50 protein-coding genes (1 of these 50 cut by a window edge) are annotated in these 57,500 nt (G+C 63.3%); 17 read left to right on the top strand and 33 right to left on the bottom strand.

All coding sequences use genetic code 11. The annotated features are described in order from the left end of the window. Positions 1–23 precede the first annotated feature (23 nt). On the top strand, positions 24–1,565 hold the full coding sequence (gene nagZ / locus CSQ91_RS18960) for a beta-N-acetylhexosaminidase (protein WP_099389222.1): 1,542 nt from the start codon (positions 24–26) through the stop codon (positions 1,563–1,565). Positions 1,566–1,611: 46 nt separating this feature from the next. Here the strand turns inward: nagZ and CSQ91_RS18965 are convergent, their stop codons facing one another. Beyond that, complete coding sequence (locus CSQ91_RS18965; RefSeq protein WP_099389223.1) at positions 1,612–2,601, bottom strand: oxidoreductase; 990 nt, start codon at positions 2,599–2,601, stop codon at positions 1,612–1,614. A gap of 128 nt (positions 2,602–2,729) precedes the next feature. On the opposite strand from CSQ91_RS18965, the gene CSQ91_RS18970 reads away from it, so the two are divergent. Further along, positions 2,730–3,650: an AraC family transcriptional regulator gene (locus CSQ91_RS18970; protein WP_099389224.1), complete on the top strand. Its 921-nt coding sequence runs from the start codon at positions 2,730–2,732 to the stop codon at positions 3,648–3,650. 35 nt (positions 3,651–3,685) lie between these two features. Here the strand turns inward: CSQ91_RS18970 and CSQ91_RS28995 are convergent, their stop codons facing one another. From CSQ91_RS28995 to CSQ91_RS18985, 4 genes are all read right to left on the bottom strand, one after another. Continuing rightward, positions 3,686–3,847 carry a hypothetical protein gene (locus CSQ91_RS28995; protein ID WP_161784184.1) on the bottom strand — a complete coding sequence of 54 codons (162 nt, stop codon included), beginning with the start codon at positions 3,845–3,847 and terminating at the stop codon, positions 3,686–3,688. Positions 3,848–3,919: 72 nt separating this feature from the next. Continuing rightward, the gene (locus CSQ91_RS18975) at positions 3,920–4,195 is read right to left on the bottom strand and encodes a hypothetical protein (RefSeq protein ID WP_099389225.1); all 276 of its coding nucleotides are present in this window, start codon (positions 4,193–4,195) and stop codon (positions 3,920–3,922) included. Between the two features lie 9 nt (positions 4,196–4,204). Next, positions 4,205–6,106 (bottom strand): ferrous iron transporter B, encoded by a 1,902-nt coding sequence (gene feoB / locus CSQ91_RS18980; RefSeq protein ID WP_070281896.1) that lies wholly within the window; start codon positions 6,104–6,106, stop codon positions 4,205–4,207. Positions 6,107–6,108: 2 nt separating this feature from the next. Continuing rightward, positions 6,109–6,393, bottom strand: coding sequence for a FeoA family protein (locus CSQ91_RS18985; protein WP_034778868.1), 285 nt, complete (start codon positions 6,391–6,393; stop codon positions 6,109–6,111). A 412-nt stretch (positions 6,394–6,805) separates the two neighbouring features. Here CSQ91_RS18985 and CSQ91_RS18990 point away from each other — a divergent pair, with 412 nt between their 5' ends. Together CSQ91_RS18990 and CSQ91_RS18995 are read left to right on the top strand one after the other, a co-directional pair. Then, a complete protein-coding gene (locus CSQ91_RS18990; RefSeq protein WP_034745611.1) occupies positions 6,806–7,021 on the top strand; it encodes a (2Fe-2S)-binding protein in 216 nt (71 codons plus the stop codon). A gap of 17 nt (positions 7,022–7,038) precedes the next feature. After that, a complete protein-coding gene (locus CSQ91_RS18995; RefSeq protein ID WP_052139928.1) occupies positions 7,039–7,740 on the top strand; it encodes an energy transducer TonB in 702 nt (233 codons plus the stop codon). Between the two features lie 213 nt (positions 7,741–7,953). Here CSQ91_RS18995 and CSQ91_RS19000 read toward each other — a convergent pair whose 3' ends face one another. Further along, positions 7,954–8,634 (bottom strand): Fe2+-dependent dioxygenase, encoded by a 681-nt coding sequence (locus CSQ91_RS19000; protein WP_070281800.1) that lies wholly within the window; start codon positions 8,632–8,634, stop codon positions 7,954–7,956. A gap of 4 nt (positions 8,635–8,638) precedes the next feature. Continuing rightward, on the bottom strand, positions 8,639–8,806 hold the full coding sequence (locus CSQ91_RS29000; protein ID WP_180278458.1) for a hypothetical protein: 168 nt from the start codon (positions 8,804–8,806) through the stop codon (positions 8,639–8,641). A gap of 248 nt (positions 8,807–9,054) precedes the next feature. Here CSQ91_RS29000 and bfr point away from each other — a divergent pair, with 248 nt between their 5' ends. Continuing rightward, on the top strand, positions 9,055–9,531 hold the full coding sequence (bfr, locus tag CSQ91_RS19005; RefSeq protein ID WP_034778875.1) for a bacterioferritin: 477 nt from the start codon (positions 9,055–9,057) through the stop codon (positions 9,529–9,531). A 182-nt stretch (positions 9,532–9,713) separates the two neighbouring features. Here bfr and CSQ91_RS19010 read toward each other — a convergent pair whose 3' ends face one another. The 5 genes from CSQ91_RS19010 to CSQ91_RS19030 all read right to left on the bottom strand — a co-directional run bounded on the left by CSQ91_RS19010 (position 9,714) and on the right by CSQ91_RS19030 (position 17,164). Continuing rightward, entirely contained in the window at positions 9,714–11,045 is a 1,332-nt protein-coding gene (locus CSQ91_RS19010; RefSeq protein ID WP_099389226.1) for an MFS transporter, read from the bottom strand. Then, entirely contained in the window at positions 11,042–12,904 is a 1,863-nt protein-coding gene (locus CSQ91_RS19015; RefSeq protein WP_257217402.1) for an alpha-amylase family glycosyl hydrolase, read from the bottom strand. The genes CSQ91_RS19010 and CSQ91_RS19015 overlap by 4 nt, the downstream gene beginning before the upstream one ends. A gap of 15 nt (positions 12,905–12,919) precedes the next feature. Beyond that, positions 12,920–15,214: a TonB-dependent receptor gene (locus CSQ91_RS19020; protein WP_099389227.1), complete on the bottom strand. Its 2,295-nt coding sequence runs from the start codon at positions 15,212–15,214 to the stop codon at positions 12,920–12,922. 299 nt (positions 15,215–15,513) lie between these two features. Continuing rightward, complete coding sequence (locus CSQ91_RS19025; RefSeq protein WP_099389228.1) at positions 15,514–16,542, bottom strand: LacI family DNA-binding transcriptional regulator; 1,029 nt, start codon at positions 16,540–16,542, stop codon at positions 15,514–15,516. A 7-nt stretch (positions 16,543–16,549) separates the two neighbouring features. Continuing rightward, complete coding sequence (locus tag CSQ91_RS19030; protein ID WP_070281805.1) at positions 16,550–17,164, bottom strand: glutathione S-transferase N-terminal domain-containing protein; 615 nt, start codon at positions 17,162–17,164, stop codon at positions 16,550–16,552. A 277-nt stretch (positions 17,165–17,441) separates the two neighbouring features. Between CSQ91_RS19030 and purB the strand changes: the two genes are divergently transcribed. The 6 genes from purB (at position 17,442) to CSQ91_RS19060 (ending at position 23,752) form a co-directional block, all read left to right on the top strand. After that, entirely contained in the window at positions 17,442–18,821 is a 1,380-nt protein-coding gene (gene purB / locus CSQ91_RS19035; RefSeq protein ID WP_070281806.1) for an adenylosuccinate lyase, read from the top strand. Positions 18,822–19,006: 185 nt separating this feature from the next. Continuing rightward, positions 19,007–19,531, top strand: a complete 525-nt coding sequence (locus CSQ91_RS19040) for a cytochrome b (protein WP_070254748.1) — start codon at positions 19,007–19,009, stop codon at positions 19,529–19,531. A 43-nt stretch (positions 19,532–19,574) separates the two neighbouring features. Then, positions 19,575–20,129, top strand: coding sequence for a YceI family protein (locus CSQ91_RS19045; RefSeq protein ID WP_034778891.1), 555 nt, complete (start codon positions 19,575–19,577; stop codon positions 20,127–20,129). 150 nt (positions 20,130–20,279) lie between these two features. Beyond that, positions 20,280–20,855: a YceI family protein gene (locus CSQ91_RS19050; RefSeq protein ID WP_070281807.1), complete on the top strand. Its 576-nt coding sequence runs from the start codon at positions 20,280–20,282 to the stop codon at positions 20,853–20,855. Positions 20,856–21,021: 166 nt separating this feature from the next. Further along, positions 21,022–21,291 carry a GlsB/YeaQ/YmgE family stress response membrane protein gene (locus CSQ91_RS19055; protein ID WP_034778894.1) on the top strand — a complete coding sequence of 90 codons (270 nt, stop codon included), beginning with the start codon at positions 21,022–21,024 and terminating at the stop codon, positions 21,289–21,291. Positions 21,292–21,598: 307 nt separating this feature from the next. Beyond that, complete coding sequence (locus tag CSQ91_RS19060; RefSeq protein ID WP_099389229.1) at positions 21,599–23,752, top strand: S46 family peptidase; 2,154 nt, start codon at positions 21,599–21,601, stop codon at positions 23,750–23,752. 68 nt (positions 23,753–23,820) lie between these two features. Here CSQ91_RS19060 and CSQ91_RS19065 read toward each other — a convergent pair whose 3' ends face one another. Beyond that, on the bottom strand, positions 23,821–24,390 hold the full coding sequence (locus CSQ91_RS19065; RefSeq protein ID WP_099389230.1) for a hypothetical protein: 570 nt from the start codon (positions 24,388–24,390) through the stop codon (positions 23,821–23,823). A 150-nt stretch (positions 24,391–24,540) separates the two neighbouring features. Between CSQ91_RS19065 and CSQ91_RS19070 the strand changes: the two genes are divergently transcribed. Together CSQ91_RS19070 and CSQ91_RS19075 are read left to right on the top strand one after the other, a co-directional pair. Then, positions 24,541–26,229 (top strand): M14 family zinc carboxypeptidase, encoded by a 1,689-nt coding sequence (locus CSQ91_RS19070; protein WP_099389231.1) that lies wholly within the window; start codon positions 24,541–24,543, stop codon positions 26,227–26,229. Positions 26,230–26,319: 90 nt separating this feature from the next. Further along, on the top strand, positions 26,320–28,470 hold the full coding sequence (locus CSQ91_RS19075) for an FUSC family protein (protein WP_099389232.1): 2,151 nt from the start codon (positions 26,320–26,322) through the stop codon (positions 28,468–28,470). A gap of 11 nt (positions 28,471–28,481) precedes the next feature. Here CSQ91_RS19075 and CSQ91_RS19080 read toward each other — a convergent pair whose 3' ends face one another. From CSQ91_RS19080 to CSQ91_RS19105, 6 genes are all read right to left on the bottom strand, one after another. Continuing rightward, entirely contained in the window at positions 28,482–30,431 is a 1,950-nt protein-coding gene (locus CSQ91_RS19080) for a S9 family peptidase (protein WP_257217403.1), read from the bottom strand. A 67-nt stretch (positions 30,432–30,498) separates the two neighbouring features. Then, complete coding sequence (locus CSQ91_RS19085) at positions 30,499–31,971, bottom strand: amino acid permease (protein ID WP_080753216.1); 1,473 nt, start codon at positions 31,969–31,971, stop codon at positions 30,499–30,501. A 419-nt stretch (positions 31,972–32,390) separates the two neighbouring features. After that, positions 32,391–33,821, bottom strand: a complete 1,431-nt coding sequence (locus CSQ91_RS19090) for an amino acid permease (protein ID WP_099389233.1) — start codon at positions 33,819–33,821, stop codon at positions 32,391–32,393. A 116-nt stretch (positions 33,822–33,937) separates the two neighbouring features. Then, positions 33,938–34,396: a RidA family protein gene (locus CSQ91_RS19095; protein ID WP_034778908.1), complete on the bottom strand. Its 459-nt coding sequence runs from the start codon at positions 34,394–34,396 to the stop codon at positions 33,938–33,940. A gap of 254 nt (positions 34,397–34,650) precedes the next feature. Continuing rightward, positions 34,651–36,234, bottom strand: coding sequence for an ATP-binding cassette domain-containing protein (locus CSQ91_RS19100; protein ID WP_099389234.1), 1,584 nt, complete (start codon positions 36,232–36,234; stop codon positions 34,651–34,653). 160 nt (positions 36,235–36,394) lie between these two features. After that, positions 36,395–37,507 carry an NADH:flavin oxidoreductase/NADH oxidase gene (locus CSQ91_RS19105; RefSeq protein WP_099389235.1) on the bottom strand — a complete coding sequence of 371 codons (1,113 nt, stop codon included), beginning with the start codon at positions 37,505–37,507 and terminating at the stop codon, positions 36,395–36,397. A 161-nt stretch (positions 37,508–37,668) separates the two neighbouring features. Between CSQ91_RS19105 and CSQ91_RS19110 the strand changes: the two genes are divergently transcribed. Then, the gene (locus CSQ91_RS19110; RefSeq protein WP_099389236.1) at positions 37,669–38,229 is read left to right on the top strand and encodes a glycine zipper 2TM domain-containing protein; all 561 of its coding nucleotides are present in this window, start codon (positions 37,669–37,671) and stop codon (positions 38,227–38,229) included. Positions 38,230–38,338: 109 nt separating this feature from the next. Here CSQ91_RS19110 and CSQ91_RS19115 read toward each other — a convergent pair whose 3' ends face one another. The 10 genes from CSQ91_RS19115 to CSQ91_RS19160 all read right to left on the bottom strand — a co-directional run bounded on the left by CSQ91_RS19115 (position 38,339) and on the right by CSQ91_RS19160 (position 53,316). After that, the gene (locus tag CSQ91_RS19115) at positions 38,339–38,848 is read right to left on the bottom strand and encodes a DUF1993 domain-containing protein (RefSeq protein ID WP_099389237.1); all 510 of its coding nucleotides are present in this window, start codon (positions 38,846–38,848) and stop codon (positions 38,339–38,341) included. A 99-nt stretch (positions 38,849–38,947) separates the two neighbouring features. Continuing rightward, the gene (locus CSQ91_RS19120) at positions 38,948–39,910 is read right to left on the bottom strand and encodes a DUF2167 domain-containing protein (protein ID WP_099389328.1); all 963 of its coding nucleotides are present in this window, start codon (positions 39,908–39,910) and stop codon (positions 38,948–38,950) included. A 148-nt stretch (positions 39,911–40,058) separates the two neighbouring features. Next, positions 40,059–41,072, bottom strand: coding sequence for a succinylglutamate desuccinylase (locus CSQ91_RS19125; RefSeq protein ID WP_099389238.1), 1,014 nt, complete (start codon positions 41,070–41,072; stop codon positions 40,059–40,061). Beyond that, positions 41,072–45,799, bottom strand: coding sequence for an NAD-glutamate dehydrogenase domain-containing protein (locus tag CSQ91_RS19130; RefSeq protein WP_099389239.1), 4,728 nt, complete (start codon positions 45,797–45,799; stop codon positions 41,072–41,074). The genes CSQ91_RS19125 and CSQ91_RS19130 overlap by 1 nt, the downstream gene beginning before the upstream one ends. 148 nt (positions 45,800–45,947) lie before the next feature. Then, positions 45,948–47,288: an N-succinylarginine dihydrolase gene (gene astB, locus CSQ91_RS19135; RefSeq protein WP_099389240.1), complete on the bottom strand. Its 1,341-nt coding sequence runs from the start codon at positions 47,286–47,288 to the stop codon at positions 45,948–45,950. A gap of 20 nt (positions 47,289–47,308) precedes the next feature. After that, positions 47,309–48,805, bottom strand: a complete 1,497-nt coding sequence (gene astD, locus CSQ91_RS19140) for a succinylglutamate-semialdehyde dehydrogenase (protein WP_099389241.1) — start codon at positions 48,803–48,805, stop codon at positions 47,309–47,311. After that, positions 48,798–49,850 (bottom strand): arginine N-succinyltransferase, encoded by a 1,053-nt coding sequence (gene astA / locus CSQ91_RS19145; protein ID WP_070254776.1) that lies wholly within the window; start codon positions 49,848–49,850, stop codon positions 48,798–48,800. The genes astD and astA overlap by 8 nt, the downstream gene beginning before the upstream one ends. Before the next feature lie 13 nt (positions 49,851–49,863). Further along, positions 49,864–50,895 (bottom strand): arginine N-succinyltransferase, encoded by a 1,032-nt coding sequence (locus tag CSQ91_RS19150; protein WP_034778925.1) that lies wholly within the window; start codon positions 50,893–50,895, stop codon positions 49,864–49,866. 94 nt (positions 50,896–50,989) lie between these two features. Further along, on the bottom strand, positions 50,990–52,231 hold the full coding sequence (gene astC / locus CSQ91_RS19155) for an acetylornithine/succinylornithine family transaminase (RefSeq protein ID WP_034778927.1): 1,242 nt from the start codon (positions 52,229–52,231) through the stop codon (positions 50,990–50,992). 140 nt (positions 52,232–52,371) lie between these two features. After that, the gene (locus tag CSQ91_RS19160; RefSeq protein WP_099389242.1) at positions 52,372–53,316 is read right to left on the bottom strand and encodes a GlxA family transcriptional regulator; all 945 of its coding nucleotides are present in this window, start codon (positions 53,314–53,316) and stop codon (positions 52,372–52,374) included. A gap of 176 nt (positions 53,317–53,492) precedes the next feature. On the opposite strand from CSQ91_RS19160, the gene CSQ91_RS19165 reads away from it, so the two are divergent. The 3 genes from CSQ91_RS19165 (at position 53,493) to CSQ91_RS19175 (ending at position 55,351) form a co-directional block, all read left to right on the top strand. Then, on the top strand, positions 53,493–53,882 hold the full coding sequence (locus CSQ91_RS19165) for a MarR family transcriptional regulator (protein WP_080753226.1): 390 nt from the start codon (positions 53,493–53,495) through the stop codon (positions 53,880–53,882). A 45-nt stretch (positions 53,883–53,927) separates the two neighbouring features. Beyond that, positions 53,928–54,212, top strand: coding sequence for a hypothetical protein (locus tag CSQ91_RS19170; RefSeq protein ID WP_034778933.1), 285 nt, complete (start codon positions 53,928–53,930; stop codon positions 54,210–54,212). Positions 54,213–54,502: 290 nt separating this feature from the next. Next, positions 54,503–55,351, top strand: coding sequence for an HDOD domain-containing protein (locus tag CSQ91_RS19175; RefSeq protein ID WP_070254782.1), 849 nt, complete (start codon positions 54,503–54,505; stop codon positions 55,349–55,351). Positions 55,352–55,355: 4 nt separating this feature from the next. Here the strand turns inward: CSQ91_RS19175 and CSQ91_RS29005 are convergent, their stop codons facing one another. The 4 genes from CSQ91_RS29005 to CSQ91_RS19190 form a co-directional block, all read right to left on the bottom strand. Further along, the gene (locus CSQ91_RS29005; RefSeq protein ID WP_162835749.1) at positions 55,356–55,523 is read right to left on the bottom strand and encodes a hypothetical protein; all 168 of its coding nucleotides are present in this window, start codon (positions 55,521–55,523) and stop codon (positions 55,356–55,358) included. 196 nt (positions 55,524–55,719) lie between these two features. Continuing rightward, complete coding sequence (locus CSQ91_RS19180) at positions 55,720–56,346, bottom strand: glutathione S-transferase family protein (RefSeq protein WP_092607177.1); 627 nt, start codon at positions 56,344–56,346, stop codon at positions 55,720–55,722. A 74-nt stretch (positions 56,347–56,420) separates the two neighbouring features. Continuing rightward, entirely contained in the window at positions 56,421–57,122 is a 702-nt protein-coding gene (locus CSQ91_RS19185; protein WP_034778939.1) for a helix-turn-helix transcriptional regulator, read from the bottom strand. Further along, positions 57,119–57,500 carry the 3' portion of a hypothetical protein gene (locus CSQ91_RS19190; RefSeq protein ID WP_143451058.1) on the bottom strand. The gene runs 368 nt beyond the window's last position, so 382 of the gene's 750 nt are visible here — the last part of the coding sequence; its start codon lies off the right edge, out of view; it ends in the stop codon at positions 57,119–57,121. The genes CSQ91_RS19185 and CSQ91_RS19190 overlap by 4 nt, the downstream gene beginning before the upstream one ends.

A 57,500-nucleotide genomic window follows, 5' to 3' on the forward strand; every position in this document is an offset into this window, starting at 1 on the left:
ATACATACCGGAGGAGTTGCAGCATGGAGCAGGGTTTGCGCGAGAAAGTAGGACAGTTGTTCATGGTGGGTTTCGACGCCCTGCAGGCGGACGAGCATATCAAGACCTTGATACGCGGCAAGAAGGTGGGCGGCGTGATCCTGTTCCGCCGCAACGTGCACACGCCCGCGCAAGTGTCCGCCCTGTGCCGCGAGCTGCAGGAGATCAATGCGGAAGTGTCCGACATTCCGCTGCTGATCTCCATCGACCAGGAAGGCGGCATGGTCATGCGCATCGAGCAGGGCGTCACGCCGATTCCCGCCGCGATGGCCTTCCAGGCGGCCGGCTCCATCGACGACTGCGAACGCATGAACCAGATCAGCGGCGATGAAATGCGCCAGGTGGGCATCAACATGCTGCTCGCCCCCGTGCTGGACGTAAACAACAACCGCAACAACCCCGTCATCGGCGTGCGCGCGTATGGCGAGGATGCCGCCACCGTCATCGACTACGGCATGGCGGCCATGCGCGGCCAGCGCGCCAGCGGCGTGGCCGTCACCGCCAAGCATTTCCCCGGCCACGGCGACACGGCCATCGATACGCACTACGCCATGGCGCTGGTCCCGCACGACAAGGAACGCCTGCGCGCCGTGGAGCTGGCGCCCTTCCGCGCCGCGATTGCCGGCGGCGTCGACGCCATCATGACGGCGCACGTGGTCTTCCCCGCCTTCGAGGCCGACACCAGCGTACCGGCGACCCTGTCGAAAGGCGTGCTGACGGACCTGCTGCGCGGTGAAATGGGCTACAAGGGCGTCGTCATCACCGACTGCCTGGAAATGGCGGCCATCGCCGACGGCATCGGCATCGCCCAGGGCGCCATCGCCACCCTGCAGGCAGGCGCCGACATCGTCCTCATCTCGCACCGCGAAGCGCAGCAGACGGCCGCCATCGACGCCGTCATCGCCGCCGTGGAGCGCGGCGACATCGCGCTCTCCCGCATCGATGCCGCTTGTGCCCGCGTGGCTGAACTCAAGCGCAACCGCGCCGTGCGCGACTGGCGTACCCGCCCCGTCACGCCGCCGGCGCTGATGCAGCCGGCCGCCATGGCCCTGTCGCAGCTGCTGCAAAAGGCCGCCTTGCGCGTGCAGGGCGACTACCGCCCGCTCGACGCCAGCCTGCCCGTGACCCTGCTGACGGTGGAAGTGCGCTCGCGCAGCGAAATCGACGAAGTGGCGCTGGGCCGCAACAAGGAAGCACGCAGCTCGATGCTGCCGGCGCTGCTGGAAGCGGGCCTGGACGTGCGCGAGTACGCCTTGTCGGCCGAGGCGCTGGACGACGAAGTCAACGAGGCCATCGCCTTTGCGCAAGGCGCGCAGCAGATCCTGCTGCAAACGTATAACGCCATGTTCGTCGGCGGCCAGCGCCGCCTCGTCGACGCCCTGCCGCACGATAAACTGTGGCTGGTGGCGGGCCGTTTGCCCTACGACCTGGACCTGGCGCCACACGCGCAAGGCCGCCTGGCCGCCTTCGGCTGCCGCCCGGCCGCGCTGGTGCCCGTGGTGGAGAAACTGGCGGGCAAGGCGTAACGCCACGCCCCCCCTCCTGCACATGCCGGGCCTTGCCCGGCATTTTTTATGCCGCGTCGCAATCGAAGCGCACGCCCGTCATCTGTTCGCTCAGCGTCCATAGCCGGCGCGCCTGCCCGGGATCGATGGCCCAGCGCCGCACGCCCGGCCCCATGCTGTCGTCCTCCACCAAGGGGGCGATATCGCCATCCTCGCAATACACGCCGCCCATGCCCTCAAGCTGCGCGCTGGTGGCGCACCAGACGGTGGTGGCCGCTCCCTGCGCCACATTCTTGAAACCCGACTGCGGCGGCGGATTCACCTTGCCATCCTCATCGAGCGCACCCACGCGGCGCAAGTCGTCGAAGTCCAGGTGGCGCACCAGCGGCGTCAGGATGGCGCCCGGATGCAGCGAGTAGGCGCGCACGCCGTGCGCCGCACCGCGACGGTCCAGTTCCACGGAAAACAGCGCATTGGCGCTTTTCGACTGCGTATACGCGCGCCATTTGTCGTACGGCTGGCGCAGAAAATGCGGGTCATCCAGGTCAACGCCCGCCTGCCGGTGTCCCAGCGACGACACGCACACCACGCGCGCACCCTGCGCCTGCCGCAAGACGGGCCACAGGCGCGCCGTCAGCTGGAAATGCCCCAGGTGATTCGTCGCGAACTGCGCCTCGTAGCCGCGCGCATCGCGCAGCAAGGGCGTGGCCATGATGCCGGCGCCGTTCACCAGCAGATGCAGGGCGCGGCCGGTGGCAAGGAAGGCGGCCGCGAATGCGTCGATCGATTGCGGATCGAGCAGGTCGAGCGCCGCGACCTCCACGCCAGCCATGCCATTCAAGGCCGCTTGCGCCTGATGCTGGTCGCGCGTCGGCACCAGCACCCTGGCGCCGGCGCCAGCCAGCACGCGCACCGTTTCCAGCCCCAGGCCCGACGCGCCGCCCGTGACGATGGCCTGCACGCCGGACAGGTCGCGGCCGGCCAGCACCTCGCTGGCGGTCGTGGCCGCGCCGAAGCCGGAATGAAGGGGAATTTGCCTGTGATCGCCGTGTGTCATGTCTGCCTCTGCATGTGGGTGGCCAGCGCGGGATGGCTGGCAACATGCTTATTTTGCGCGAGCTGTTCTGGACGGTGAATGGCGTAAAATCTTCAATACTATCGCCATCGTCCAGAATTGCCGCCACCATGGATTTGCTCTCCGATGTACTCTCGCTGTTTGATACGCGCAGCTCCTACTTTGCCGGCCTGAAGGCGGGCGGCGACTGGGCCATCGACTTTCCGCCGCCGGACGGCATCAAGTTCAACGCCGTGATCGAAGGCGCTTGCTGGCTGACGGTCGCGGGCATCGACGCTCCCATGCATCTGCAGACGGGCGACTGCTTCCTGCTGGCGCCGGGACGCGCGTTCACCCTGGCCAGCACGCCCGGCTTGCCGGCCGCGCCAGCGCTGGAAGTGTACCGGCACACGCAACAGGGCGTGGCCCGCCACGGCGCGCCGCAGCACGATTTCTTCCTCATCGGCGGACGCTTCCACTTTGGCGACGAAGCGGCCATCCTGCTCGACTGCCTGCCGCCGCTGCTGCACGTGCGCGGCGATACGGACCAGGCCAGCGTGCTGCACTGGGCCTTGCAACGGCTGGCACAGGAACTGCAGGCGACGGCGCCCGGCGCGGCGCTGATGACGCGCCACCTTGGTCACATGATGCTGTTGCAAATGCTGCGCCAGTATCTTGAAGCGCAGGCCTCGCACCCGGTGGGCTGGCTGTTCGCGCTGGCCGATCCACGGCTGCGCGCCGCCATCGAGGCCATGCACGCGCAACCGGCGCGGCGCTGGACCTTGTCGCAGCTGGCCGCCGTCGCAGGGCAGTCGCGCTCCGCCTTTGCCTTGCACTTCAAGAAGCGGGTGGGCGTAACGCCGCTCGACTACCTGCTGCGCTGGCGCATGCGTCTGGCCACGCGGCGCCTGAAGGGCGGCAGCGCACCCATCACCTTGATCGCACAGGCACTGGGCTACGATTCCGACAGCGCCTTCAGCCACGCCTTCAAGCGCGTCATGGCCTGCTCGCCGCGCCAGTACCGGCTGCGCCACGCGGGCGGGCAGGCGTAAAAAAACCCGCGCTTGCGGGTTTTAATAGTACAAGGTCAGCGCGCCGGCACGGGCGGCAAGGCTGCCACCGCCAGCAAGGCAAACGGTCCGAGGAACAGGCCGATGCCGAACCAGAGTCCACCGTGGCGGCCGCGCCGGCTGGCCAGCAGCCAGGTGGCGACCGCAAACAAAAACATGAAGATCAACAGTATCGCCATTGCCACTCCTTGCCATGCGGAAAGCCCAGTGTAGCCCACGGGCGGGCCCGTGGCTACACTGAAATACAAGCCCTAGCGCTGCACCTGCATCAGGATCACGCGCTTGCTGCTGCCGTCGGCCGGCGGCGTGTTTGACGGTGGCGGCGGGCTGTCGCAGGAACCGCAGGAACCGCAGCCGCTGCCGCAGCCCGGCGCCACCTTGAAGAAGGTCGACAGCTTCGCCTCATCGAGGCCGCAGCGCACCAGGCCGCGCACGATGGCGCGGCGCACGCCCGCCGGCAGGTACTTGGTCGAAAAATGCAGCAGCGCGGCTGCGACGATCAGGGCGACGATGAGGGTTTGCCACATGGTTTTCTCCTAAGCGCCCAGCATCAGGGCGACGCGGTACGTGATGAACGAGGCGGCATACGCCAGGGCGAACATGTAGCCGGCCATCAGCAGCGGATAGCGCCAGCCACCCGTCTCGCGTTTCACCACGGAGAGGGTCGACAGGCACTGCGGCGCAAACACATACCAGGCCAGCAAGGAAAGCGCGGTGGCCATCGACCACGAATGCGCGATCAGCGGTTCCAGCGTGGTCGCCAGCGCATCGCCCGTTTGCGACAGCGCGTACACGGTGCCCAGGGCGCCGACGGCCACTTCGCGCGCCGCCATGCCCGGCACCAGCGCGATGCAGATCTGCCAGTTGAAACCGATGGGCGCGAAGATCACTTCCAGGCCGCGGCCCAGGATGCCGGCCAGGCTGTAGTAGATCGGCGGGTGGATGGCGTTATCCGGCGGGCCGGGGAAGGTACTGAGGAACCACAGGATGATCATCAGGCTCAGGATGATGGTACCGACGCGCGTCAGGAAGATCTTCGCGCGCTCCCACAGGCTGACGGCCAGGTTGCGCAAATGCGGCCAGTGATAGGCAGGCAGTTCCAGCATCAGCGGCTGGTTGCCGCGCACGCCCATGCCGCGCTTCATGACCCAGGCCACGGCCATGGCCGAGATGATGCCGGCGAAGTACAGGACAAACAGCACCAGGCCTTGCAGGCTCAGATAGCCCCACACCTGGCGTTCCGGGATGAAGGCGGCGATGATCAGCGCATACACGGGCAGGCGCGCCGAACACGTCATCAGCGGCGCGATCATGATGGTAACCAGACGGTCGCGCGGGTTCTGGATGGTGCGCGCCGCCATCACGCCGGGGATGGCGCAGGCAAAGCTCGACAGCAGCGGGATGAAGGCGCGGCCGGACAGGCCCACGCCGCCCATCAGGCGGTCCAGCAGGAACGCGGCGCGCGGCAGATAGCCGCAGTCTTCCAGCGCCAGGATGAAGAAGAACAGGATCAGGATCTGCGGCAGGAACACCAGCACGCTGCCGACGCCGCCGATGATGCCTTCCACCAGCAAGCTTTTCAGGTGACCGTCAGGCATGTTCGCCGTCAGCACGGCGCCCAGGTGGCCCACGCCATCGGTGATCATTTCCATCGGCGTGGCGGCCCAGGCAAACACGGCCTGGAAAATCAGGAACATCAGCACGGCCAGGATGATGGGGCCGACGATGGGATGCAGCACCACGTCGTCGATCTTTTCCGTCAGGTTGCCCTTGTCGCTCGTGTCATTGCTGACGGCGGCCAGGATGCGGCGCACTTCGCGCTGGGTTTCTTCGACGGTGACGGCATCGATGGCCGCCAGCGGTTTCGCTTCCACGACCGGCAGCGGCAGCATGGCATCAATGGCGTTCAGCAAGGCTTTTTCGCCATCGTGCTGCACCGCCACGGTTTCCACCACGGGCATGCCCAGTTCCTGCGACAGTTTGGCCGTGTCGATCAGCATGCCGCGCTTGCGCGCCACGTCCGTCATGTTCAGCGCCAGCAGCATGGGCAAGCCCAGACGCTTGACTTCCAGCACCAGGCGCAGGTTCAGGCGCAGATTGGTGGCGTCGACGACGCAGATGATGGCGTCCGGACGCGGGTCACCGCGGCGCAGGCCGCCCACCACGTCGCGCGTGATGGCTTCATCGGGCGTGGTGGCGGACAGGCTGTAGGCGCCCGGCAGATCGAGCACGCGCACGGGTTTGCCGGCTGGCGAGGTGAAATGGCCTTCCTTGCGCTCGATGGTCACGCCGGCGTAGTTCGCCACTTTCTGGCGCGCGCCCGTCAAACGGTTGAACAGGGCCGTCTTGCCGCAGTTCGGATTGCCCAGCAAGGCAATTTGTGGCTGATGCGGCGGCTTGTGCACGCCCGCATCCACGATAGTTTCGACAGCACCCATGGTCATTCCGGTTGAAGCAGCGGTTGAATCGTAATCAGCGCCGCTTCGAAGCGGCGCAGTGCGAACGTGGCATTGCCCACCTTGATGGCCAGCGGATCGCCACCGGGAATGCCGCGCTTGAGCATGCGGATACGTTCGCCGGGAACGAATCCCAGCTCCATCAGGCGACGGGGCAGGTCGACGCCGTCCTCCGTCTGTCCTGCCGTGTGGGGCGTGATATGCAACACCGTGCCGCTCTGGCCGACTGCCAGCGCATCGAGCGTCATCATGGGTGGAACTAGAGTCATGAGCAAATTCCGTTCAAATTAAGAACACCTGATACCGGCTGCGGCGCGGGGCGCCTTGCGCTGGTTCCAGGTTTGTGAGGTAAAACGCCACTGTTGCGCATTACCGACAAGCGGCCATTCCATCTGTCCAGACGGCAACCGTCCGAGACAATACCAGCATTATAAACATGAATGCGAATAGTTTTTATTTAGCCCGGAGAGCCGCCCCCATCAAGGGCTGCGTCATGCGCGCGAATCGCATATCAAGCTGCGGCGCCAGGCTGCCAAGTGCCGCACACTTGATCAAAATCGCTTGCATTGTCCCCCACTTTGCGCGACAATGAAACGTAATGATAATGATTCTCATTAAAACACTAGCAACAATGCTTCCCAGCACTAGTGTCTGTTCATCCTCCAGCCAGAAGGTGTATCAATGATTGTATGTGTCTGCAACAACATATCTGATCGTGAAATCCGTCAAGCCGTCGATCTTGGCCTGTCCAGCATGGCCGAACTGCGCCGCGACCTGGGCGTGGCCACCTGCTGCGGCAAATGCCACACCTGCGCGCGGGAAGTGCTGAACGATCACCTGAACGCCACGGTGGCGCTGCAAGAAACCGTATTGATGCGAGCTGTACTGACAAACTAAAGAAAGCGATAAACGCCATGACGATGATGCCCCCGCCCGTAACGGTGCAGGCCGTGCAGCAATTTGCCGACTTCGACAAGAAGCGCAACAAATTCGCGCCGCTGATGGCCATCGTCGTCCTGCATCTGGCCGGGTTCTACGCGATCCAGAGCGGCTTGCTGAGCAAAGTCGTCACGGCGGCCATGCCGACCATCACCACCATCAGCATCATCGCCCCGCCGGCGCCGCCCAAGCCGCCGGCGCCATCCGTACCGAAAACCGTGGAATTGAGCGCTCCCGTGCCGCGCGCCGTGATCCCGCCGCTGCCGCTGATCGCCGTGGCACCGAGCGAGCCGACGATCACGCCGCCGCAGCCGACGCGCGCCGAAGCGGCACCCGTTGCCACCGCCGCGCCGACAGCGCCATCGACACCGTCGCCGACGCCACCAGCGCCGTCAACGCCGCGCACCGTCAGCAGCGTCGAATACATCAAGGCACCGCAACTGATCTACCCGAATCTGTCGCGCCGCCTGGGTGAAAGCGGCACCGTGGTGCTGCGCATCCTGATCAATGAAAAGGGCTTGCCCGAGCAAATCCTGATCCAGAAATCGACCGGCTACAACAACCTCGATGAAGCGGGCCGCCAGGCCGCCCAGCGCGCGCTGTTCAAGCCGATGATCGAAAACGGCAAGCCCGTACCTGTCTACGTTCTAGTACCGCTGACCTTCCAACTGAGCTAGCCTTCCGGCGGCCCTTGCGCCGCTGCCAGCCCGCAAGCACCGCACCACGTGCCCTGCTTGCTTTTTTGCGCCCTGTTTTTAGTCAAGCGATTTGCTTGTTTCAGTCTGCCAGCCTACATCCCCGGGCCAGGCAGACTTTTTTTTGGGGGTCAGCCCCGAGGGCGGAATGGGCCCCAATGGGGCCCATTCCGCTCGCGCAGCGACTGACCCTTTTTACATCTCCGCCCACATCCTGAGCAAATTATGATAATGCCCCGTCAAGCCCACCGTCGCCGGTGAATCACCGTGCTCTGCGCGCACGCTCTGGATGTTCTGATCGAGCTCGAACAGCATGCTGCGTTTCCAGTCTTCGCGCACCATGCTTTGCGTCCACAGGAAGGAGCAGATGCGCTCGCCGCTGGTGACGGGCAGCACCTGATGCACGCTGCTCGACGGATACACGATCACGTCGCCGGCCGGCAGTTTCACTTCGTGCGTGCCATACGCATCGACCACCACCAGCTCGCCGCCTTCGTACTCGTCCGGCTCGCTCAGGAAGACGGTCGACGAGACGTCGGCGCGCATCGACTGCATGCCGTTTTTCGGCGTACGGATGGCGCCGTCGATATGCAGGCCATAGTGCTCGCCACCCGCATAGCTGTTGAAGAATGGCGGCAGGATGCGCAGCGGCAGCACGGCGGCAAAGAACAGCGGATTGGCCATCAGCGCGCGGCTGACGATCTCGCCCAGTTCCAGCGCCAGCGGCGAACCCTCGGCCAGCTGGCGGTTGCGCTTGACTTGCGCGCCTTGCGCCCCGACGCTGGCGCGCCCGTCGACCCAGTCCGTCTGCGCCAGGCGCTGGCGAAAATGCGTGACCTGTTCCGGCGTCAGCACGCCGGGTATATGCAGCATCATCTTGCTATCCTTTTTCAGTAAACATCGCTGCCTGATTATCGCATCGCCGGCAGCGGCCAAGAAGACACAAAAGCAAGAACGGACCAACATTTCCCGCCTTTTCAGCGCGGCCATGCACGCGCGCCAGCGGCAGCAAAACAGCATAGGGAACGCGAATGAGAATGGCCTTCATTTTCCTTACAAATAAAAAACGGAAAAATGTGGCAATCCATTTGAGAATGGGTTTTATTCGCACGATATTTACGTTAAAAAGACGGAAAAATGCCGTTTACCGCCCGAAATTGCCCATATTTTGCGCTATCATGCGGGCATAGCGAAACCGGCAACCTGCGCGCCACCAGGCAGCCCGAGCCACCCGGCAGTGAACGCCAGCAGCCTCCGGTTTCATCATCGAACGCACTACAGAACAAAGGAAATCCCATGAAGGGCGATAAAGAAGTCATCCGCATGCTCAACGCACAGCTCACCAACGAACTGTCGGCCATCAACCAGTACTTCCTGCATGCGCGCATGTACAAGCACTGGGGCCTGGAAAAGCTGGGCAAGAAAGAATACGAAGAATCGATCGGCGAAATGAAACACGCCGACAAGCTGATCGACCGCATCCTGATGCTCGACGGCCTGCCGAACCTGCAAGCGCTGCACAAGCTGCTGATCGGCGAGAACACGCCGGAAATGCTGGAATGCGACTTGAAGCTGGAGCGCGCCGCGCACGCCACCGTCAAGGAAGGCATCGCCATCAGCGAAAAAGCGGGCGACTACGTCTCGCGCGACCTGTTCCTGATGATCCTGGAAGACACGGAAGAGCATATCGACTGGCTCGAAACGCAGATCGACCTGATCGCCAAGATCGGCATCCAGAATTACCTGCAAAGTCAGATGGCTGTTGAAGAGTAATGAGGACACCTGCCAAAACCTACTGCGCGTCGGCATAGGCGGCCTGCGATGCTCACCGTACTAGAGTACGGTTGCGCTTCTCGGCCACCTCTTCCTTCCGCTCGCTACGGTTTTGTCAGGTGTCGTAACATCGTTGGTGGAACAAGAAAAACCGGCAATTGCCGGTTTTTTTACGCCTGTACTTAGAGCCGTCCAGCGCCCTGGCGCCCGTTCAATTTGACGAACAGCACCGCCACCGCCGCGCACAGCAACAGGGCGCCGGCCAGCCGGATGACGTTCTCCGGATTGCCGCCCAGCCAGCTGCGGTAATACAGCGGCAGGGTGAAGATCTGGATGATCATCGGGATGACGATGAACATGTTGAAGATGCCCATGTAGACGCCCGTGCGCTCGGGCGGAATGCAGCCGGCCAGCATGATATAGGGATTGCCCATGATGCTGGCCCAGGCCAGGCCCACGCCCAGCATGGGCAGCAACAGCAGCGCCGGGCTGTGGATCAGCGGGATGCTCAGCATGCCCACGCCGGCCGCGCACAGGCACAGGCTGTGCATGCGCTTGGGGCCGAAGCGGCGCGTGAACGGCACCAGCGCAAAGGCAGCGACAAAGGCGACGAAATTATAGAAGGCGCCCACCTGCCCGTTCAGCAGGCCCGCGTCGCGAAAGCCTTGCGATGCCGGATCCGTCGTGTGAAACAGGGTCGCCGCCAGCGACAGCGCAATGTACTGCCAGTAGCAGAACATGGCGTACCACTGGAACAGGTTGACGATGGCCAGCTGCTTCATCGTCGGCGGCATGTCGCGCAGGGCCGCGCCGATATCGGCCAGCGTGTGGCGCCAACCCGGCGGGCGGCTGCGGATGGCCGCCAGCTCGGCCGCCGTGAGGGGGTTTTCCGGCGTCGTCTTCAGGGTCCACAGCACCGAGGCGAGGGAAAAGACGGCGCCGATCAGGAAGGCGGCGATGACGATGTGCGGGATATGGCTGCCATTGACGGCATCCTTGTTCATGCCCAGCATGACCAGCAGCGACGGCGTCAGGTAGGCCAGCGTTTGCCCCAGTCCCGTAAACGCGCTTTGCGTGAGAAAACCCAGCGAGTGCTGCTTCTTGTCGAGCTTGTCGCTGACAAAGGCGCGGTACGGCTCCATCGTCACATTGTTGGCCGCGTCGAGTATCCACAGCAGGCTGGCGGCCATCCACAGGGTGGGACTGAACGGCATGGCCAGCAGGCCCAGGCTGCACAGGATGGCGCCGATCAGGAAGTACGGCGTGCGGCGGCCCCAGCGCGTCACCGTGCGGTCGCTCATGGCGCCGATCAGCGGTTGCACGAGCAGCCCCGTCATGGGACCGGCCAGCCACAGGTACGGCAGGCTCGCTTCGTCGGCGCCCAGGTATTTGTAGATGGGGCTCATGCTGCTTTGCTGCAGACCAAAGCTGAACTGGATGCCGAAAAAACCCACATTCATGTTGACGATCTGCCAGAACGACAGATGCGGACGGTGCGCGGTGGTGTCGCTCATGCTGGTTCCCTTTCCAGCCACAGCATATGCCATGGCTGCAGGCCCACGGTGCCGGCCAGCACGCTGCCATCGAGGCTGTTGCGCCATTCGCCCGCGGGCAAGGTGAAACGCTGGCTGGCGCCGCTGAAATTGCTCAGGTTGAGAAACGCGTCGCCGCGCAGCAGCGCCAGCACGGCCGGCGTGTCGGCGGGCAGCACGCTGCGCGGCGCAGCGGCGGCCAATGCCGGCAAGCGCCCGCGCGCGTCGATCAGCTGGCGCAGTGCCAGGTACAGCCGGCCGCTGGCGCTCACGCCATCGTGGCGCCATGCCAGCAAGCTGTCGTCGAACGCGGGACGCTGCAGCCAGCGGCTGTCCATCGCCCGGTCGGCGCGCTGCGTGTAGCTGTCGTCGTTGGTCATGCCCAGTTCATCGCCCATGTACAGCACCGGCAAGGCGCCAAAGCTCAATGCCAGGCCATGCAGCAGCAGCAGGCGCCGCAACGCGTATTCCTGCTCCTGCACCGTGGTGGCGCTTTGCAGGCCGGCCAGCGAGGCGGCCATGCCGTTGCTGCCATGCGCCTTGTCGGCGCTGCTGCTCTGGAAGGCGGCGCCGCGCGCATAGCTGCCGGGCGCACCCGCAAAGAACTGCGCAATGCGCGCCAGGCGCGCCGGCCCGTCCGCGCCCGCTTCATTGAGCAACACGTTCCAGCCGATGTCGTCATGGCAGCGCACATAACTGAGCCAGCTTGCGGCCGGCGGCAGCGGCGGCGTGGCGGCGATCACCTGCCGCAGCAAGTCCGTGCTTTCCTCCGCCAGCGCGCCCCAGCCGGCGGCCATCAGGCTGCTGTGATAAGCGATATGGCATTCGGGCGCGCTATCGCTCCCAAAGTAGGCGGGCAGCTTGGGGGTGGGCACGATGGCTTCGGCCTTGAGCAGCACGCCAGGCGCGACGATGGCGGCGATGGCGCGCAAGGCTTGCAGCAGGCTGTGGGCTTCGGGCTGGTTCATGCAATCCGTGCCTTCGCGCTTCCACAGGAAGGCCGTCGAGTCGAGGCGGAACACCTCGATGCCCTTGTTGGCCAGGCCCAGCATGGCGCCGGCCATGGCCGCGAAGACGGCCGGATTGGCGTAGTTCAAGTCCCACTGATAGGGATAAAACGTGGTCCAGACCCAGCGCTGGAGCTCCGGCACGAAGGTGAAATTGCCCGGTGCCGCCTGCGGGAAGACCTGGCCAACGGTGCGCTCGTAACGGTCCGGCTGCACGCGGTCGGGATAAGTATGGAAAAAATCGCGCAGCAGCGGATCGCCCGCCTTGGCGCCCAGCGCCCACGCATGGTCGTCGGCCACATGGTTGAGGATGAGGTCCGAGCACAGGCTGATACCGGCCGCGCGCAGCTGCGCCGTCAACGCCAGCAAGTCGGCATTGCTGCCCAGCGCAGGGTCGACTTCCTCGAAGCTGGCGACGGCAAAGCCGCCATCGCTTTCGCCGGCACGCGGCCGCAAGAACGGCAGCAAATGCAGATACGTCACGCCCAGCTCGCGCAGATGGGCAATGCGCGCGGCCACGCCCTGCAGGCTGCCGCCGAAGCGCTGCACGTAGGCGCTGTAGCCCAGCATGGACTGGCTGGCAAACCAGTCCGGCTGCGCTTCGCGCTGCGCATCCTGCCGCAGCAGCGCCGGCGCGCGCGCCGCGTACAGCCGTCCCACGCTTTCCATCAAGTCGCCCAGCCAGGGCAGGAAGTCCGGCCGCTGGCCATACAGGCTGCCCAGGCGGTCGAGCAGGACCGCCTCCTGGCGCGCATAGCGGCGCGCCGCATCGTCGCGCAAGTGCGAGGGGAGCGGCGCCAGCAGGCGCGCCAGGGGGCTACGTATCGACATCATGAATCCTATCCTTGCTTAAAATGCGTATTTCAGGCTGACCTTGACGGCGCGCCCCGTGATCGAGCGGGCCGCGTGGCCATCGCCCTCGACTTCCGTATAGCCGATCTTGTTGAGCAAATTGTTCGCCGTCAGCGCCACCTGCATCTGCGGCGTAAGCTGGTAATTGACGAAAGCGTTGAGCACCTGGTAGGCGGGCAAGGTGATCGTGTGCGCATCATCGCCCCACGACTTGCCCGTGCCGACCAGGCTGGCGCCCACGGTGGCAGGTCCCCACTCATAGGTGGGCGCGAGCTGGTACACGACACGCGCCTGGCGCCGCGGCGTATTGCCGATCAGCGCCACGTCGGCCGCGGCCGTGCCCGTGATCTCGGCATCCGTGAACGTCAATCCGCCATTGATGCGGAAGTCGCCGGCGCTGTAGGCCGCTTCCAGTTCCACACCCTTCGCTTCATAGCTGTTGGCCGTGCGCAGCTGCGTCGTCGCCTCGTAATTGCTTTCCTTCGTCTTGGCCTGGAACACGGTGACGAAGGTGCTCAGGGGCCCCCGCCGCCATTTCACGCCGCCTTCGAGCTGGCGCACGGTGTTGATCGCCACCGGCACGCTGCCATCCAGGGGCGTGCCGAACAGGATGCGGTCGGCATTGAAGGCCACGCCTTCGCTGACGCGGGCAAACACGGCCAGGTTGGCTTGCAGCTTGTAGTTCGCGCCCAGCGAGTACGAAGTATGGCCCAGGGTGTAGTCGACCTGCTGCACCGTCGACGGCAGATAGGCTTGCGCGCCGGTGGCCTGGTTGGCCGTGCCACTGGCGTGCTGGCGGTCGCGCCGCAGGCCGCCGTCGAGGTTCAGCGCGCCGCTTTCCCAGGCCAGGTTTACGTAGGGCGAAGTCGTGCGGTACTCCATGTCGACGGCGCGCGAACAGCAGGCGCCGAAGGCCGGGCCGATGTAGCCGGGCGTGCTGCTCGCCGTTTGCAGCAGCGCCGGCTGGTCGCCCGTGGCCTGCAGCAGGTATTCATTGAAATTCCAGGTCAGGCCCAGCTTTTGCTGCGACAGGTACAGGCCGGCCGTGGTGGTCAGCTTGCCGCTGTCGAGCACAAACGTCCTGGCCAGCTTGGTGTCGCTCAGGGTATTGCTGGCGTCGTCGATCGAGGTGTTGAACACCACGGCGGAAAACGCGCGCCCCGTGTAGGGCTGGCCCCGATTCGGGCCGCTGGCAAACACGTAGCTGCCGTCGCTGCCGTTATTCGACGGGAAGACGCCGATGAAGCGGCCCGAATTGTCGGCGTAGCGGAAGTTTTCGCTCACGCTCCAGCCCTGTCCCAGCTTGAACGATGCTTCCAGTCCCACGGTGTCGCTCTTGACGTGCAGACCGTCGTTGACGCGGGTGGCCACGCGCTGGTTATCCTTGTTCAGCACCATGTCGGGCACCCAGTACGGCGAATAGAAACTGGCCTTGCGCGGGTCGATGCCGGCGACTTCCGTAATGCGGCCATTGCGCACGCTGACCGGCACCGGCAAGGCCGTGGGCGACTGGTCGTCGAGGTGCTTGAACGACAGGCGCACGAAGCCGCTGTCGAATTCATGCGTGACATTGCCGCGGATCTGGCCGCCCTTTTCGCTGTTGACGCCACTATGGCGGATGCCTTCGCCCGTGCGCCAGGAGCCGCCGATGAAGAAGCGCGTGCGCTCGGAAACCGGCGCGCCGTAATCGAAATCCACGCGCGTCTGGTCGTAGCCCAGGCCCCGGCTGAGCGCCACGCTGCCGCCCTTCTCGATGCCATTCTTGCTGATGAAATTGATGATGCCGCCCGGCGAGTTAGTGGCCAGGGTGGAGGCCGAACCGCCGCGCACCACTTCCAGGTGGTCGAGAGTGGAATCGATCTTGACGAAGCTGTCGGGCGTGGTGAAGTTGAAGTCGCCGAACTGCAGCACCGGCAAGCCGTCCTCCTGGATCTGCACATAGCGCGCGCCGCCGGCGGAAATGGGCAGGCCGCGCACGGTGATGTTGGCATTGCCTTCGCCGCCCGAGGACTCGGCCCGCAAGCCCGGCACCGAGCGCAGGACTTCGGCGGCGCTGGTCGGCGCGTTGTGCAGGATGGTGTCGAGTTCCATGCTGCTGACGGAATTACTCGATTTCATTTTGGACGTGCCGCCGGTGGTGCCGGTGACCACGATGCGTTCCAGGTTCAGGCCATCGGCGGGGGCGGCGCTGGCGGAGTCGCCGGCCGATTGGGCCTGGGCGGCGCCCCATTGCAGCAGGGCCAGGGCGATGGCTGCGGCCATGCAGCCGCGTTGAGCAGTACGTGTCTTCATCTTGTCTCCAGTGTTGTATGCCGATACATCGAGGTATCCGCTTGTTATGAGTCCTGGCCGCCGCATGCGTGGCGCGCTGGCTGAGCCGGTACGTCATTATTCAACGAATAAGAATTTATTGCAATCGATTGCAATCGAGCACTGCAACATGGAATTTATGTTGTTTTTAAGGGAACGCTACGGGCAGTAAAGAGGGAAGCAGGCGGAAATTGATACGAGGGCAGGGTTTTTCATGCTGCCATGCAGCATGAAAAATAGTGGGAAATTTTGAAATTATTGCAATCGGTTGCAACCACGCTTTACCGGCCCGAGGCGCGTACGATCAGCTCAGTTGGCAATTGCCGGGATGGCGCAGGCGCGCCATCGACCAGCGCCAGCAGCGAGGCCACCAGCGCGCGCCCGGCGGCGCGGATCGGCTGGCGCACGGTGGTCAGCGGCGGGTGGAAATACGCGGCCAGTTCGATATCGTCGTAGCCGACCACGGCCACCTGTTCCGGCACGGCCACGCCACGCGCGCGCAAGGCGCTGATGGCGCTCATGGCCAGCAAGTCGCTGCAGGCAAAGATGGCGTCGAAGGGGAGCTGGCGATCCAGCAGTTCCTGCACGTCCGTCGCGCCGCCCTGCGGCAGGAAGGAGCCGGCCACGTACAGTTGCGGATCGGGCGCCAGTCCGTGCGTGGCCAGCGCCTGCGCATAGCCCTGGTGGCGCTGCGCCACTTCGGGCAGCTTGGCGTCGCCAAAGAAGGCGATGCGACGGCGTCCCGCCGCCAGCAAATGCTCCGTGGCCAGCCTGCCGCCGGCGACGTTGTCGCCGCCAACGGTGCAATACAGCTGCTGCGGCAATTGCGCGCCCCACACGACGATGGGCACCTGGCGCGCGGCCAGCTGGTTCAGTTGTTCATGGTGGCGCCACTGGCCGATCAGGATGATGCCGATCACGCGGCCGCTATCGAAGGACTGGGCGGCCGCATCGAGCGTTTCCGCATCCACGCGCGAAATGAGCATGTCGAAGCCCTGCTCCGTCAGCGCATCGGCCAGGCTGCCCAGCATGCTCAGAAAGAAAGGATCGGACAGGTGCTGGCGCGTGGCCGCGTCATACGGCACCACCACGCCCACCGTGCGGTTCTGTTTCAGGCGCAGGTTTTGCGCGCCGATATTGATGGAGTACTTGAGCGAACGGGCCAGCGCGATGACGCGCGCGCGCGTTTCTTCATTGACCAGCGAACTGCCGCTCAGGGCGCGCGACACGGTGGACGTCGACACGCCGGCCAGGCGCGCGATATCGGCCATCTGCAGGCGCTGCTGCGCCTTCGAATCGGTACCGGTCATCGTACGCTCACTGCGGCACGGTATCCTTGAACGACTGCCGCTCGGACAGTTTGTCGAACAGGCGGGCCAGCGCAGGATGGTCCGCGCGCCAGTCGATTTCCGGGAAGCGGAAGCTGAGCCAGCCCAGGGTGCAGCCCACGGCCACGTCGGCCAGGGTGTAGTTCTTGCCGGCGCAATACGCGCTCTCGCCCAGGCGTGCTTCCAGCGCCGCCAGGCCCAGGGTGACTTTTTCCAGCTGGCGCGCGATCCAGGCCGCGCTTTGCTGCTCGGGCGGGCGCTGCGTGCGCTCCAGGCGCACCAGCACGCCAGCGTCGAGGATGCCGTCGGCCAGTGCTTCCCAATTCTTGATATCGGCCCGCTCGCGGCCATTGCCGCCGGCCGGCAGCAGCTTGCACACGGGCGTGAGCGTGTCGAGGTATTCGACGATGACTTTCGAATCGATCAGCGTGCTGCCATCCTCCATCACCAGGCAAGGCACTTTGCCCAGGGGATTGGCCTGGGCGATGCGGGTTTCCGGCACCCACACGTTTTCCAGCTCGAAGACATAGTCGAGCTTTTTTTCCGCCAGCACGATACGGGCTTTGCGGACATACGGGCTGGCGAGGGAACCGATCAGTTTCATAGGTACTTTAAGGTAAAAGAGCAGCAAGCAGTATAGCATCGGCGGCAGCAGTGTTTGGCAGCACGCGCCCGGCGGCCCCCAGTGTGTGGCAGGCACGCCGCATCGGGGCCGGATTCGGCCAAATTGCGATACGCCGACGGCCGACGGACGGCTGACCAGCGGCCAGCGGTGGTAAAATCGCCCTTTACTGTGGCGCCGTCAGTGTTGCTGTATTGCAATAGCCCTGCCCTCCCCGCGCGCCACACGCCAACCGTTTCTTTAACTTGCGTCCGCTCTCATGACTTCTACTACTCCGTATTCCACGCTGTCGGCCCTGTCTCCGCTCGATGGCCGCTACGCCAGCAAGACCGATCTGCTGCGCCCGATCCTGTCCGAAGCCGGTTTCATGCACCACCGCGTGAAAGTGGAAATCTCCTGGCTGCAAGCGCTGTCGCAAGCCGGTTTCGCTGAAATCAAGCCGTTCTCGGCAGAAGCGAGCGCCCTGCTCGACAAGATGGCGAGCGATTTCTCGGAAGCCGACGCGGCCCGCATCAAGGCCATCGAAGCGGTCACCAACCATGACGTCAAGGCTGTCGAATACTGGCTGAAGGAACAAGTGGCGGACGTGCCGGAACTGGTGGCGGCGTCGGAATTCATCCATTTCGCCTGCACCTCGGAAGATATCAACAACACCTCGCACGGCATGATGCTGAAAGCCGCCCGCGATGGCGTGATGCTGCCGGCATTGAACGGCCTGGTGGCCAAGCTGACGCAGATCGCGCACGACAACGCCGACGTGCCGATGCTGTCGCGCACGCACGGCCAGACGGCCAGCCCGACTACCCTGGGCAAGGAATTTGCCAACGTCGTGGCCCGCTTGCAGCGCGCCGTGAAACGCATCGAGCAAGTGGAAATCCTCGGCAAGATGAATGGTGCCGTCGGCAACTACAATGCCCACCTGTCGGCCTACCCTGGCTTCGACTGGCCGGCATTTTCGAAGGCCGTCATCGAACAGCGCCTGGGCCTGGTCTTCAATCCGTACACCATCCAGATCGAGCCGCACGACTACATGGCTGAACTGTTCGACGCCTTCGCGCGCGCCAACACAATCCTGCTGGACCTGAACCGCGACATCTGGACCTACGTGTCGCTGGGCTACTTCAAGCAAAAACTGAAAGCGGGCGAAATCGGTTCGTCGACCATGCCGCACAAGGTCAACCCGATCGACTTCGAAAACTCGGAAGGCAACCTGGGCCTGGCCAACGCCGTCCTGAAACACCTGTCGGAAAAACTGCCCGTCTCGCGCATGCAGCGCGACTTGACGGATTCGACCGTGCTGCGCAATATCGGCGTGGGCCTGGGCTACACCCTGCTGGCCTATGACAGCTGCCTGCGCGGCTTGAACAAGCTGGAAGTGAACCACGCGCGCCTGGCGCAAGACCTGGACGCGACGTGGGAAGTGCTGGCCGAGCCCGTACAAACCGTGATGCGCCGCTATGGCATCGAAAACCCGTACGAGCAGCTGAAAGAGCTGACGCGCGGCAAGGGCATCTCGAAAGAAGCGCTGCAAACCTTCGTCAATGGCCTGGCCATTCCGCAAGATGCCAAGGACGTGCTCTTGACCATGACGCCGGGTAACTACATCGGCATCGCGGCGCAATTGGCCAAAGCCATCTAAGCAGTTTCCACATGGGGATCATGCGATCCCACTCCCGCGGGGCGGCCAGCACACAAATGCTGCCCGCCCCGCGGTTTTTCCGGCAATCTTTCTTGTAGAATCTCCAGCACGCAGCGTAAATTGCTTTTCTTTGGTATATTAGGCCGAATTAGTCCTAATACGTACTACTTTCAAGAAAGCCGTCGATGCAACGCTACACCACCACCGCCATCATCCTGCACTGGCTGACCGCCCTGCTGATCATCAGCGCCTTCATCATGGGCCTGGTCATGGTCGATATTCCCGGCCTGACGCCCACCAAGCTCAAATATTTCTCGTGGCATAAATGGCTGGGCGTGACCGTGCTGGCCATCGCCGCCATCCGCCTGCTGTGGCGCAAGGCCAATGTGCCGCCGCCGCACCCTGCCAGCATGGTTGCCTGGCAAAAGAAGGCAGCCGACGCCATGCATGTGCTGTTGTACATCCTGATCTTCGCCGTGCCCGTTTCCGGCTACCTGTACACGCTGGCCGCCGGCGTACCCGTGGTCTACCTGGGCCTGTTCCAGCTGCCCGTCATCATGGCGCCGAACCCGGAACTTAAGCCACTTTTAAAAGAGATTCATTATGTTCTGAACATGACGATGGCCGCCGCCGTGGCCGCCCACGTGCTGGCGGCGCTGAAGCATCAATTTATCGACAAAGACGGCGTACTTAAACGCATGCTGCCATAACACCGACTTCACCCTTGCTCACTGAAACTCCAGGAAAAATAAGATGAAAACCACCCAACGCATCGTCCTCGCTTCCCTGCTGGGCCTGTCCGTGGCCGCCACCGCCGCCACCCTGCTGAAAGTCGATCCCGCCAAGACCAGCGTGTCGGCCGTGTTCAAGCAAATGAACGTGCCCGTGGAAGCAAAGTTCAAGAAATTCAATATCGCCATCGATTACAACCCGGCCACGCCGGACGCCTCGAAAGCCTCGGTGGAAATCGAAACGGCCAGCATCGATATCGGCGATCCGGAATACAACAAGGAAGTGGCCAAGAAAGAATGGTTTAACGCGGCCCAGTTCCCGAAAGCCACCTTCGTTTCAAGCAGCATCAAGGCCGCCGGCGCGGGCAAGCTGACGGTCAGCGGCAAGCTGAGCATCAAAGGCAAGACCACCGACGTGACCTTCCCCCTGACGGTCAAAGCCGATGGCGGCAAATATGCCTTCGACGGCGCCCTGCCGATCAAGCGCCTGACCTACAACATCGGCGAAGGCGAGTGGAAAGACACGAGCATGGTTGCCGACGAGGTCACCATCAAGTTCCACGTCGCTGCGCAGTAACACCTGAGAAAACGTCCATGGCTGCGTTGCTCTTGCCTCGTCGTACTATTCGTACTGCCTTCGGCAAGGCGCCTGGCCCTGAACATTTTTCAGGCGTTACATATCAGATCACCGCCCAAAAATCTGTTGTTTAACTTAGTTAGGAATTCAATGAAATTGAAGCACTTGATGATCGCCGTGCTGGCAGCCGCCGGCGCCGGTTCGGCCATGGCCGCTACCGACACCTACAACCTCGACCCGACGCACACTTTCCCCAGCTTTGAAGCCGATCACATGGGCATGTCCGTGTGGCGCGGCAAGTTCAACAAGACCAAGGGTACGGTCACCCTGGACCGCGCCGCCAAGACGGGCAGCCTGGACCTCGTCATCGACGCCGATTCGATCGATTTCGGCCTCGACGCCATGAACACGCACGCGAAAAAAGCGGACATGTTCAACGTCGAAAAATTCCCGCAAATCACCTACAAGAGCAAATCGCTCAAGTTCGACGGCGACCAGCTGGTGGAAGTCGATGGCGAACTGACGCTGCTGGGCGTAACCAAGCCCGTCAAGCTGAACGTGAGCAAGTTCAAGTGCATCATGCATCCGCGCTACAAGCGCGAAGTGTGCGGCGCCGATGCCACGGCGGAATTCAAGCGCAGCGACTTTGGCCTGAACTACGGCATGCCGGCGTTCTCGCCGGAAGTCAAGCTGGCCATCCAGGTGGAAGCCATCAAGGCCGACTAAACACGGCCTTGCCACATGACAAGCCCGCCTCGCTGCCCGCAGCCAGGCGGGCTTTTGCATGCGCAGCGCGAATCCGCTGGACTTTTCTATCGTGCGGCATCACTATCCATTGGCATGATGTTGTTCTGACATGGCACACCCACTTATCCACCGCGCGGAGGACTACATGAATTTCATTATCTGGATCGTTATTGGCGGCGTCATCGGCTGGCTGGCCAGCATGGTCATGAAAACGAATGCGCAACAGGGCATCTTCCTCAATATCGTCGTCGGCATCGTCGGCGCCTTCCTCGGCGGCTGGCTGCTGGCCCCCCTGTTCGGCACGGGCACCATCAATAGCGACAATTTCAGCCTGGCTTCTCTGCTGGTCTCGTTCCTGGGCGCCGTGATCCTGCTGGGCATCGTGAATCTTTTGCGCCGCGGCAAAATACGCTAAGCAGACACATGGCAGCGCATCAGCAAGTGGCCGGGCCGCGCAAGCGCCCGGCCATTTTTTATTGCCGGCAAGACAATTGTATGGACAATACCACAGCCGCGGCACGAGAAAATGCCCGTTCACAGCCCACTCCTGCCCCTGCAACGGCGAAAATAGTGCAATTTTTACAAGCAACTACAAACATGCCCTCGGGAAAATGTGATTGACTAGTGCGAGTTCGATACGGATACTCTAGGTCGCCCGCTGAGAAAAAACACTGGGTACACGTTGGTTCCGACTTCCCTTCATGTAAAAGACTAGAACTCGAATGAAAAAATCTTTAATCGCGCTCGCCATCCTGAGCAACTTCGCACACGCCGACGAAGGCATGTGGATGCCCCAACAGCTGCCACAAGTGGCCAAGGAACTGAAAGCGGCCGGACTGAAACTCGATCCGACCAACCTGACCAAACTGACCGAATTCCCCATGGGCGCCATCGTCAGCCTGGGCGGTTGCTCGGCTTCGTTCGTCTCCCCGCAAGGCCTGGTTGCCACCAACCACCATTGCGTCTACAACAGCGTGGCGGTCAATTCGACCAAAGAGCGCGATTTGCTGGCCAACGGTTTCCTGGCCAAGACGTTTGCTGAAGAATTGCCGGCCGCCCCAGGCAGCCGCATCTTCGTGACCTCGGCCGTGACCAATGTCAGCGACAAGATCATCACCGCCGACGTGGCCAAGCTGAAAGGCAAGGCACGCATCGACGCGATTGAGAAAAACCAGAAGAAACTGGTGGCCGAATGCGAAAAAGAAGCCGGCTTCCGCTGCACCGTGTCCGCCTACTACGGCGGCCTGGAGTTCTACCTGATCAAGCAACTGGAAATCCGCGACGTGCGCCTGGTGCACGCGCCTCCGGCAGGCGTCGGCAAGTTCGGCGGCGACACCGACAACTGGATGTGGCCACGCCACACGGGCGACTACGGTTTCTACCGCGCCTATGTCAGCAAAGACGGCAAAGCTGCCGACTTCAGCAAGGACAACGTGCCTTACCAGCCAAAACACGTGCTGAAACTGGCCAAGGATGGCTTGAAAGAAGGCGATTTCGTGATGGTCCTGGGCTACCCTGGCCGCACCAACCGCCACCGCCTGCCATCGGAAGTGGCGTACACGTTTGACTGGAACTACCCGGCCTTCGTGAAAGCGTCGGGCGAAACCCTGGCCATCATCGCGCGCGAAACCAAGGACAACAAGGATGTTGCCCTGAAATACGCGGGCCAGGTTGCTGGCGTGAACAATTACTACAAGAACCGCCAAGGCATGCTGGATTCCTACGCGGGCAGCGACTTCCTTGCGCGCAAGACGACGGAACACGAAGCCCTGAAAACCTGGGTCAACGCGAATGCTGCCCGCAAGGCGGAATTTGCCGGCGACATCGAGCAAGTGGAAAAGCTGATCGCCGAGCGCGATGCCGACACCAAGCGCGATTTCTTCCTGAGCTACGCACAGCCACGCCTGCTGAACACGGCACGCAGCCTGTACCGCCTGTCGAACGAAGGCACCAAGGCTGACACGGAACGCAAGTCCGGCTACCAGACGCGCGATTTGCCACGTCTGTCGTCGAGCATCACGTCGGTCGAGCGCACCTACGATGAAAAAGTCGACAAGGCGCTGGTATTGAACAGCCTGACCAAGTACGCCGCGCAACCGGCAGCACAACGCCGCGCCAGCTTCGACGCCGCCATCGGCATCAAAGACGGCATGTCGCAAGCCGACCTGTCCGCCGCCCTGGACAAACTGTATGCGGGCAGCAAGCTGGCCGACAAGGAAGAACGCGCAGCGTGGCTGAAACGCACGCCAGCCGAATTCCAGGCCAGCAAGGACAGCTTCATCCAGGCAGCCGTCGCCATGTATCCGGATTCGCTGAAAAACGAAGCGGAAGACGAAGAACTGGCAGGCAAGATCCAGCAAGCCTACGCCAACTACATGAAAGCAAAGATTGCCTTCATGAAGAGCAAAGGCCAAGCCGTCTATCCTGACGCCAACAGCACCCTGCGCGTCACGTTCGGCAAAGTAGCCGGCCGTGACCACGGCGCCGACGGCACCACCTGGTCTGCCTTCACGACCGTCAATGGCGTCGTTGCCAAAGCCACGGGCCAGGGCGAGTTCAATGCACCGGCGAATCAACTGGCCGCGATCAAAGCCAAGGACTTCGGCAAATTCGTCGATCCCAAGCTGAAAACCGTGCCGGTCGACTACCTGGCCACCCTGGACATCACCGGCGGTAACTCCGGTTCGGCTGCCCTGAATTCGAAAGGCGAATTCATCGGCCTGGCCTTCGACGGCACCTTGGACTCGATCATTTCCGATTGGGACTACAACAAGGCCAACACCCGTTCGATCCAGGTCGACCTGCGCTACATGCTGTGGAACATGAAACACATCGACCACGCAGACAACCTGCTGAAAGAAATGGGCGCTGAATAACAAGAAGCAATAACCCGGCAACGGGCGCTTTAGCCTGAGCCACTCCTGCGGGAGTGGCTTTTTTTCGCCTAACGTTTTACTTTGGTAAAGCGGTAAGGTACCGCTTGCTCTTCGCCAAACACTTGCGCCCTGCCACTTCCCAACGGCAGCATGACCCGCCGGCCATCCTGCAGCAGCAAGGCCAGGTCGGCGCCGGGAAAGCGCTGCGCCAGCAGCGGATAAGCTGGCCGCGCGATGCCGGCGGCGGGAACCACGATGCGGTAGTCGCCATCGCCAAAGTCCAGCAGTAGCGCGGAAAGCTCATCCGGCCCCGGCAGCGCCGTGATGCGCAGGCGCGCGCTTCCCTTGACGAGCTCGAAGGCCGACCACAGGGGCAGGCTGCGCTGCGTGGCGCCGATCCGCAGCAGCGGCGCGTGGCGCGCCTGCGCCGACGTCAGCACGATGTCAGGCCGTTCTTCCGGCACGGCCCCATCGACGGCCAGTAGCCAGCCCCGGTAGCGTATCAGCGCGCCCTGCGCGGCAGCCGTGACAGACCCGCCCTGCGCCACAGGTTCCTTGCCCGCCGGCAGGCGCAACGGCGCCGCCTGCGCCGCCAGGCATATCCCCCACACCAGCGCCGCCATCGCTGCCTTGCCCATGCCGCCTCCCCTCGTGCGTGAAACGTATTCATAACACAAGTACGGCAACAAGCCCCCGCGGCGCCTCAAGGCAGGAGCGCCGGTGCTACAATTGGCCCCTAGCGGGCGTACTTACCCAGCGCGCCTTCCCCCTCCCAGACTCAGACCGCTATGCCACCAGACTTGCGCACGACCTACGAACTCGGTAACCACAACCAGACCACGACCTGGCTGGAATGCATCACCTTCTATCAAGATCTCGCCGCACGCTATCCGCAAGTGCTGCACTTCGAACAGATCGGCCTGTCCGACTCGGGTGTGCCCATCCACGCTGGCGTCGTCAGCGCGGACGGCGTGTTTGACCGCGAGCAGATCAAGCGTGCAGGCCGCACGGTGTTCTTCAACAACAACGGCATCCACCCGGGCGAACCGGAAGGCATCGACGCCTGCATGGCCATCGTGCGCGACCTCTGCACGCAGCCGGAACGCCTGGCGGCGCTGGGCAGCACCGTCTTGCTGTTCATTCCGATCTACAACGTCGATGGCAGCCTGAACCGCGCCAATACATCGCGCGTGAATCAGGATGGCCCGGAGCAATTCGGTTTCCGCGGCAATAGCCGCCACCTGGACCTGAACCGCGACTTCATCAAGTGCGACAGCCTGAACGCGCAAGTGTTCAACCGCCTGCTGGCCAGCTGGGACCCGGACGTGATGGTCGACACGCACACGTCGAACGGCGCCGACTACCCGTACACGATGACCCTGATCCACACGCAGACGGATAAGCTGGGCAACGGCCTCGGCCCCTTCCTGCAAGACACCATGCTGCCGCACATCTTTGCGCAGATGGAAAACGCTGGCTGGCCCACCTGCCCGTACGTGAATCCCGTCAAGGACAGTCCCGACCACGGCATTGCCGAATTCCTCGAAGTGCCCCGTTTCTCGACCGGCTTTGCGGCCTTGCACCACGTCATCGGTTTCATGCCGGAAACGCACATGCTGAAACCGTTTGCCGACCGCTACGCTTCCATGCGCGCCCTGCTCGACATCACCATGGCGTTTACCATCGAACATGGCGAACAGATCAAGCAGCTGCGCGCGCAAGCGAAGGCGGCGGGACGCACGCAAGCCGCATGGCCGATCCACTGGGCCATGAACGAAGAACAGCCGTCGACCTTCCCCTTCAAGGGCTATGCGGCGCAATACACGCCGAGTCTGCTGGGTGACTACCAGCGTCTGTCCTACGACCGCTCGCAGCCGTGGGAACGCGATATCGCCTACTACAACCGCTTCGATGCGGACGTCACCGTGGCCGCGCCGAAAGCCTATATCGTGCCGCAAGCGTGGCGCGAAGTGATCGAACGGCTGCGCTGGAACGGCGTCGAAATGAGCCGCATCACCGCCGAACAGACGCTAACGGCCCGCTACTACCACATCGCCTCCGTCGGCACGCGCGCCACGGCTTACGAAGGCCACATGTTCCACGACCATGTAGAACTCGAAGCGCGCACGGGCCAGTTCACCGTGCAAGCGGGCGATTATGTCGTCAGCCTGGACCAGGACAACGCCCGCTACGCCGTGGAAACGCTGGAGCCGCAGGCGCACGACAGCTTCTTCCGCTGGGGTTTCTTCAATAGCGTGCTGGAGAAGAAAGAAGCGTTTTCCGATTACGTCTTCGAAGACATGGCATCCGAACTGCTGCGCGATGAACCGGCGCTGGCGGCCAAGTTTGCTGACTGGAAAGCTGCCAATCCCGCCTTGCTGAGCAATCAGGAAGCCGTGCTGAACTTCATCTTTGCACACTGCCAGCGCTTTGCCGAGCCGGAATGGCGGCGCTACCCAGTGATCGCCCTGATGTAAATCCGGGCTGTAGCAACTGCAACATCCTGGCGCCGCATCGGAGACCCCGGTGCGGCGCCTCTTTCTGTGCCCTACCCACAAGGTAATCCCATGCACTACGCACTGAACCTGCGCACCTTTATTTACAGCCATTATTTTTATCTGGGCTTGCGCGTGGCCATCGGTCTCGTCGGCCTGGCCTTGCTGACCCAGGAAATCAGCGATAGCGCCACCGCCATGACGGTATGCATCGGCGCCCTGTGCACGACCCTGATGGACATGCCCAGCCCGCTGCGCCACAAGTTCAACGAAATGCTGGCCTCGGTACTGCTGTGCAGCGCCGTCACCTTATTGATCAGCCTGTGCGGGCCCGTGCAGTGGCTGTTGATGACGGTGCTCGTGCTCGTCAGTTTCCTTGCCAGCATGATGGTGGTGTACGGCAAGAAATCCATGCCCTTGCAACTGGCCGCCCTGTTCATCATGACCATGTCGATGGAGCACCAGATGACGTGGCAGCAATCGTTCCACCACGCGGGACTGTTCATGCTCGGTGGCCTCATCTATCTGACCTACGCCATGGCCATCGCCTGGGTCTTGCGCCACCGCATCAAGCAGCAAGTGCTGGCCGAAGCCCTGTTCGAACTGGCCGCCTACATCGATATCAAGGCCGATTTCTACGACACGCGTTTCAATCTGACGGAGCAGTTCAACAAGCTGGTGCGCCATCAAAGCATCCTAGCCGACCGCCAGCAAGCGTCCCGCGACCTGATTTTGCGCAGCCACAAGAACAGCAAGGATGCCATCGTCGTGCAGGTGCACGTATGCATGCTCGATCTATATGAACTGATCCTTTCCACGCACACGGATTACGCGCTGCTGCGCCAGCACCTGGCCGACTCCGACGTGCTGAAATCCTTGCACGACCTGGCGTACAAGGCGGCGCGCGACATCGAAGCCGTAGCCTACGCCGTCACGCGCAAGCGCGCCTCGTATGCGCAGATCAGTTACGACAAGGAATGGGCCGACATCGAAGGAGAAATTGCCCGCCTGCAGGCAAAGGGAGAAAATGCGCAGGAAGCGCTGGCCACCCTGCGCGCGCAGCGCAACAAGATCCGCGCCATTCTGAAAATGATCGCGGAATTGCACCTGGCCAGCCAGAAAGTCTACGACAACGTACCGTTCTGGAGCGGCGCGGACATGGCGCCATTCTTGTCGCAGCAGAAATATGAACTGAAAACCCTGCTGTCGAATCTGCGCCTGGAGTCGCCCGTGTTCCGCTTCGCCCTGCGCGTATCGATGGCGATCTCGGTAGGCTTGCTGATCGGACACTGGCTGCCGTATGCGGCCCACAGCTACTGGATTGTGCTCACCATCGTCATCATCCTGCGCCCCACGTTCAGCATGACGCGCCAGCGCCGCGCTGACCGCATCATCGGCACCATCATCGGCTGCGTGATCACGGCTATCGTGATCCGCTTCGTGCACAGCAATATCGTGCTGATGGCCATTTTGTTCCTCTCCATCGTGGCCACGCCCACCTTCATCTATTTGCGCTACCGCTACACGGCCATCGCCGTGAGCCTGATGATCCTGCTGCAAATGCACCTGGTGGCGCCCAGCAACCCGAACCTCGTCAGCGAACGCCTGATCGATACCCTGATCGGCGCAGCCGTTGCCACCGTGTTCAGCTTTGTGCTGGCCAACTGGGAATACCAGAGTCTGCCGCGCCTGGTGCGCCAGGTGCTCAATGTAAACCTCAGCTATATGCAGGCCAGCTTCGCGCTGCTGCAGGGAAAATGTTTCGATGATTTCGCCTACCGCATCGAACGCAAGCGCTTGATGGACAGCTTGGCCGCGCTCAGCTCGGCGCTGGTGCGCATGCTCGACGAACCGGCCAGCAAGCAGCGGGCCGTGGAAGACATCAACCTGTTCATCGTGCAAAATTACTTGCTGGTGGCCCACGTGGCGGCCCTGCGCTCCATCCTCGGACGCCACGCCAGCCAGCTGCCTGTCGCGCCCGTCAACGCCTTGCTCAGCCACAGCCATACGCAAGTGTGTTTGACCCTGTCGCGCGCGCTGGAGCAGCTCGACAACCAGGCGACGATCAGCGCGCCGCTGGCTCCCCCTGCCGCGCCGCCCGTCAGCGACGTGGCCTGGTCGGGTTGGCCGCTGGTGCAGCGGCGCATCCGTCTGTTGCAAGCAGATGCCGACAAGATCGTGATACATAGCGCGGCGATCGTGCATATTGTGACACCGCGCTAAATCCCCGGGATCTATTTCAGATAGCGCTCAAACCAGCCGATAGTACGTTTCTGCAAGTCGCGCTGGTGCTCGGGCTTGCGGAAGGAGTGCCCTTCGCCATCGTAGATGAACAGGCTGGACGGTACGCCCATGGCGCGCAAGCCGTGCCAGAATTCCAGCGACTGGGCCGCCGGCGTTTCCACGTCGCGCTCGCCCACGTAGATGAGGGTCGGCGTCTTCGCCGCCTTGATCGATTCGATGGGCGAGGCACGGCGGTAGACCTCCGGCTTGTCATAGGCGGAAGCGCCAAAGAACGGGATCATCCACTGATTGATGCCGTTCTGGCCGTAATAGCTGATCCAGTTCGACACGCCCGCACCAGCCACGGCCGCCTTGAAGCGGTCGCTGTGCGTGACGCCCCACATGGTCATGAAACCGCCATACGAATGGCCGATCAGGCCCAGGCGCTGGCCATCGACAGGCGCCACTTTTTGCACCGTATCGATGCCGGCCAGGATGTCGCGCCAGTCGCCGCCGCCGAAGTCGGCCATATTGGCGCGCGTAAATGCCTGGCCCTGGCCAAAACTGCCACGCGGATTGGGCAGGAAGACGAAATAGCCCTTTTGCGTCAATTCATGGATCAGGGTGCTCGCCCCCACGTAACGGGGCGAGGCAGCCGCACCGGGGCCACCATGCACGTTGACGATCATCGGGTAGCGCTTGCCTGTGTCCGTCTTCAACGGCCCCAGCAGCCAGCCTTGCACCTTGTATTGCTCGTTGTTCCAGCCCACGTTCTGCACCGTCAGCTGCGGCGCAAAACCGTCATTGTCGCGCGTAATCTTTTTCAGCTGGTCCACCGGTCCCGCCACCAGATAGCTGGCGTGCGTAAAGTCTTCCTGGGAAGCGGCAGCGTACTGGCCGTCGGCGCTGAACGACAAGCGGCCATCGCTGCCGCTGCTGCTGAGTTCACCAAGCATCACCGGCCGGGCCGGGCCGCTTTGCGCATCGACGGGCACCAGCGCCAGTTGCGAATCGATCAGGGCCGTTGCCAGCAAGCCGGCGCCGCGCCAGACGACGCCATTGAAGGTGCCGCGATAGTCGGGTGTGAGATTGCGCGGCGTGCCGCCGGCCAGCGGCACGGTGTAGAGATCGCCGCCGATGGAGCCGAAATCGCTCATCAGGCCGCCGATGAAGACCACCGTCTTGCCGTCCGGCGAGACGGAAGGCAGGTTCAGCTGCATGGCTGGGGACGCGATCACGCGCAGGGCGCCCGTGGCCGCATCAATATGGCTGAGCTTGGCGACCCACCAGTTGCTGTCGCCATTGCCTTGCGCGCTGGTGGCAACAAAGCCGCGGCCATCGGGCGTCCAGCTGTATTCATACACATAGGTGTCGCTTGGCGACAGCAGACGCGCCTCGCCACCGCTGGCCGGCACGACGGCGATGCGCTGGGCATCGTCTTCGCTGCCCACTTCGCCCACCTGGCGCACGCCAGCCTCCACGGCGCCGGCCAGCTTGCGCGCGCCCACCGTGGCCAGCAGAGCCAGCTGCTTGCCATCCGGCGACCAGCGCACCGTGCTGGCCACGCCCTTGATAGTGGTCAACACACGCGCCTGCGCCTGCGACAGGGTGGCCAGGTACAGCTGCGCCGTGCCCGCCTTGGCGTCGTAGCCAACGAAAGCCAGCTGCCGGCCATCGGGCGACCAGCTTGGCTTGTCGTAGGAACACACGGCACACGGATCGAATTGCTGCACGATGGCGCCGTTGGCGGCGTCGCGCACGACGATGGCCGCATGCGGGCGCTGCGGCTGCTCGCCCGCCTTGCTCGATTCGATGGCGGCGATGCGCTGGCCATTCGCGGACAGGGCCACGGCGCGGTAATCGCGCAATGCCGGCTCCGTTGCAGGGGCGGCCTGTGCCGTGTTGCCCAGAAGACTGCTTGCCAGCAAGCCGCAAACGGCCAAATCAGTTATTTTCATCATGTAAATTCCGGTTAGAAATAAAAAAAACCGCCGGCAAGCACGGCGGTTTTGGATGGAACAGACTGCATTAGCGGGCCTTCTTGCCCAGATGCGAATGCCGCATGCTGTACAGGAAGTAAATGGCCACCGTCACCGCCATCCACACGCTGAACACGACAAACGTCGTATGCGGCAAATCGCGCATGATGTACAGGCAAGCCAGGATGCTCAGGCCAGGAATCACGTACGGGCCGAACGGCACGCTGAAGCCTTCGATGCGGTTGGCGCCCTGCTTGTGGCGCAGCACGGGCACGGCGATCGAGACCACCATGAAGGCTGTCAGGGTACCGATGCTGACCATGTCCCACAAGTACGTGGCATCGACGGAACCGGCTACCACGGCCACCACCAGGCAGACGATGATGGTATTGCTGACCGGCACCAGGGTGCGCGGGTGGATTTTCTGGAACGATTTCGGGATCAGGCCGTCGCGGCTGACGGCAAACAGGATGCGCGTCTGGCCGTAGATCGTCACCAGGGTCACGCTGAAGACGGAAATGACGGCGCCGGCCGATAGCACCAGCGCGGGCCAGGTCTTGCCCGTGACGTTTTGCAGGATCACCGCCAAGCCCGCTTCCTGGCCTTCGAACAATTTCGCCTGCTGTGCACCGAGGGCGGCCACGGCCACCAGCAAATAAAACACGGTGACGATGAGCAAGGCGCCGAGAATGCCGCGCGGCACATTGCGCGTGGGATTTTTCACTTCATCCCCCGCCGTCGCCACCGTATCGAGGCCGATGAAGGAGAAGAAGACAGTACCGGCCGCGGCTGTGACGCCCGTCATGCCGGCAAAGCCCTTGCTGTTGTCGGCATTGAAGAAGGGGAAGAAATTGTCGGCGTTAAAGCCGGAAAACGCGATGACGATGAAAAATACGAGGATCGCCAGCTTGATGATGACCATGATGGCATTCATCAGGGCCGATTCCTTGGCGCCGCGCAGCAGCAAAAAGCCGCACATGCAGATCAAAAAGATCGGCGGCAAGTTGATGTGGCCGGCATGAAACTCCATGCCATGCGGGCCGGAAACGATCATCGGCGTGCGCAGCATCTCGGGGATGTGCCAGCCGAAAGCGTTTTCCAGGAAATTATTCAGGTAGGACGACCAGCCGATGGCCACGGCACTGCCCGCCAATCCGTATTCGAGCAGCAGACAGGCGGCCATGATGAAGGCAAGAAACTCGCCCACGGTGGCATAGGCAAACGAATACGAGGAGCCGGAGGCGGGTATGCGGAACGACAATTCCGCATAGCACAAGGCCGTCAAGCCGGCCGTGATGGCGGCGATCAGGAAAGACAGGACGACCGATGGGCCCGCCTTGGGGACGGCTTCGACCATGGTAAAGAAAATGCCCGTGCCGATGGTGGCGCCCACGCCGATCATGGTGAGGGAAAACAGGCCGATGGACCGGCTCAAGCCACTGCTGCTGAGGCCTTCACCATATTCGACCGTGGTATCGATCGGCTTGGTGCGGCAAAGTTTCTGGACCAGGGTTTGGCTCACTAGCATTCCTTTATGAGGCATGCACTTGAACACCTGCCAAAACCTACTGCGCGTCGTGATTTGCGGCCTGCGATGCTCACTGTGCATTCGCACAGCTGCGCTTCTTAGCCACAACTCGCATCCGCTCGCTACGGTTTTGTCAGGTGTCGTTCGAAACATGACGGGTAAAAACACTTAAAAACGGCGCTCCGGCCCTACCTGGCAAAAAACCGGAAAGATCGCGTCCATTTTCAAAACTAAGCGATTATAGGGCTTTCATCGGCTCAGCTAAACAGAAGTTTGATGCAAGGAAACAACGCCAGGCGTGCGCCGCAAAACGCGCACTGGCGCTAGGGGAACATGGAATTGCCAATATGAAAGAAAAAGCGCGCCGCTGCTGGAGCAGGGGCGCGCTTTCGGTTCAGCTCAGCCGAGCCGGATTACTTCTTGCCCTGTGGCGCATCGGCCGGCGGCCAGCCCGCCTCGTAGCCTTGCGGCACGTCATCGCGCCGCTCTTTCGGCGCCAGGCCCAGTACGTAGTACAGCACCGTCAGCAGGATCAGCCAGGCTGGTCCGACCATCAGGGCGATGCGCGTATCGGGGAAATACGCCATCAAACCGATCACCAGCGCCAGGAAAGCCAGCGAAATCCAGGAACCGTAAGGCGCGAACGGCATGCGGAAGGCCAGGTTCTTGATTTCCAGCGGCGTCAAGGTCTTGCGGAACTGGATCTGCGTGACGAGGATCACGCCCCAGGTCCAGACGGCGCCGAAGGTGGAAATCGAGGTGACCCAAATAAACACTTTTTCCGGCACCATGTAGTTCAGCAGCACGCCGATCAGCAGCGCCACGACGGACACCAGAATGGCGCGGCGCGGCACGCCGCTGGCCGTGGTTTCCGCAAACGCCTTGGGCGCCTGGCCTTGCAGCGCCAGGTTGTACAGCATGCGGCCCGTGCTGAAGATGCCGCCATTGCACGACGACAAAGCCGCCGTCAGCACGACGAAGTTGATGATGCCGGCGGCCGTCTTGATGCCCAGGCGTTCGAACGTCATCACGAAGGGGCTGCCGGTGGTGCCGATTTCATTCCATGGATAGATCGACAGGATGACGAACAGCGCGCCGACATAGAAAATCAGGATGCGCCAGAACACGGAATTGATGGCGTCGGGAATCGATTTCTTCGGGTTCGCCGCTTCGCCAGCCGTCAGGCCGATCATTTCCACGCCCAGGTAGGCAAACATCACCATCTGCAGCGACATCAGCACGCCCTGCGCGCCATTCGGGAAGAAGCCGCCATGCGTCCACAGGTTCGAGATACCGATGGCCACGCCGTCGTTGCCGAGGCCGAAGACGATCATGCCCGTGCCGCCGATGATCATCAGGATGATGGTGACCACCTTGATCAGGGCGAACCAGAACTCGAACTCGCCGTAGGCTTTCACGGCCAGCAGGTTGATGGCGCCCATGGAGCCCAAGGCCGCCAGGGCCCAGATCCAGCGCGGCACGTCGGGGAACCAGATGCCCATGTAGATGGCGACGGCGGTGATTTCCGCCACGCAGGTGACCAGCCACAGGAACCAGTAATTCCAGCCCGTCAGATAGCCTTGCAGGGGGCCCAGGTAATCCTGGGCATAGCGGCTGAAGGAGCCGGCCACGGGATTGTGCACGGCCATTTCGCCCAGCGCGCGCATGATCATGAAGATGACCGCGCCACCGATGATGTACGACAGCATGATGCCGGGGCCAGCCATCTTGATGGCGTTGCCGGAACCCAAAAACAGGCCCACGCCAATCGCGGCACCCAGCGCCATCAGGCGGATCTGCCGCTCGCCCAGGCCGCGGTGCAAGCCTTGTTCACTCGTTTTCATTACGTGTCTCCGTTTTTTTCTTGAATACACCGATCCCTCCACCCCAATGGCGGTTCCGCTCTTGCTGGAAAGGAGGAAAAGGCGAGCCGGCGACAGGCGCCGGCATGTTCAGATGATCAGGCCAGTTCGGCGATCAGCTCGATCTCGACGCAAGCGCCCAGCGGGATTTGCGCCACGCCGAAGGCGGAGCGGGCGTGCTTGCCGCTGTCGCCGAAGACTTCGACGAACAGTTCCGAGGCGCCATTCGTCACCAGGTGCTGTTCCGTGAATGCGGAAGTGGAATTGACCAGGCTCATGACCTTGACGATGCGCTTGACCTTGTTCAAGTCGCCGCCGCATGCGTCTTGCAAGGTGGCGATCAGTTCGATGGCGATGCCGCGTGCGGCGATCTTGCCTTCTTCCGTCGTGACATCCTTGCCCAACTGCCCCACCCAGACCTTGCCATCCTTCTTGGCCAGGTGGCCGGACAGGAAGACGGTGTTGCCCGTGCGGGCATGCATCACGTAGGCGGCAGCTGGTGCGGCAACGACTGGCAGTTCGATGTTGAGGGCTTTGAGTTTTTCGTAAAACGACATGCTATTTCTCCAAGAAAACAATATAAGCGAAACCAAAATTCATGCACGGCAGGGCACGGAGGATGACGCCCTGGCAGCGCGGCTGTGACCGACAACAGTGCCAGATTAAACGTCATCATATTGGTGAACCAGCAGTTTTAGTTCACAAATAGGCCCGGTTATTCAGTGGATTATACCGACAATCAAACAAAATTCAGCATCGGTTCATGAAGCATGCTCTACAGGCATCGAGCGTGACTTTTTTCATTAAATTATCACTTGTGCAATGTCAAGCCCTCCGGGTCAAGGTTTATCGCATCCAGAAATGCCTGGTCGTGCGAAACCACAAGTAACGCGCCCTGATATTGCAGCAGCATCTGCTCCAGCGCCTGCAGGCTGGCCAGGTCCAGATGGTTGTCAGGCTCGTCAAGCAGCAACAGTTGCGGCGGCGCCTGCGCATACAGCTCGGCCGCCAGCGCCACCTTCATGCGCTCGCCGCCGCTGAGCAAACGGCTGGGCATGGTGGCGCGCGCGCCGGCAATGCCCAGCAGCGCCAGCCGCGTGCGCAGCTCGCCTTCCGGCATGCTGCTATGGCGTTCCTGCAAGCGCCGCACGGCGCTCCACTCGCCGTCCTGCAGTCCCGCATGCTGGTCCAGCCAGGCTACCCTGGCATGGCAGCGCAGTTCGCCGCTGGCGGGCGCCAGCTGTCCGGCGATCACGCGCAGCAGGGTCGACTTGCCGCTGCCATTGTCGCCCGTCACGGCCAGGCGGCGCGGCCCGTTCAGTACCAGGTTGATGGCGTGCGCCTGGCCATGCGGCAAGACCAATTCGCGCAGCTCCAGCAGCAGCTTGCCGTTCGGCACGGCACTCTCGGGTGCCAGCAGCAACCGTTCGGTCTCGGGCGCGCAGCGGGCGCTGGCGTCCATCACCCTTTGCTGGCGCGCCTGCTGCGCCTCTTGCGCGCGCACGCGCAGCCTGCCCTGGCTATCCTGGCTTTTCTCCTTGCGCGCGTCGAGCAGGAGCTTGCTTTGATTGCCTTCGCGGCCCTCGCGCTCGCCACGTCCGACACGGCGCTGCTGGCGTTCGGCCTGTTGCTGCGCCTCGCGCTGTTCGCGCCTGGCGCCGGCCTTTTCCGCCTGCAAGGCCGCCGCAAACCCCGCTTGTTCCTGCGCGCGCTGCAGCGCATACATCGCGTAATTGCCGCCGTAGCTGTGCAAGCCCTGCGGCGACAGCTCGACGATGGCATCGACGTGCGCCAACAAGCCGCGGTCATGGCTGACCAGCAACAAGCCGCCCGTCCAGCGCGCCATCTGCGCCACCAGGCGGGCGCGTTGATGGGCGTCAAGGTGGTTGCTCGGCTCATCGAGCACCAGCCAGTCCGCCTGCGACAGCCAGGCGCCTTGCAGGGCGATGCGCTGGCGCTCGCCACCGCTCAGGCTGGCCGTTGGCGTATCGGCATCCACATGGCGCAAATCGAGCGCATCGAGCGCCTGGCGCAGGCGGGCGTGCGCATCCCAGCGTTCGCCCACGAGGGCATAATCGGCTTCGTCGACGCTGCCTTGCGCGATGCGCGCCAGCGCCGCCAGCAAGCTGGTCACGCCAGCGAGGGCCGCCACGGTGGGATAGTGCTGCGGATCGAGTTCCTGCGCCACGTAATGCACGCTGCCGTCACAGCGCGCGGCGCCGGAAGACGGCTGCGCCTGGCCCGCCAGCAGACGCGCCAGCACGCTCTTGCCCACACCGTTATCACCGACGAGGCCGATACGTTGCGGGGCAAAGGAAAATTGCAAATCGGAAAACAGGGTGCGGCCATCGGGCAGCACAAGGGAAAGACGGTCGAGTTGTAGTAATGCGGGCATGGATACTCCTTGTACGTGCAGACAGGGCTGGCGAACCCGCGCGGCGCAAGGCGCTGTGGCGGGATGGGCGAGGCCGTGCACAGCACGGCAGTATCAATGGCGCATGTCGAAGCGTCCTGGAGAAATGGGGAGAAGCGTCAGTGTAGCAGAGACAGCCGGGTCAGCGCTGGCCCAGGGTCGTGTCGCCGAACAGGTGTTTGAATTCACGCGGCTGCGAGCGCCAGTACTGCGGTGGCGCCGACACTTGCGCGCCCAGCTGGGCCGCCGCGTGCCAGGGCCAGCGCGGATCGAACAGGATGGCGCGCGCCAGCGCCACCATGTCGGACTGGCCGTTGGCGATGATGTCTTCCGCCTGCTGCGCTTCCGTAATCAAGCCCACGCTGATGGTGGGCAAGCCGCTGTCGCGCTTGATGCGCTCGGCAAACGCCACCTGGTAGCCGGGACTCACGGGAATTTGCTGCTGGGGCGAAATGCCACCGCTGGAGACGTGGATGAAGTCGGCGCCCAGCTGCTTGAGTTCCTGCGCGAAGCGCACGCTTTGCCCGATTTCCCAGCCGCCATCGACCCAGTCGGTGGCGGAAAGGCGCACGCCCACGGCCACGCTGTCGGGCACGGCGGCGCGCACGGCTTCATACACTTCCAGCGGAAAACGCATGCGGTTTTCCAGGCTGCCGCCATATGCATCCGTGCGGTGGTTGGCCAGCGGCGAGAGGAACTGGTGCAGCAGATAACCATGCGCCGCATGCAGTTCGATACCCTCGATGCCCAGCGCATGCACGCGCTGGGCGGCCGCGACAAAGGCGCCCTTGATTTGCAACAAACCCATTTCATCGAGGGCGATCGGCACGGTTTCGCCGGGTGCGTGGGCGATGGCCGACGGCGCCACCGTTTGCCAGCCGCCCTCGGCCAAGTGCACGCAGGCGCCGCCCTGCCAGGGCGCGCGGCTCGACGCCTTGCGTCCCGCATGGCCCAGCTGCACCACCAATGGAATCGGAGAGTGGCGGCGGATCGCCTGCACCACCTTGGCCAGCGCCGCCTGGTTCGCGTCCGACCACAGGCCCAGGTCTTCGGCCGAAATGCGTCCCTCGGGCGAGACGGCCGTCGCTTCCGTCATCAGCAAGCCCGCACCGGACAGGGCCAGGTGGCCCAGGTGGATCATGTGCCAGTCGGTGGCGTTGCCGTTGTCGGCCGAGTACTGGCACATGGGCGCGATGGCGATGCGGTTGGCCACCTGCAGCGGCCCCAGTGCATACGGCGTGAATAGCTGGCTCATGGCGGACTCCGGAAAAGGGGAAGCACCGATTCTACTGCGCTTTGGCGATCGGGGCCTTACACCTGCTTACGTTTGATACAGCGCACCGTCTAGCCTTGCGGCGAGGAGACCGTTAATCTGGACACATCAATAACACCCGCAGTGCCACCCCAGGAGAACACATGAACACGACGACTACCGCCAGCCGCATCCACCCTTTGATGGCCGGCGCCGCCATTTCCGTGACGGTCCTGTGCCTGGTGGGCGCAGCGTCCATCGCCGGCATCCTGCCCAATTCGCGGGCGAACGTGCCTGCCGACGTGGCCGCCATGACGCCTGCCAGCGCCGCAGCCCTGGCAGCGCCCGCGACTGCTCCCGTGACTGCACCGGTAGCCGCGCCTGTCGTCGCGCAAGCGGCTCCGGCACCAGCTCCGGCGCCTGTCGTGCGCAAGCGCGTCGTGCACCATACGCAAGTGGCGCAATCGCGTCCTGCCTACAATGACGATGGCTACAGCGAGACAGCCTACCGCGAACCCGTACGCCAGCCGCAGCCAGTGCCTGCGCCAGCACCGGCACAACCCAACTACGTGGGCATAGGCACGGGCGCCGTCATCGGCGGCTTGATCGGCAATCAGGTCGGTGGCGGCCGCGGCAAGGCACTGGCGACGGTAGCCGGCGTGATCGGCGGCGGCATGCTGGGCAATGCTGTGCAAAACCAGGTCCAACAGCAGCCACAGCGATAAAAAACCTGCTGCGCGTCGCGCTTTGCGGCCTGCGATGCTCACTGTGCTTCAGCACAGTTGCGCTTCTCGGCCACAAATCATCGCCGCTCGCGACGGTTTTTCAGGCCTGTCAATCGTAAGGGCCAAGGTAGTCAAGCTTGCCCACGGCCACGCCATTGTTTCTCAGGATGGCGTGGACCATGGAAACGTGGAAATAGAAGTTCGGCAAGGCAAAGCTGAGCAGGTAATTGTCGCCCGAGAATGTCGTTCCCTCGTCCGTCCAGTTCAGCACGACTTCCTTCTGCGCGCTGCCCGCCATCTGGCCCGCATTCACGCTGTCGATATAGGCGATGGTGTTGGCGATGCGCTCTTGCAGCTGCTCGAACGATGCCTCGTTATCCTCGAACTTCGGCGCCGGCACGCCGCTCAGGCGTTCGACCGACATCTTCGACGTATCGCTGGCGCGCTGCACCTGCGCCGCCAAGTCCAGCATGTCGGGCGCCAGCTGCGCGCCCAGTAGAATCTCGGGCACGATGCCATCCTCCTCCACATGGGCTTGCGCTTTTTCCAGCAGGGCCGAAACGACCCGCAAGCCGCGGATGAAGACGGGAATGGTTGCCTGATACATGGACACGGACATGGCGAACTCCTGATAGTGAACGATGAGCCAGTGTACCCGAGGCGCTGTTATCCGGCAGCGCGCGCATGTGCGCCGACGCACGGATCAGCTCAGTTCGTTCTACTTTTCCAGATTCACCTTGCCATCCGGCGCATGGCCGGGCTGTTCCGCAGGTTCGGCCTGCGGCGCCTGCTTTTCCTTGCGCTTGCCGCCCAAAAACTTGACGATGGCCGCGCCGCCGCCCACCAGCGCCAGCAGCAACACTTTCTTGAAGGCCAGCAGCAGCGCCAGCAGCTTGCCAAACAAGCCCAGCTTGCTGGCCACGCCGCCGGCCACCAGCGCCGCCAGGCCATATTCAGCCACCTTGTCCGTCTTGCTGTCGAAATCCGTGTAGCGGTTACCATCGGTGAATTCCGTGAACGCCGTCACTTGCTGCATCTCTTTCTTGATCGCCTCGATCTGCTGCATGCTGGCAATCGCGTTCAGGTTCAGCACGCCTTCGCGGCCCAGCACGCGCACGTTGTAGTTCAGCGAATGCTCGCCGCCATCGACCATCAAATCCTTGGCCCAGTACAGCTTGTGCGTATCCTTGGCATAGCTGGGTTTTTCCGCCCAGCCCATCAGATGGATGCCGGGATAACCCTGCTTCTTGCGCTCCGCATTGTTTTCCAGCACGGACGCCTGCATATCCTTGAGCAATTCGTCGTACTTGATGCTGTCCGCATCGTCATCCTTGATATGCCCTTCCTTTTCATACGTCACCACCACGCCCCAGCTGTCGCGCTCGAGCACGCTGGTCTTGGCCGGCACGATCATGCCCAGCGATTCCATGCCTGGCGGATTACCCCAGGCATCGACCAGCACGCGCTCGGCGTCCGCCGGCGACAAATAACGGAAGCTGGCGGGCAAATCCAGGGTGGCGATGCCGCCTGGCAAAGTGATCTTGCCGCGCTGCAGGTGCAACTGGGCAAGGAATTGCTCGGCCGTCATTTCCGGTGCGGCTGCCTTCTCTTCGGCGGGGGCGGCAGCCGTCAGGCTGGAAAGGGTCAGGCACAGCAGGGCTGTCAGCAGGCGTTTCAACATGATCGGTCCAAAAAATTGCAAAGGGTAAATATTTTAAATCAACTGATTGCCTAATGGATAATTATTTCCGTGCGGCATTTTTCCCATAAAAAAACGCCAGGCGGGTTTCCCCGGCTGGCGCCTGTGAGGCTAGACGATTACTGGACAATCAAGAGACGCGCACCACCATCAGCCCCGCGCGCAAGCCCACGCGCACGTCCGGGTTCGGAAACACCACCAGTTCTTCCGCATGCTGCACCGTGTACACCTGCTCGCCATCGCTGGCGATCACGGCATGCTGCGGCAGGGACGTGAAATTTTGCGTGCTGCGGTCAAACGCCATGCGGAACTCATCGCTGTGCTTGATGATTTCCTGCGCCACCTTGAACACGTGCGGCGCTGCCTTGACCGGTTGCGCAGGCAAGCCGCGCAGCAAGCCGTCCAGCGCCCGCGACACGTCGTCGAACAGAGACAGATCGTTCTGCCCCAGGGTGCCTACGCGGCCCAGTTCCACCGTGCTGGCGGCCGCGCCGAAATGCTCGGCCGAATAATAACTGTAGGTGCCGGCCGATTGCGGATTCATGATGATGGCGCCGATGGACGCCTGGCCCAGCCAGGCTATCAGCTGCGCCTTGGCGTCGTCGGCCACCAGGTCGGGTACGATGGCAAACGTGGGGTACACGGAAGGCCGGATGGCCGTGTGCAAATCCAGGTGCCAGCGCACGGGACCGGCCGCTTCAAAGAACGCTGCCGTGGCGGCGATCATTTCATCGGCGCGCGCGCTTTCCGCCGCTTGCGCCAGGCTCCCCCGCACGGGGCGGAACATGCGATTCAGGTCGGCGTCGATGAAACGCTTGCCGGCCCGGATCGCATCGACATTGCCCACGCAGACAAGCAGGTCGACGGCCAGCGTCGACGCATCGCGCGACAGCGCGTCGAGCAGATGCGCCAGCACTTCGATCGGCCCCGTTTCGTCGCCATGCACGCCCACCGAGACGGCCACGCTGGCGCGCCCTTCTCCCGGCTTGACGACCTGCAGCATGCCGGGCGCCGGCAAGGCCACCGTAAAACCGGCGTTGGCGAACAACTGCGCCACGCCGCTGAAATCGGCCTGCGCCAGCGCCTGCACGGCCGGCGGCAAGCCGCCAGCGCCCTGTCCAGCTTGTCGTACTTCTTGCGTCATTACACCGCCGCTTCCGCTGTGGATTCCGCCGTGATTTTATTCACGGCTTCCGACAAGGTCCACACGTCCAGCATGGCTTGCTCCAGTTCCGTCGCCGCCACATAGGCCGACAGGCCAAGCGCGCCCGTCACGGCATCGACGGCCTGGCCGGCATTGCCTTGCTCGGCGCGCGCCAGCACCTGCGTCAGCAGACGCTGTTGCGTGCGGCGCAGGGCTTGCTGCGCGTAGTTGCGCAACTGTTCCTGCGACTTGCCTTGCGCGGCCAGCTTCAGGCCGCGTTCCAGGGTGTCGATGCCCGCCTGGCTGCGCAGGGCCAGGCCCACTTGCAGGAAGGCGGCCAGGTCCATCGCCGCAGGACGCGGCACGGACAGGGCCGGGAACAGGAAGCCGGCGACGACTTCCAGCGCATCGACCGCATCCCACGCCTGGACGAAGGCCGGCGTCAGGCCCGGCACCAGCGCCGCTTCCGACTTGATGCCGACGGCTTGCAGCAGCTCGCGCTTCGATTCCGCACCAAACAGGCGCGTGAGTTCGGCCAGGCCGGCGCCGCGCAATTGCTCGGCCGGCACGGAGAGGACACCGGCGATCATCGTTTGCTGCAGCACGCGCGTTTGCGCGTCGACCTTGATCGACACGTCGCGCGGCACCGTCAGCGCATCGGCGTCGAGCGCGTCGAACACGGGCGCCAGGTTCAGCGCCACCCAGGCCTGGCCCCAGGCCAGGATCACGGCCGACTCGTCCACGCCATGCTCCGCCGCCAGGTTGCGGATCATCAGCGGGCCGCAGCGGTTGATCACTTCATTGGCCAGCACGGTTGCCAGGATGGCGTTGGCCAGCGGGTGGTCGAGCGCCGAACGGGTTTCCACCAGCAAGGATGGGAAGTAAGGCTTGAGCACCGGCTCGGCCCACGTTTCATCCGTCAACGGCAGCGCGGACAGGATGCGCTTGAAGCGGTTCTTCACGTTGGCGATCACCACCGCCAGTTCCGGCGTGGTCAGGCCACGGTTATCGAGCTTGCGGCGTGCCAGTTCGGCCACCGATGGCAGCTGCTCCAGCTCGCGCGACAGGGCGCCCTCTTCTTCCAGGCTGGCGATCAGGGCGGCATAGCCATCCTGCACGGCGCTTTCGCTTTGCGCCTGCAACTCGCGTACCAGCAAATGCGTCTGCTGCGTGTTGTCGCGCAAGACCAGGCGCTCGACGTCGTCCGTCATCGCATACAGCTCGCGATTGCGCTCCTCTTCCGTCAGCTTGCCCGCATTGACTTCCACGTCCAGCCAGATTTTCACGTTCACTTCATGGTCCGAGCAATCCACGCCGGCCGAGTTGTCGATCGCATCGGTAAAGATGCGTCCGCCCGCCAGCGCGAATTCGATGCGGCCGGCCTGCGTCGCACCCAGATTCCCCCCTTCGGCCACGACCTTCACGCGCAGCTCATTGCCGCTGACGCGGATATGGTCATTCGCGCGGTCCTTCACTTGCGCGTGCGTCTCCGTGGAAGCCTTGATGTAGGTGCCGATGCCGCCGTTGTAGAACAGGTCCACGGGCGACTTCAGGATGCGGTGCATCAGTTCTTCCGGCGCCAGCGAGGTCTCTTGAATATCGAGCGCGGCGCGGATCTGCGGCGACAGCTCGATGGTGCGGCTTGAACGCGGATACACGCCGCCGCCTGCCGAGATCAAGTCCTTGTTGTAGTCGTCCCACGAGGAGCGCGGCAAGGCGAACAGTCGCGCGCGCTCTTCGAACGAGACGGCGACATCCGGTGTCGGGTCGAGGAAGATGTGGCGGTGGTCGAATGCGGCCACCAGTTTCAGCTGGCGCGACAGCAATACGCCGTTGCCGAACACGTCGCCCGACATGTCGCCCACGCCGACCATGGTGATCGGGGTGGTATTGAGGTCGTGGTCCATTTCATAGAAGTGGCGCTTCACGGCTTCGAATGCGCCCTTGGCGGTGATGCCCAGCTTCTTGTGGTCGTAGCCGTTCGAGCCGCCCGAGGCGAACGCGTCGCCGAGCCAGAAGCCGCGCTGCACGGCGATGCCGTTGGCGATGTCCGAGAACGTGGCCGTGCCCTTGTCGGCAGCAACCACCAGGTAAGGATCGGCTTCATCGAAGCACACGGTATCGACTGGCGGGACGATATTGCCCAGCGAGCGGTTGTCCGTCACTTCCAGCAGGCTGGAAATGAACAGGCGGTAGACGGCTTCGCCTTCCGCCGCGATGGTTTCGCGCACGGCGTCCTTCGGCATCATCTTGCAGACAAAACCACCCTTCGCGCCGGCCGGCACGATGACGGCGTTTTTGACCATCTGGGCCTTGACGAGGCCCAGCACTTCGGTGCGGTAGTCTTCCATGCGGTCGGACCAGCGCAAGCCGCCACGGGCGACGGGGCCGCCGCGCAGGTGCACGCCTTCAAAGCGGCGCGAGAAGACGAAAATCTCGCGGTAAGGACGCGGTTCCGGCACCAGCGCCAGGCTGCTGGTGTCGAACTTGAAGATGATCTTGTCGCCGGCTTGATTGTTCTGGAAGTAGCTGGTGCGCAGGGTGGCGGCCATCAGGTCGGCCAGCGCGCCGAGGATTTCCTCGGTATCGGCATGGTTCACGGAGGGCAGGCCGGCCTTGATGGCGGCGATGCTTTCCAGGGCGGCCGCGTGCTGCGCGTCGGACAGCGCCGGATCGAAGCGCTGCAGGAAGGCTTCTACCAAGGCTTTGACCTGGGCCGGCTGCTTGCGCAGGCTTTCGGCAATGTAGCGCACCGAGAAGCGGCTGCCCGTCTGGCGCCAGTAACTGGTGTAGGCGCGCACCAGTTGCACTTCGCGCGTCGACAAGCCGCCTTCGATGACGAGGCCATTCAGGCGGCCATCTTCAGCCGTGTCGTTGAACAGTGCGGCAAACAGTTCCTGCGCCACGGCGACGACGGATGGCTGCGCCAGTTTCGCCGCGCTGGCGGCATCGACCGTCAGGCTGGTGACGAAATAGCGCGTGCCGTCGGACAGCGAAACCGAATACGCCTGTTCGCGGTCGATGGCCACGCCGGCATTGTGCAGGGCCGGCAGGATGGTCGACAGCGGCGGCACCTTGTTGGCCGAGTACAAACGGATCGTCGTAACGGCGCCCGTTTCGATGCGCACGGCCACGTGCGCCGGATCGGTGTTGCGCAGGATGGTGTCGAGGTCGCGGAAGGCGACGGCCGGCGCGGTGGCGGCCACGTAATCGAGCGGCAAGGTAGCGCAGAGTTTACGCAGGCTGGTGCGCAGGGCCACGTCGGGCACGGCGTCGGCCACGGCGGCAAAGCCGTTATGCCAGCCATCGAGCACGCTCAGGAGCGGCTGTTCGATGTCCGTTTCCAGGTCCAGCGGGTAGCGCGCGGCGTGCGCGATCAGGTAGACGCGCGCCAGCGGGCCGTCGGCCACCAGGGTCTGCATGCTCACATGCGTGGCGCCGGAACTGGCTTGCAGGGCCTTTGCCAGGCTCGATGCCACGCTGGCGCTGTAGCGCTCGCGCGGCAGATAGACCAGCACGTTCAGGTGGCGCGCGTACACGTCGCGGCGCGCGAAGACCTTGGTGCGCGGCTGCTTGTACAGCGAGACGACGGCGCCGCACACTTGCGCCAGCCAGTCGAGGTCCGCTTCCAGCGCTTCCGTGCGCGGCAGGGATTCGAGGATTTCGCGGAATTTCTCGGCACGGAAGCCTTGCTGGCGCACGCCGGCCAGGCTCAGTACCTTGGCCACGCGGCCGCGCGCAAACGGCAGTGCCGCCAGCGGAGTGGAATTGCCGGCGCGGGTGAACAGGCCGACGAAGCAATGCTCGCCCAGGATCGCGCCTTGCGCATCCATGTCGCGCACGCCGATGAAGTCGAGCTGCTGGTCCCGGTGCAAAGTGCCTGCCACGTCGGCCTTGACGATGGACAGCGCCGAGTCGCGCTTGGCCAGGGTATCGAAGTCGCCCGGGATATTCGCCAGGCAGGTGCCGTAGACGGGGTGCGCCGTATCCTGCAGCACGCCGACGCGGCTCGGGATGTCGCGTTCGAGTTCGCGCACGCCCGGCTTGACGCGGTAGTAGGCGTAGCCGAACACTTCAAAGCCGCCGCTGCGTGCCCATTCCAGGAAGGCGGCAACTTCCGCGCCTTCTTCGCCATGCTGGGCGGCAGTCGTGGCGACAGCGGCCAGGCGCTCGCTCATGGCGGCGCTATCGCGGCGCACCACCGCGGCGTCACGCGCGACCGTCTCCAGGGCAGCGACCAGCGCAGCCAGGGCTTCCGGCGCCAGCTCTTCGTCGAGCAGCACCAGCACATACGATTCAAGCGGGTCGCCCGGCTGGCGCACCGCTTCGACGCTGCCGTCAGCGGCGCGGCGCACGGGCAGCACGGTGTTCATCACGCCGCGCACTGCCAGGTGCTGGCGGCGCATGGCCATGACGATGGAGTCGACCAGGTAAGGCATGTCTTCGTTCAGGATCAGCAAGGCGCTCGCCATGCCGCCACGGCCATCCGCATAACGCAGGGTGGCGATCTGGCAGCCGCTGCCGGTGCGCTTGGCCGCTTGCGTGAAGCCGTCAACCAGCACGGGTGCCAGGCTGTCGGGCGCGATATCGGCCAGGTCTTCGGCGTCGAGCGAGTCGAGCCATGCCTGCACCAGCTGCACGACAGGCGCTGCCGCCTTGCCTGCATTGCCAGCCGCGTTAATCAACTCCAGCGTTTGTGTACGCAAATCTTGTGGCGTGTGATTCATCTTGCATCTCCATTACGGTAATGTGAATGTCCAACGCTGTCGTTCGGGCTTGTGGCTGGGCGGCAGCGGTGTCAAGAGACGGGGGTCGCCCGTCCAATTCTGTGTTGCGGATAGTCTGTCTCGGATTTTCTGTGTGTTTTTCTATCGCCTACAAGTCGTACAATCCAGGTAAGTTGAGGATGATCGTCAATTCTTCAAGCGCCGCATGCACTTCCAGCGCCAGTTGCGGATCGGCCAGGTCGCCCGGCTCCAGATGGTCGCGGTAGTGTTTTTCCACCCACTGCACCAACCGATGGTACAGCGTTTCCGTCATGATTACGCCCTGGTGCATGGCGCGCGCCTCGGTTTCCGTCAGGGCCACGCGCAAACGCAGGCAGGCGGGCCCGCCGCCGTTGCGCATGCTCTGGCGCAGGTCGAAATGTATCAGTTCATCGATGGGTCCACCGCTGGCCACCAAGCCTTCCAGGTAGCGCGACACGGCGCGGTTTTCCTGGCATTCCTGCGGTATCACCAGCGCCATCTTGCCGCCCTCTTTCGTCAGCAACTGGCTGTTGAACAGATAGCTGGTCACGGCATCCTGGATCGGCACCTGGCCCGTGTCCACGCGCAGCGCATCCAGTTGCGCGCCCGTGGCGGCGACGGCGCGGCGCAGCTGCGACAGGCTTGCCTCTTCATCGGCAAACGCCTGCTCGTGATAGAACAGCACATTGCCATTGCCGACGGCGATGACGTCGTTATGGAACACGCCCTGGTCGATCACGTCCGGGTTCTGCTGCACGTACACGACGCGTTTCGCATCGAGGCCATGCAGGCGCGCCACGGCTTGCGACGCTTCCAGGGTCTGGCGCGCGGGATAGCGCTTCGGCGATGGCGCGGAAGGATCGAACTCCACCCGACCATACACGAACAATTCAACGGATGGCGCGCCGTGGCTTGCGCCCAAACGCGTGTGGTTGGCCGCGCCCTCGTCGCCAAAGGCCGGCGTCGACGGCAGCGCATCGTGCACGGCGAAGTGCTTGTCGTCGCTGAAAATGGCGCGCAGGCTGCGCGCCGACTGCGCGTGCTCGAAGGCGCGGTGCAGCTTGTTATTCAGGTTGGCGGCCGTGAAATGCACGCGGCCATCCTGCGTGTCCGCCGACGGGCTGACCGTGGCGGCGTTCGCCGTCCACATGGGCGAGGCGGAATACGCGCAGGCCAGGATCACGGGCGACTCCTTGTACGCACTCGCCAGCACTTCAGCGTCCGTGCCCGTGAAACCGATAGCGCGCAGCAGGCGGAAATTCGGCCGGTCCTGCGGCGGCAGCAAGGCTTGCGCAAAGCCGCGCGCGGCCAGGGCGCGCATCTTGGCCAGGCCCTGCAAGGCGGCCTGCTTCGGATTCGAAGCGCTTTTCACATTGCTGAACGAGGCCACGTTGCCGAACGAAAGTCCGGCATAGTTATGCGATGGCCCGACCAGGCCGTCAAAATTGTATTCGCGCGTGCTGTGCATGGAAGGCATGTCCTTAAAATTTAAAAACTCAGGCCGGGCGACAGCTTGGCCGGCATTTCCAGCGCGCTGTTCTCGATCGAAGCGACCGGGTAGGCGCAGTAATCTGCCGCGTAATAGGCGCTCGGACGGTGGTTGCCCGACTTGCCGATGCCGCCGAACGGCGCCGTGCTGGCCGCGCCCGTGGTCGGACGGTTCCAGTTGATGATGCCGGCGCGCGCGCGCGTCTGGAACGTTTGCCACAGGGCCGGATCGTCCGACAGGAGCGCCGCGGCCAGGCCGAATTCGGTGGCGTTGGCAACCTTCAGGGCCGCATCGAAATCGGCCACGCGGATCACCTGCAGCAGGGGGCCGAACCATTCTTCGTCGGGGATGCCGGTAGCAGCGGTAACGTCGACGATACCTGCCGTCACAAAACCCGCCTGCGGGTTGAGCTGGCGCATCTGCAGCAAGGTGGCGCCGCCCTTGGCGACCATGTCCGCCTGCGCCTGCACCAGGCGCGCGGCCACGGCACTCGATACCACGGGACCCATGAACGGCTGCGGCTGCGCGTCGGAGGCGCCGATACCCAGTTTCGCGGCTACTTCCACCAGGCGCGCGACGAAGGCAGACCCCGCAGCATTGTCCTGCACCACCAGGCGGCGCGCGCACGTGCAGCGCTGGCCGGCCGAGACAAAGGCGGAGAAGATCGCGTGGTGCACGGCCGCGTCGACATCCTTGACGTCCCATACGACCAGGGCATTGTTGCCGCCCATTTCCAGCGCCAGCATCTTGCCCGGCTGGCCGCCGAACTGGCGGTGCAGGCTGATGCCCGTCTGGCAGGAACCCGTAAACAGCACACCGTCGAGGTGGGGATTGGCGCCCAGCGCCACGCCCGTGTCGCGCCCGCCGTTGACGAGGTTGACCACGCCATTTGGCAAGCCGGCCTGCTGCCACAGCTGCACGGTTTTGATGGCCGTGCGCGGCGCATACTCGCTGGGCTTGAAGACGATGGTGTTACCGGCGATCAGGGCCGGCACGATATGGCCATTCGGCAGGTGGCCAGGGAAATTGTAAGGGCCGAAGACGCCGAAGACGCCATGCGGACGGTGGCGCAGCACGGCGTCGCCATCGGCGATCTTGCTTTGCGTGATGCCCGTGCGCGCGTTGTACGACTGCACCGAGATATCGATCTTGTTGGCCATGGTGGCCACTTCCGTGCGCGACTCCCACAACGGCTTGCCCACTTCTTCCGAGATCAGCAGCGCCAGCGCTTCCGCATGCTCCTTCAGCAGTTCGCGAAAGCGCACGCAGATGGCGATGCGTTCGTCGACGGGGGTGTCGGCCCACGCTTCAAAGGCGGCGCGGGCGGCCTGGCAAGCCTGTTCGACTTCCCGCTCCGTCGCTTCCAGGCTGGCCCAGGTCTGCTTGCCGTTCGACGGATCGATGGTGAGCAGTTCGCGGCCCGTGCCTGGCAGCCAGGCGCCGTTGATGAAGTTCGATGCTGCGGTAGATGAATTAACGTTGGACGATTTAGACATGGGGATGCTTCCTCGGGTTGAGTGACAAGGTGCGCACGGTGTCGCCGTGATGGCAGCGCAGCAGATGCAGTTCATCGTCGTCGAGCGCGATCTTGCCGCTGTGCGGATTGGCGCTGGTGACGATCATGCGGAAATCTTTCAGGTCGGTGTTCGACACCAGGTAAGGCTCGGCCTGGGCAACGTCGCCGCACACTTCAGGCGCTGCCTCGGCGTCGAGCACGGCCGGCATGCTGTCGCGCATGGCGCGCAGTTCGGACACGCGCGCCTGCAGCACGGGACCGGCGTCGAAAATGTCGACATAGCCTTCGAAGTGCAAGCCTTCCTGTTCCAGCAGGCGGCGCGCGGGCGCTGTGCTCAGATGCACCTTGCCGATGACTTCCTGCGCCTCGTCTGGCAGGTAGGCCACGTACATGGGCTGGCGCGGCATCAGTTCGGCGATGAACGATTTTTTACCGAGGCTCGTCAAGTCGTCGACGTGGTGGAAATCCATCTTGAAGAAGTGGCGGCCCAGGCCCTCGTAGAACGGCGAACTGCCGTCCGGCGCCTGGTAGCCGCGCATTTCCGCGATCAGCTTTTCCGTGAACAGCTGCGGGAACTGGGCGATGAACAGGAAACGGCTTTTCGACAGCAGCTTGCCATTGTTGCCGCTGCGGTAATCGGGGTGCAAAAACAGCGAGCACAGTTCCGTGCTGCCCGTCAGGTCGTTCGACAGGTACAGCGTCTCCATGCGCGTAAACACATCGAGCTCGCGGCTGGAATGGACCAGGGTACCGATGCGGTAGTTATAGAACGGTTCTTCCAGGCCCACGGCGCCCTTGATGGCGCACACGCCGGCCAGGCGGCCCGTATCCGTATCCTCCATGACGAACATGTAGTCGCGTTTTTCGGGCGGAATGGTTTCGGCGAACGAGGCGCAGGCGATGGCCAGGCGGTCGCCCAGCATTTTCATGTCCGGCTTGAGGGTGGTCATGCCGGTGCCGACCTGGCTGGCCAGGCCATACAGGGCATCGAGGTCATTGGCGTTGATGGCGCGTACTACTAGCATAAAATTAACTCCCTTAGATACGCACGCAAATGACGCTGTCGCCTTCGGCCACGGCCAGCGCCTCGAGCAGATCGGCCGGCAAGCCGACGCTGTCCTGCGCTTCGAGCGCATCGCAGGCAAAGGTGACGGCGCGGAAATTGCGCTCGGCGCCGGAAGCGACCGCATAATTGACTTTCAGGCCCGTGCGGCTGGGCGTGACGCCAGCGACGACGCGGCGTGTCAGTGAGCCCGTAAACGAACGCAGCGCATGCTTGTGCGCCTGCAGGATCGGGCCGCCATCGAAGATGTCGATGTAATCGTCGGCTTCAAAACCTTCTTCCGTCAGCAAATTGAAAGCCAGTTCGCCGCTCGGGTGGATCTGGCCCATGGCCGCCTGCGCATCGCCGGGCAGCAACGGCACATAGACAGGGTAGTGCGGCATCAGTTCGACGATCAGGGTGCGGTTGCGCGCGCCGCCGATGACTTTTTCGGCATCGAGGAAATCCATCTGGAAGAACTTGCGGCCCAGCGCATCCCAGAACGGCGACTGGCCGTTGGCGTCCGTGATGCCGGCCAGCGGCACGAAGAAGCGGTCGCCGAAGCGGTGCGGCGCCAGCACGGCGAACAGCAGCCGCGCGCGCGACAGCAGGGCCGCTTCCAGGCCCGCCTGCTCCATGTTGCGCACATAGAAGCCGGACAGCTGCGAGTACGCCGTCAACTCGGAACACAGGGTCAGCGCATGGACGCTGTGGCTGATGTTCAGGTCCCGCGAGACTTGCTGGATGACGTCGTTGCGGAAGGAAAAATAGGTGCCGTTCGAGCCGGCCGAGGCAAAGATGGCGGCCGTGCCGGCGATGCTCTTGTCGAGCAGGGATTCAAGCACGAAGAGATACGACTCTTCGCTGGGGATGTCGACATGGGCGGCAAACGAGGCGATGGAGCGCTCGACGGAGGCGGCGATTTTTTCGCGCGTCTTCGGCAGGGTATGGACACCCGGCATGGTTACCGCGGCCAGCGCTTCGAGGGCTGCAATATCCGCAATTTCTACCGGACGGACAACATACATGGGTACTCCTTCAATGCTGACGATGCTGGGGTAGAACCAAGCCGGCCCGCAGCAAAGCGGCGGGCCGGTGATCAAACAGGGAGCGAGGCTAGCCTCAGGCTTTCAGCATGCCGTCGATGGCCACGCGCAGCAGACGGCCCGCTTCGGCAATCTGCTCGTCCGAGACGATCAGGGCCGGCGCCAGGCGCACCACGTCCATGCCGGCGATCAGCACCATCAAGCCTTGCGCTTCGGCCGCTTTCTGGATGTCTTTCGCGCGGCCTTTGTAGGCATCGGTGACTACCAGGCCCAGCAGCAAACCGCTGCCGCGCACGGCGGAGAACACTTGCGGGTAATCCGTGATCAAGCCTTGCAGCATGGCGATGGTGTTGACGCTCGCCTCCTTCACACGGGCCAGGAACGCCGGCGTGTTGATCGTTTCCAGCACGGTCAAGGCCACGGTGGCGGCCAGCGGGTTGCCGCCGTAGGTGGTGCCATGGGTGCCGACGGCCAGGGTCTGCGCCAGTTCATTCGTGGTCAGCATCGCGCCGATCGGGTAGCCGTTGCCCAGCGCCTTGGCGGCCGTCAGGATGTCCGGCGTGACGCCGTAGCCCATGTAGGCGAACAACGCGCCAGTGCGACCCATGCCGCACTGGACTTCGTCGAAAATCAACAGGGCGCCCGTCTTGTCGCACAGGGCGCGCAATTCCTTGAGGAATTCCGGATTACCCGGCACCACGCCGCCTTCGCCTTGTACCGGCTCGACGATCACGGCGCACACGTCATCGCCGATGGCGGCGCGCGCCGCTTCGATGTCGTTGTAGGCGATATGGTCGATCGATGGCGGCAGCGGCTCGAAGCCTTCCGTGTACTTGGCCTGGCCGCCGACGGAGACCGTAAACAGGGTACGGCCGTGGAAGGAGCTGAAGCACGAGATGATGCGCGACTTGTGCGCGCCAAACTTGGTGTGGGCGTACTTGCGCGCCAGTTTCAGGGCCGCTTCGTTGGCTTCCGCACCCGAGTTGCAGAAGAAGGCGCGGTCGGCGAAGGTCGCTTCCGTCAGGGCCAGCGCCAGGCGCAGGACAGGCTCGTTGGTATAGCCGTTGCCCAAATGCCACAAATTATTGATTTGCTTGGTCAGCACGTCGACCAGGGCCGGATGGCAGTGGCCCAGGCTGTTGACGGCGATGCCGGAGGTGAAATCGAGGTAATGCTTGCCTGACTGGTCCCACAGGTCCAGTCCGGAACCGCGCACGGGTACCATGGCAGCGGGAGCGTAGGTAGGAACGAGGACCTGGTCAAAGGTTTCCCGGGTGACTGGACGAGCCGTTACGGTCGAATCAAGCTTGGCATTCATAGCATTTCCCCATCAATATGTTAGGTACTCCGCAGCTACGACAGCTACGTGTGTACTGCATTATAAAAAGCGGGATGCTAAAACTCTTTTGAATCTGCGACAAGGATTTTCACAATTCATCACCGACGGGCTTGCCTGAATCAAGCCGGAGGCATGAGCTTTCTTTGCCGCTCTTCGCGCGGGGTATTGCCAAACAGGGTGCCAAAGGCCGTGGAAAAGTGCGAGCCGGAAGAAAAGCCGCACATCAGGCCTACTTGCACGATGGAATAATGTGTATCGAGCAATAGTTGCCGTGAGCGCTGCAGGCGCAATTCCAGGTAGTAACGCGACGGCAGGCTGCCCAGGTATTGCTTGAACAGCCGCTCGAGCTGGCGCCGTGACAGGCCCACCAGGCTGGCAATGTCGTCGGTCGACAGCGGTTCCTCGATATTGGCCTCCATCAAGGTCACCGCTTCGGACAATTTCGGCTGCAGCACGCCGAAGCGCGCCTGCAGGGCCACGCGCTGGCGCTCTTCCTTGCCGCGCACCTTGTCCACGCACAACGCTTCCTTGACGAGCGCCTGCACGTCGGCGCCAAAGATGGTTTCGATCAGGGTCAGCGAAAAGTCGATGCTGGCAGCGCCGCCGCAACACGTGATGTGCGGGCCGTCGATATCGAACAGGTGCGGCGTCAGGATGGCCCGTTCCGCCTTGGCTTCCGCATCCGCGTACAGGGCCCACGGCAAGGCGATGCGCACGCCATCCATGACGCCCGCGTCGGCCAGCCACAGCACGGCCGCGCCCACGCCGCCCCAGAATGGCGCCGAGCGGCAGCGCTCGATCACGGCCCGGCACAGCTCGGCGCGCAGCGGCACTTCCGTTTCATCTGCCACCAGCAGCGCGATATGCCAGTTGCCGCCCTGCGCAGCCACCTGTTCCGGCGTGCGCACCTCCAGTTGCAGGGCGTCCGGCCCCAGCGCCCGCGCGCACAGGCGCAGCGGCTGCACCAGGCCGGACCAGGTGATCGACTCGGCATCGCCGGCATGGACCAGCAGCAAACGCAGCGGTTTGTCGAGGCCGATACGGGAAAGATTAGCGAAGGACATCGGCGAGGCGGGCCAGGGGCAAGGGCTGAGTTGCCCACATGATACCGGACTTCCGCCCCCTCCAGCCCCTCATGCAAGGACGCATCCTGACGCGGCGGAAAAAAGCGGGGCGGAAGGATATAATCACCCCCATGGGTGAACGATATTTAAAAAGTATCCGGCTGCTGGCCGAATGCATGCAAGGCTTCGAGCGGTTTTCTAGCGACTTCGTGCGCCAGTACGGCTTGACGCATGCTCAATTCGACATCATTGCCACGCTCGGCAACACCTGCGGCATGTCCTACAAGGAACTGGGCCAGAAAACCCTGATTACCAAGGGTACCTTGACGGGCGTGGTGGACCGGCTGGAACAGAAGGGGCTGGTGATACGCGAACGTTGTCCACGCGACAAGCGTTCCTATTATGTGCGCCTGAGCTGCGAGGGTGAACAGGTGTTCCATGACGTGTTCCCCAAACTGACAAGGCAGGGCCAGCGCCTGTTCGACGGCTATACCGAAGACGATTTCATGCGGCTGGAAACCACCCTGGCGGGCTTGAAACACGCCATCGCCAACGGCCACGGCTGACCATTCACCAAGCACAGACATTCAAACAAGACAAAGGAAACCAAGTTGAAAACCTCACTGCTCGAAGGCAAAAAACCCGCTCATTTCGATAAACACATCATCGGCAACCTGCTGCTCAACGCCAGCACGCCGGAACTGGTGCGCCAGGAAAAACTGATCATCGGCGTGCGCAACGAAGACGGCGAAATCTACCGCCTGATCGGCGCCACCAAGCACAACAGCTTCATGAACGCCGTCGAGGAATTGTTCGACTTGGGTTTGACGGATGAGCTGGAAGACAGCGATGAACTCGTTGAAGGCTGCGACGCCATCTTCAGCGAATCTCTCTAACAACGCGTAACAAAACCTGCTGCGCGGTGCGCTTTGCGGCCTGCGATGCTCACCGGCTCGGCGCCCCCGTGCTAAAGTACGGTTGCGCTTCTTAGCCACAAATCCCATCCGCTCGCGATGGTCGTGTCCAGCGCCGTGACGAACGCTGTCGTTAGAAAAAAGGCATGCCCCCCATATAGGAGCATGCCTTTTTCCGTTTACGGGGCTTTGCTTGCCTTTTGCTCGGCTGTTTGCGAAAAGATCACGGTTAAAAAGTTCCGCACGGAAATATTGCGAGTATAATTTTTTCAATGAACAGACTCGACGCCTTTAAAAGCATCGCCGCACAAGCCGCTCGTGGCGAGCTGACCTTTCCTGCCAATGTGGACGCTTCGCTCAAGCTGCAAGAGGCGCTGGCCGATCCCGACTGCCATATCGAGGCCGCCGCCAAGCTGGTGCAGGCCGACCCGCTGCTGGCCGCGCGCACGGTGGCCATCGCCAATTCCGTGGCGTTCAACCGTTCCGGCAATGAAATCACCAGCGTGCGCAACGCCGTGCAGCGGCTCGGCGTACGCACCCTGCAGTCGGTGGTGGCATCGCTGATCGTGCGCCAGCTGGGCAGCACCATTACCGATCCCGTGCTGCAAGCGAAGGCCAACCAGCTGTGGGAACATACGGCCCACGTGGCGGCCCTGTCGCAAGTGCTGGCCCGCCGCGTCACCAGGGTGGACCCTGATACGGCCCTGTTTGCCGGCATCATGCATGAAGTGGGCGGGTTTTATCTGCTGTCGCGCGCGGCCGAATTCCCCGGCATCCTCGACGGCGAACCGGAGGACTGGGTCGAACATGGCGAACAGGCCATCGGCCATGGCGTCCTGACCAAACTGAAGGTGCCGGAAGCGGTGATGGGGGCCATCGATGCGCTGTGGGAAGGCCTGCGCGCCATCCCCCCCGAATCGCTGGGCGACACCCTGTTGCTGGCGAATGACCTGGCGCCCGTCTCTTCGCCCCTCAACGAAAGCCCGGCCGCCATCGCCGTGCGCGCCGCCCGGGCTGCCGGCAGCATCGATTGCGTGATCGGCGACGATGCGACCTTGTCGAGCATCATGGAAGAATCGGACGATGAAGTGCAGTCGCTGCTGAAGGTGCTGGTGCACTAAGTAACTAGCCTGCAGGCTTCTTCTTGCTCGCTGGCGGAGGTGCCGCCGGCTTGGGCGTATCGACGATCAGCACATGCTTGTCCATGGCCGGCGTTCCCTGCTTTTGCTGGGCGACTTGCGTGGCAACCGCCTTGGTACTCAACAGGGGTTGCGGATGGCGTGGCATGAACATGACTTACCTGCTGGCAGTGGGATAGGCCCCATATGTGCAGCAAGTATCAAATTATCAAGCCACCTTCAAACGCCGGACAAAAAAAACCCGCTCGAAAGCGGGTAAAGTCCAAAGCTAGGGATGTCCTGAAAGAGACAGCCCTATCTTATGCGCTGTGCCGCACCAGCTCCGTGCGCTGGCACACTTAGCGCGCACATTAGCCCGGCAACAGCTCCACCTCCGTTTCCTGCCAGGCGCGCAGCTGCCGCACGCGGGCAAACCACGCCTGGATGTGCTGATACTGCGCCAGCGGCAGCCGCACGGCCTCGCTGTACATCAGCGGCGCGGCCACGGCGAAATCGGCCAGGGTCACATCATCTCCGCTGACCCAGCTGCGCCCCGCCAGATGCGCATCCAGCACCACGGCGCATTCATGCAGGTCGCGCTCGCCGCGCGCCTCTTCCAGCGGGTCCGCCGGACCATTGCCCGTCATGCCTTTCCAGGCCCGTTCCCAGGCCAGCACGCTGATGGCAGGCGCGAAGTGCTGCGCGGCCCAGAACAGCCAGCGGTTGACGTCGGCGCGGGCTTGCGGCGCCGGCGGATAAATCGTCTGGCCCGGCACCTGCTCGGCCAGGTATTGCATGATGGCGCACGATTCCCACAGCAGGAAAGCGCCATCGGCCAGCACGGGCACCTTGCCGTTCGGGTTCAGCTCGGCCAGGCGGCGGCGGTCGTCCGCATTCATCAGGTCGACTTCCGCCAGTTCCAGAGGCAAGCCGAGGTGGATCGCCGTCATCAGGGCACGGCGGGCATTCGAGGACATGGGGTGGTGGTACAGGCGCATGATAGATGGCTCCGGTGAGTGAAGAAGCCACCATCGTAGGCCCAGGCACTGACAGTTTTTGTCAGGAGCGCAAATCAGGATTCAGGATCGATATCATGCGCCTTGCGCCAGGCCTCCAGCAGCACGTGGCGCCGCGTGGGATAGCGCGCCTCATGCTGCTGCACGCTGGCGATGCGGTCGATGCGGAAATGCCGGTAGTCGCCGCGCAGCTCGCACCAGGCAGCCAGCAGGCGCTTGCCTTCGAAAAAGGCCAGGGCAAACGGCCACACTGTGCGCGAGGTGGCGCTGCCATGCTCATCCTGATAGGCAAGCGTGAGCTTCTGTTCGTAGCGGATCGCCTCGCGCACGGGCTGCACGTAACGGTCGGCCGGCTGCGTGCCGTCGGCGGGACGCCCCAGCGGCACCCACAGGCTGGTCTCGGCCATGCTGTCGCGCAAATCGCGCGGCGAGGCGGCCGCGATCTTGGCCAGGGCATTGCTGGCCGCCTGCGCCAGGCCCGCATCGCCCTGCCGGCGCACCCAGCGCGCGCCCAGCACCAGCGCTTCCAGTTCATCGGCGCCGAACATCAGCGGCGGCAGGAAGGCGCCGCGGCGCAGCACATAGCCGATGCCGGCTTCGCCCTGCAAGGGTGCGCCCAATTCGGCCAGGGTCTGGATATCGCGGTAGATCGTGCGCTCGGAAACACCCAGCTGCTGCGCCAACTGGGCCGCCGTGACGGGCACGCGCCTGGCGCGCATCGCGTCCATCAACAGGAACAGACGGCCGCTGCGGCTCATGGACAGGCCTGCAAGCCCTGGTCGCCCATGACGAGGGCCGACAGGGCCGGCACGTACAGATAGCCATCGGGCGCCAGGCGCGTCGCGCGCGTCCCCTCGTCCACACCGGCGATGCCGTAGCAGCGCTGCAGCCGGGCGGCGGCCGGCCACCAGTAGACGGCCGCCTCCTGGTCGGGAAAGCGCAGGCGCACGCTATCGGCCTGCATTGCCACTTGCCGGAAGTCGCGGTAAAAGGCGGGGGCAATGCCCAGCTCCGCGGAAAATGCCGCCTCCAGCGCCGCCGTCTGCGCCAACTGGGCCGCCAGTGCCGCTGTTTCGCTGTCCAGGTCCTCGGCCGCCACGCCCGCTTCAACCAGGCTGCGCCGCATGTTCGCCCGG

This window comes from Janthinobacterium sp. BJB301, assembly GCF_002735685.1.
GTDB classification, from domain to species: Bacteria; Pseudomonadota; Gammaproteobacteria; order Burkholderiales; family Burkholderiaceae_D; genus Janthinobacterium; species Janthinobacterium lividum.

Coding starts and splice junctions, on each gene's coding strand:
- CSQ91_RS19015 (WP_257217402.1), bottom strand. CDS start 12,904: ATGATGTCGATACGTAGCCCCCTGGCGCGCCTGCTGGCGCCGCTCCCC.
- CSQ91_RS18995 (WP_052139928.1), top strand. CDS start 7,039: ATGACGATGATGCCCCCGCCCGTAACGGTGCAGGCCGTGCAGCAATTT.
- CSQ91_RS29000 (WP_180278458.1), bottom strand. CDS start 8,806: ATGAAGGCCATTCTCATTCGCGTTCCCTATGCTGTTTTGCTGCCGCTG.
- CSQ91_RS19080 (WP_257217403.1), bottom strand. CDS start 30,431: ATGATGAAAATAACTGATTTGGCCGTTTGCGGCTTGCTGGCAAGCAGT.
- CSQ91_RS19065 (WP_099389230.1), bottom strand. CDS start 24,390: ATGGGCAAGGCAGCGATGGCGGCGCTGGTGTGGGGGATATGCCTGGCG.
- CSQ91_RS19095 (WP_034778908.1), bottom strand. CDS start 34,396: ATGTCGTTTTACGAAAAACTCAAAGCCCTCAACATCGAACTGCCAGTC.
- CSQ91_RS19100 (WP_099389234.1), bottom strand. CDS start 36,234: ATGCCCGCATTACTACAACTCGACCGTCTTTCCCTTGTGCTGCCCGAT.
- CSQ91_RS19125 (WP_099389238.1), bottom strand. CDS start 41,072: ATGACGCAAGAAGTACGACAAGCTGGACAGGGCGCTGGCGGCTTGCCG.
- CSQ91_RS19025 (WP_099389228.1), bottom strand. CDS start 16,542: ATGACCGGTACCGATTCGAAGGCGCAGCAGCGCCTGCAGATGGCCGAT.
- CSQ91_RS19110 (WP_099389236.1), top strand. CDS start 37,669: ATGAACACGACGACTACCGCCAGCCGCATCCACCCTTTGATGGCCGGC.
- CSQ91_RS19020 (WP_099389227.1), bottom strand. CDS start 15,214: ATGAAGACACGTACTGCTCAACGCGGCTGCATGGCCGCAGCCATCGCC.
- CSQ91_RS19060 (WP_099389229.1), top strand. CDS start 21,599: ATGAAAAAATCTTTAATCGCGCTCGCCATCCTGAGCAACTTCGCACAC.
- feoB (WP_070281896.1), bottom strand. CDS start 6,106: ATGGGTGCTGTCGAAACTATCGTGGATGCGGGCGTGCACAAGCCGCCG.
- CSQ91_RS19045 (WP_034778891.1), top strand. CDS start 19,575: ATGAAAACCACCCAACGCATCGTCCTCGCTTCCCTGCTGGGCCTGTCC.
- CSQ91_RS19040 (WP_070254748.1), top strand. CDS start 19,007: ATGCAACGCTACACCACCACCGCCATCATCCTGCACTGGCTGACCGCC.
- CSQ91_RS19180 (WP_092607177.1), bottom strand. CDS start 56,346: ATGCGCCTGTACCACCACCCCATGTCCTCGAATGCCCGCCGTGCCCTG.
- CSQ91_RS19050 (WP_070281807.1), top strand. CDS start 20,280: ATGAAATTGAAGCACTTGATGATCGCCGTGCTGGCAGCCGCCGGCGCC.
- CSQ91_RS19090 (WP_099389233.1), bottom strand. CDS start 33,821: ATGAAAACGAGTGAACAAGGCTTGCACCGCGGCCTGGGCGAGCGGCAG.
- CSQ91_RS19070 (WP_099389231.1), top strand. CDS start 24,541: ATGCCACCAGACTTGCGCACGACCTACGAACTCGGTAACCACAACCAG.
- astA (WP_070254776.1), bottom strand. CDS start 49,850: ATGCTAGTAGTACGCGCCATCAACGCCAATGACCTCGATGCCCTGTAT.
- astB (WP_099389240.1), bottom strand. CDS start 47,288: ATGCACAGCACGCGCGAATACAATTTTGACGGCCTGGTCGGGCCATCG.
- CSQ91_RS19115 (WP_099389237.1), bottom strand. CDS start 38,848: ATGTCCGTGTCCATGTATCAGGCAACCATTCCCGTCTTCATCCGCGGC.
- CSQ91_RS18970 (WP_099389224.1), top strand. CDS start 2,730: ATGGATTTGCTCTCCGATGTACTCTCGCTGTTTGATACGCGCAGCTCC.
- CSQ91_RS19160 (WP_099389242.1), bottom strand. CDS start 53,316: ATGTCCTTCGCTAATCTTTCCCGTATCGGCCTCGACAAACCGCTGCGT.
- CSQ91_RS18990 (WP_034745611.1), top strand. CDS start 6,806: ATGATTGTATGTGTCTGCAACAACATATCTGATCGTGAAATCCGTCAA.
- CSQ91_RS19075 (WP_099389232.1), top strand. CDS start 26,320: ATGCACTACGCACTGAACCTGCGCACCTTTATTTACAGCCATTATTTT.
- CSQ91_RS19175 (WP_070254782.1), top strand. CDS start 54,503: ATGAACAGACTCGACGCCTTTAAAAGCATCGCCGCACAAGCCGCTCGT.
- CSQ91_RS18965 (WP_099389223.1), bottom strand. CDS start 2,601: ATGACACACGGCGATCACAGGCAAATTCCCCTTCATTCCGGCTTCGGC.
- nagZ (WP_099389222.1), top strand. CDS start 24: ATGGAGCAGGGTTTGCGCGAGAAAGTAGGACAGTTGTTCATGGTGGGT.
- CSQ91_RS19185 (WP_034778939.1), bottom strand. CDS start 57,122: ATGAGCCGCAGCGGCCGTCTGTTCCTGTTGATGGACGCGATGCGCGCC.
- CSQ91_RS28995 (WP_161784184.1), bottom strand. CDS start 3,847: ATGGCGATACTGTTGATCTTCATGTTTTTGTTTGCGGTCGCCACCTGG.
- CSQ91_RS19105 (WP_099389235.1), bottom strand. CDS start 37,507: ATGAGCCAGCTATTCACGCCGTATGCACTGGGGCCGCTGCAGGTGGCC.
- bfr (WP_034778875.1), top strand. CDS start 9,055: ATGAAGGGCGATAAAGAAGTCATCCGCATGCTCAACGCACAGCTCACC.
- CSQ91_RS19010 (WP_099389226.1), bottom strand. CDS start 11,045: ATGAGCGACACCACCGCGCACCGTCCGCATCTGTCGTTCTGGCAGATC.
- CSQ91_RS19150 (WP_034778925.1), bottom strand. CDS start 50,895: ATGTATGTTGTCCGTCCGGTAGAAATTGCGGATATTGCAGCCCTCGAA.
- CSQ91_RS18975 (WP_099389225.1), bottom strand. CDS start 4,195: ATGTGGCAAACCCTCATCGTCGCCCTGATCGTCGCAGCCGCGCTGCTG.
- CSQ91_RS19030 (WP_070281805.1), bottom strand. CDS start 17,164: ATGAAACTGATCGGTTCCCTCGCCAGCCCGTATGTCCGCAAAGCCCGT.
- CSQ91_RS19130 (WP_099389239.1), bottom strand. CDS start 45,799: ATGAATCACACGCCACAAGATTTGCGTACACAAACGCTGGAGTTGATT.
- purB (WP_070281806.1), top strand. CDS start 17,442: ATGACTTCTACTACTCCGTATTCCACGCTGTCGGCCCTGTCTCCGCTC.
- CSQ91_RS19000 (WP_070281800.1), bottom strand. CDS start 8,634: ATGATGCTGCATATACCCGGCGTGCTGACGCCGGAACAGGTCACGCAT.
- CSQ91_RS19055 (WP_034778894.1), top strand. CDS start 21,022: ATGAATTTCATTATCTGGATCGTTATTGGCGGCGTCATCGGCTGGCTG.
- CSQ91_RS19165 (WP_080753226.1), top strand. CDS start 53,493: ATGCAAGGCTTCGAGCGGTTTTCTAGCGACTTCGTGCGCCAGTACGGC.
- astD (WP_099389241.1), bottom strand. CDS start 48,805: ATGTCTAAATCGTCCAACGTTAATTCATCTACCGCAGCATCGAACTTC.
- CSQ91_RS29005 (WP_162835749.1), bottom strand. CDS start 55,523: ATGTTCATGCCACGCCATCCGCAACCCCTGTTGAGTACCAAGGCGGTT.
- CSQ91_RS19120 (WP_099389328.1), bottom strand. CDS start 39,910: ATGTTGAAACGCCTGCTGACAGCCCTGCTGTGCCTGACCCTTTCCAGC.
- astC (WP_034778927.1), bottom strand. CDS start 52,231: ATGAATGCCAAGCTTGATTCGACCGTAACGGCTCGTCCAGTCACCCGG.
- CSQ91_RS18985 (WP_034778868.1), bottom strand. CDS start 6,393: ATGACTCTAGTTCCACCCATGATGACGCTCGATGCGCTGGCAGTCGGC.